At 66.4% G+C, this 56,945-nt stretch carries 55 protein-coding genes and 1 pseudogene (2 of these 56 running past the window's edge); 30 read left to right on the top strand and 26 right to left on the bottom strand.

Annotation, left to right across the window (positions count from 1 at the left end; translation table 11 throughout):
* Positions 1–1,004, top strand: partial view of a nitronate monooxygenase family protein gene (locus tag AAHS21_RS11565; RefSeq protein WP_096287899.1) — the 3' portion only. The gene continues 127 nt to the left of window position 1, outside the view; only the last 1,004 of its 1,131 coding nucleotides appear in the window; its start codon lies beyond the left edge, outside the window; it ends in the stop codon at positions 1,002–1,004.
* A gap of 6 nt (positions 1,005–1,010) precedes the next feature.
* Here AAHS21_RS11565 and AAHS21_RS11560 read toward each other — a convergent pair whose 3' ends face one another.
* Both AAHS21_RS11560 and AAHS21_RS11555 read right to left on the bottom strand, forming a co-directional pair.
* On the bottom strand, positions 1,011–1,235 hold the full coding sequence (locus AAHS21_RS11560; RefSeq protein WP_342927792.1) for a hypothetical protein: 225 nt from the start codon (positions 1,233–1,235) through the stop codon (positions 1,011–1,013).
* 135 nt (positions 1,236–1,370) lie between these two features.
* Positions 1,371–1,769, bottom strand: coding sequence for a hypothetical protein (locus AAHS21_RS11555; protein WP_342927791.1), 399 nt, complete (start codon positions 1,767–1,769; stop codon positions 1,371–1,373).
* Between the two features lie 301 nt (positions 1,770–2,070).
* Between AAHS21_RS11555 and AAHS21_RS11550 the strand changes: the two genes are divergently transcribed.
* The 4 genes from AAHS21_RS11550 to AAHS21_RS11535 all read left to right on the top strand — a co-directional run bounded on the left by AAHS21_RS11550 (position 2,071) and on the right by AAHS21_RS11535 (position 5,974).
* Positions 2,071–3,345: a cytochrome P450 gene (locus AAHS21_RS11550; RefSeq protein WP_342927790.1), complete on the top strand. Its 1,275-nt coding sequence runs from the start codon at positions 2,071–2,073 to the stop codon at positions 3,343–3,345.
* Positions 3,346–3,371: 26 nt separating this feature from the next.
* On the top strand, positions 3,372–4,385 hold the full coding sequence (locus tag AAHS21_RS11545) for an alcohol dehydrogenase catalytic domain-containing protein (protein ID WP_342927789.1): 1,014 nt from the start codon (positions 3,372–3,374) through the stop codon (positions 4,383–4,385).
* Positions 4,386–4,398: 13 nt separating this feature from the next.
* Positions 4,399–4,947 (top strand): YceI family protein, encoded by a 549-nt coding sequence (locus tag AAHS21_RS11540; RefSeq protein WP_342927788.1) that lies wholly within the window; start codon positions 4,399–4,401, stop codon positions 4,945–4,947.
* 97 nt (positions 4,948–5,044) lie between these two features.
* A complete protein-coding gene (locus AAHS21_RS11535; protein ID WP_342927787.1) occupies positions 5,045–5,974 on the top strand; it encodes a class I SAM-dependent methyltransferase in 930 nt (309 codons plus the stop codon).
* Between the two features lie 4 nt (positions 5,975–5,978).
* Here AAHS21_RS11535 and AAHS21_RS11530 read toward each other — a convergent pair whose 3' ends face one another.
* Positions 5,979–7,100, bottom strand: coding sequence for a hypothetical protein (locus tag AAHS21_RS11530; protein ID WP_342927786.1), 1,122 nt, complete (start codon positions 7,098–7,100; stop codon positions 5,979–5,981).
* A gap of 639 nt (positions 7,101–7,739) precedes the next feature.
* Here AAHS21_RS11530 and AAHS21_RS11525 point away from each other — a divergent pair.
* The 7 genes from AAHS21_RS11525 to AAHS21_RS11495 all read left to right on the top strand — a co-directional run bounded on the left by AAHS21_RS11525 (position 7,740) and on the right by AAHS21_RS11495 (position 13,021).
* The gene (locus AAHS21_RS11525) at positions 7,740–8,729 is read left to right on the top strand and encodes an alpha/beta hydrolase family protein (protein WP_342927785.1); all 990 of its coding nucleotides are present in this window, start codon (positions 7,740–7,742) and stop codon (positions 8,727–8,729) included.
* Between the two features lie 12 nt (positions 8,730–8,741).
* Positions 8,742–9,329, top strand: a complete 588-nt coding sequence (locus AAHS21_RS11520; protein ID WP_342927784.1) for a chorismate mutase — start codon at positions 8,742–8,744, stop codon at positions 9,327–9,329.
* Between the two features lie 133 nt (positions 9,330–9,462).
* Positions 9,463–9,873 (top strand): transglycosylase family protein, encoded by a 411-nt coding sequence (locus AAHS21_RS11515; protein ID WP_165796405.1) that lies wholly within the window; start codon positions 9,463–9,465, stop codon positions 9,871–9,873.
* Between the two features lie 37 nt (positions 9,874–9,910).
* Positions 9,911–10,384 carry an SRPBCC family protein gene (locus AAHS21_RS11510; protein ID WP_342927783.1) on the top strand — a complete coding sequence of 158 codons (474 nt, stop codon included), beginning with the start codon at positions 9,911–9,913 and terminating at the stop codon, positions 10,382–10,384.
* Positions 10,385–11,218 carry an SDR family oxidoreductase gene (locus tag AAHS21_RS11505; protein WP_342927782.1) on the top strand — a complete coding sequence of 278 codons (834 nt, stop codon included), beginning with the start codon at positions 10,385–10,387 and terminating at the stop codon, positions 11,216–11,218.
* 10 nt (positions 11,219–11,228) lie between these two features.
* Positions 11,229–11,645 (top strand): lipoprotein LpqH, encoded by a 417-nt coding sequence (locus tag AAHS21_RS11500; protein WP_342927781.1) that lies wholly within the window; start codon positions 11,229–11,231, stop codon positions 11,643–11,645.
* A 53-nt stretch (positions 11,646–11,698) separates the two neighbouring features.
* Positions 11,699–13,021, top strand: a complete 1,323-nt coding sequence (locus AAHS21_RS11495) for a cytochrome P450 (RefSeq protein WP_342927780.1) — start codon at positions 11,699–11,701, stop codon at positions 13,019–13,021.
* Here the strand turns inward: AAHS21_RS11495 and AAHS21_RS11490 are convergent.
* Positions 13,018–13,932, bottom strand: a complete 915-nt coding sequence (locus AAHS21_RS11490) for a dienelactone hydrolase family protein (protein ID WP_342927779.1) — start codon at positions 13,930–13,932, stop codon at positions 13,018–13,020. The genes AAHS21_RS11495 and AAHS21_RS11490 overlap by 4 nt on opposite strands.
* Before the next feature lie 81 nt (positions 13,933–14,013).
* On the opposite strand from AAHS21_RS11490, the gene AAHS21_RS11485 reads away from it, so the two are divergent.
* Together AAHS21_RS11485 and AAHS21_RS11480 are read left to right on the top strand one after the other, a co-directional pair.
* Positions 14,014–14,457: a limonene-1,2-epoxide hydrolase family protein gene (locus tag AAHS21_RS11485; protein WP_342927907.1), complete on the top strand. Its 444-nt coding sequence runs from the start codon at positions 14,014–14,016 to the stop codon at positions 14,455–14,457.
* Positions 14,458–16,178: 1,721 nt separating this feature from the next.
* Positions 16,179–16,352 (top strand): 5'-phosphate oxidase, encoded by a 174-nt coding sequence (locus AAHS21_RS11480; protein WP_342927778.1) that lies wholly within the window; start codon positions 16,179–16,181, stop codon positions 16,350–16,352.
* 1,029 nt (positions 16,353–17,381) lie between these two features.
* Here the strand turns inward: AAHS21_RS11480 and AAHS21_RS11475 are convergent.
* The 9 genes from AAHS21_RS11475 to bfr form a co-directional block, all read right to left on the bottom strand.
* Positions 17,382–19,316, bottom strand: a complete 1,935-nt coding sequence (locus AAHS21_RS11475) for an adenylate/guanylate cyclase domain-containing protein (protein WP_342927777.1) — start codon at positions 19,314–19,316, stop codon at positions 17,382–17,384.
* Positions 19,317–19,555: 239 nt separating this feature from the next.
* Positions 19,556–19,990, bottom strand: a complete 435-nt coding sequence (locus tag AAHS21_RS11470) for an SRPBCC family protein (protein ID WP_342927776.1) — start codon at positions 19,988–19,990, stop codon at positions 19,556–19,558.
* Positions 19,990–20,823: a lysophospholipid acyltransferase family protein gene (locus AAHS21_RS11465; RefSeq protein WP_342927775.1), complete on the bottom strand. Its 834-nt coding sequence runs from the start codon at positions 20,821–20,823 to the stop codon at positions 19,990–19,992. Before AAHS21_RS11465 ends, AAHS21_RS11470 begins: the two co-directional genes overlap by 1 nt.
* Positions 20,824–20,937: 114 nt before the next feature.
* Positions 20,938–22,416, bottom strand: a complete 1,479-nt coding sequence (locus AAHS21_RS11460; RefSeq protein WP_342927774.1) for a multicopper oxidase domain-containing protein — start codon at positions 22,414–22,416, stop codon at positions 20,938–20,940.
* A 68-nt stretch (positions 22,417–22,484) separates the two neighbouring features.
* The gene (locus AAHS21_RS11455; protein ID WP_342927773.1) at positions 22,485–23,606 is read right to left on the bottom strand and encodes an amidohydrolase family protein; all 1,122 of its coding nucleotides are present in this window, start codon (positions 23,604–23,606) and stop codon (positions 22,485–22,487) included.
* A gap of 2 nt (positions 23,607–23,608) precedes the next feature.
* Complete coding sequence (locus AAHS21_RS11450; RefSeq protein ID WP_342927772.1) at positions 23,609–24,967, bottom strand: glutamine synthetase family protein; 1,359 nt, start codon at positions 24,965–24,967, stop codon at positions 23,609–23,611.
* Between the two features lie 19 nt (positions 24,968–24,986).
* Positions 24,987–25,481 carry a carboxymuconolactone decarboxylase family protein gene (locus AAHS21_RS11445; RefSeq protein WP_342927771.1) on the bottom strand — a complete coding sequence of 165 codons (495 nt, stop codon included), beginning with the start codon at positions 25,479–25,481 and terminating at the stop codon, positions 24,987–24,989.
* A gap of 42 nt (positions 25,482–25,523) precedes the next feature.
* Positions 25,524–27,620, bottom strand: a complete 2,097-nt coding sequence (locus tag AAHS21_RS11440) for an MDR family MFS transporter (protein ID WP_342927770.1) — start codon at positions 27,618–27,620, stop codon at positions 25,524–25,526.
* 89 nt (positions 27,621–27,709) lie between these two features.
* Positions 27,710–28,198 carry a bacterioferritin gene (gene bfr, locus AAHS21_RS11435; protein WP_096291151.1) on the bottom strand — a complete coding sequence of 163 codons (489 nt, stop codon included), beginning with the start codon at positions 28,196–28,198 and terminating at the stop codon, positions 27,710–27,712.
* 243 nt (positions 28,199–28,441) lie between these two features.
* On the opposite strand from bfr, the gene AAHS21_RS11430 reads away from it, so the two are divergent.
* The gene (locus tag AAHS21_RS11430; protein ID WP_342927769.1) at positions 28,442–28,639 is read left to right on the top strand and encodes a (2Fe-2S)-binding protein; all 198 of its coding nucleotides are present in this window, start codon (positions 28,442–28,444) and stop codon (positions 28,637–28,639) included.
* On the opposite strand, the gene AAHS21_RS11425 is transcribed toward AAHS21_RS11430, so the two are convergent.
* From AAHS21_RS11425 to AAHS21_RS11410, 4 genes are all read right to left on the bottom strand, one after another.
* Complete coding sequence (locus AAHS21_RS11425; protein WP_342927768.1) at positions 28,636–29,394, bottom strand: enoyl-CoA hydratase-related protein; 759 nt, start codon at positions 29,392–29,394, stop codon at positions 28,636–28,638. The genes AAHS21_RS11430 and AAHS21_RS11425 overlap by 4 nt on opposite strands.
* 37 nt (positions 29,395–29,431) lie before the next feature.
* Positions 29,432–29,875, bottom strand: coding sequence for a TIGR03618 family F420-dependent PPOX class oxidoreductase (locus AAHS21_RS11420; RefSeq protein ID WP_342927767.1), 444 nt, complete (start codon positions 29,873–29,875; stop codon positions 29,432–29,434).
* A gap of 9 nt (positions 29,876–29,884) precedes the next feature.
* Positions 29,885–30,586: a hypothetical protein gene (locus AAHS21_RS11415; RefSeq protein WP_342927766.1), complete on the bottom strand. Its 702-nt coding sequence runs from the start codon at positions 30,584–30,586 to the stop codon at positions 29,885–29,887.
* 75 nt (positions 30,587–30,661) lie between these two features.
* A complete protein-coding gene (locus tag AAHS21_RS11410; protein WP_342927765.1) occupies positions 30,662–31,597 on the bottom strand; it encodes a hydrogen peroxide-inducible genes activator in 936 nt (311 codons plus the stop codon).
* Positions 31,598–31,703: 106 nt separating this feature from the next.
* On the opposite strand from AAHS21_RS11410, the gene AAHS21_RS11405 reads away from it, so the two are divergent.
* The 3 genes from AAHS21_RS11405 to AAHS21_RS11395 are packed head-to-tail and all read left to right on the top strand — an operon-like array spanning position 31,704 to position 34,165.
* Positions 31,704–32,291 carry a peroxiredoxin gene (locus AAHS21_RS11405; protein WP_342927764.1) on the top strand — a complete coding sequence of 196 codons (588 nt, stop codon included), beginning with the start codon at positions 31,704–31,706 and terminating at the stop codon, positions 32,289–32,291.
* Between the two features lie 14 nt (positions 32,292–32,305).
* Positions 32,306–32,842 (top strand): alkyl hydroperoxide reductase, encoded by a 537-nt coding sequence (locus tag AAHS21_RS11400; protein ID WP_342927763.1) that lies wholly within the window; start codon positions 32,306–32,308, stop codon positions 32,840–32,842.
* A gap of 9 nt (positions 32,843–32,851) precedes the next feature.
* Positions 32,852–34,165, top strand: coding sequence for an alpha-amylase family protein (locus tag AAHS21_RS11395; RefSeq protein ID WP_342927762.1), 1,314 nt, complete (start codon positions 32,852–32,854; stop codon positions 34,163–34,165).
* Here the strand turns inward: AAHS21_RS11395 and AAHS21_RS11390 are convergent.
* Positions 34,162–34,596 carry a DUF1810 domain-containing protein gene (locus tag AAHS21_RS11390; protein WP_342927761.1) on the bottom strand — a complete coding sequence of 145 codons (435 nt, stop codon included), beginning with the start codon at positions 34,594–34,596 and terminating at the stop codon, positions 34,162–34,164. The genes AAHS21_RS11395 and AAHS21_RS11390 overlap by 4 nt on opposite strands.
* Before the next feature lie 18 nt (positions 34,597–34,614).
* Here AAHS21_RS11390 and AAHS21_RS11385 point away from each other — a divergent pair, with 18 nt between their 5' ends.
* The 7 genes and pseudogenes from AAHS21_RS11385 (at position 34,615) to AAHS21_RS11355 (ending at position 41,134) form a co-directional block, all read left to right on the top strand.
* Entirely contained in the window at positions 34,615–35,850 is a 1,236-nt protein-coding gene (locus AAHS21_RS11385) for an alpha-hydroxy acid oxidase (protein ID WP_342927760.1), read from the top strand.
* A 50-nt stretch (positions 35,851–35,900) separates the two neighbouring features.
* Entirely contained in the window at positions 35,901–36,449 is a 549-nt protein-coding gene (locus tag AAHS21_RS11380; protein ID WP_342927759.1) for an ABATE domain-containing protein, read from the top strand.
* Positions 36,450–36,561: 112 nt separating this feature from the next.
* Entirely contained in the window at positions 36,562–38,877 is a 2,316-nt protein-coding gene (gene lon, locus AAHS21_RS11375) for an endopeptidase La (RefSeq protein WP_342927758.1), read from the top strand.
* Between the two features lie 82 nt (positions 38,878–38,959).
* Positions 38,960–39,349: a nitroreductase family deazaflavin-dependent oxidoreductase gene (locus tag AAHS21_RS11370; protein ID WP_342927757.1), complete on the top strand. Its 390-nt coding sequence runs from the start codon at positions 38,960–38,962 to the stop codon at positions 39,347–39,349.
* Positions 39,350–39,390: 41 nt separating this feature from the next.
* A pseudogene (locus tag AAHS21_RS11365) lies at positions 39,391–39,722 on the top strand (TfoX/Sxy family protein).
* A 36-nt stretch (positions 39,723–39,758) separates the two neighbouring features.
* Complete coding sequence (locus tag AAHS21_RS11360) at positions 39,759–40,403, top strand: endonuclease (protein ID WP_342927756.1); 645 nt, start codon at positions 39,759–39,761, stop codon at positions 40,401–40,403.
* A complete protein-coding gene (locus tag AAHS21_RS11355) occupies positions 40,400–41,134 on the top strand; it encodes a DUF72 domain-containing protein (RefSeq protein WP_342927755.1) in 735 nt (244 codons plus the stop codon). The genes AAHS21_RS11360 and AAHS21_RS11355 overlap by 4 nt, the downstream gene beginning before the upstream one ends.
* Here AAHS21_RS11355 and AAHS21_RS11350 read toward each other — a convergent pair.
* The 3 genes from AAHS21_RS11350 to AAHS21_RS11340 form a co-directional block, all read right to left on the bottom strand.
* On the bottom strand, positions 41,131–43,257 hold the full coding sequence (locus AAHS21_RS11350) for an NAD-dependent epimerase/dehydratase family protein (protein ID WP_342927754.1): 2,127 nt from the start codon (positions 43,255–43,257) through the stop codon (positions 41,131–41,133). The two genes, AAHS21_RS11355 and AAHS21_RS11350, sit on opposite strands and share 4 nt — an antisense overlap.
* Before the next feature lie 111 nt (positions 43,258–43,368).
* Positions 43,369–44,853 (bottom strand): acetyl-CoA acetyltransferase, encoded by a 1,485-nt coding sequence (locus AAHS21_RS11345; protein WP_342927753.1) that lies wholly within the window; start codon positions 44,851–44,853, stop codon positions 43,369–43,371.
* A gap of 47 nt (positions 44,854–44,900) precedes the next feature.
* Positions 44,901–47,294 (bottom strand): CoA transferase, encoded by a 2,394-nt coding sequence (locus AAHS21_RS11340; RefSeq protein ID WP_342927752.1) that lies wholly within the window; start codon positions 47,292–47,294, stop codon positions 44,901–44,903.
* Between the two features lie 131 nt (positions 47,295–47,425).
* Between AAHS21_RS11340 and AAHS21_RS11335 the strand changes: the two genes are divergently transcribed.
* The 5 genes from AAHS21_RS11335 to AAHS21_RS11315 are packed head-to-tail and all read left to right on the top strand — an operon-like array spanning position 47,426 to position 52,972.
* Positions 47,426–48,337 (top strand): undecaprenyl-diphosphate phosphatase, encoded by a 912-nt coding sequence (locus AAHS21_RS11335; protein ID WP_342927751.1) that lies wholly within the window; start codon positions 47,426–47,428, stop codon positions 48,335–48,337.
* A 17-nt stretch (positions 48,338–48,354) separates the two neighbouring features.
* Positions 48,355–48,825: a DUF427 domain-containing protein gene (locus AAHS21_RS11330; protein WP_342927750.1), complete on the top strand. Its 471-nt coding sequence runs from the start codon at positions 48,355–48,357 to the stop codon at positions 48,823–48,825.
* 56 nt (positions 48,826–48,881) lie between these two features.
* Entirely contained in the window at positions 48,882–49,730 is an 849-nt protein-coding gene (locus tag AAHS21_RS11325; protein ID WP_342927749.1) for an SDR family oxidoreductase, read from the top strand.
* 46 nt (positions 49,731–49,776) lie between these two features.
* Positions 49,777–52,164 carry a phosphoketolase family protein gene (locus AAHS21_RS11320; protein ID WP_342927748.1) on the top strand — a complete coding sequence of 796 codons (2,388 nt, stop codon included), beginning with the start codon at positions 49,777–49,779 and terminating at the stop codon, positions 52,162–52,164.
* Positions 52,165–52,201: 37 nt separating this feature from the next.
* Positions 52,202–52,972, top strand: coding sequence for a CPBP family intramembrane glutamic endopeptidase (locus tag AAHS21_RS11315; protein WP_342927747.1), 771 nt, complete (start codon positions 52,202–52,204; stop codon positions 52,970–52,972).
* Between the two features lies 1 nt (position 52,973).
* Here the strand turns inward: AAHS21_RS11315 and AAHS21_RS11310 are convergent, their stop codons facing one another.
* The 5 genes from AAHS21_RS11310 to AAHS21_RS11290 form a co-directional block, all read right to left on the bottom strand.
* A complete protein-coding gene (locus AAHS21_RS11310) occupies positions 52,974–53,996 on the bottom strand; it encodes a zinc-binding alcohol dehydrogenase family protein (protein ID WP_342927746.1) in 1,023 nt (340 codons plus the stop codon).
* A 55-nt stretch (positions 53,997–54,051) separates the two neighbouring features.
* Complete coding sequence (locus tag AAHS21_RS11305) at positions 54,052–54,330, bottom strand: GlsB/YeaQ/YmgE family stress response membrane protein (protein WP_096287812.1); 279 nt, start codon at positions 54,328–54,330, stop codon at positions 54,052–54,054.
* Between the two features lie 186 nt (positions 54,331–54,516).
* Positions 54,517–54,816: a GlsB/YeaQ/YmgE family stress response membrane protein gene (locus AAHS21_RS11300; protein ID WP_342927745.1), complete on the bottom strand. Its 300-nt coding sequence runs from the start codon at positions 54,814–54,816 to the stop codon at positions 54,517–54,519.
* Between the two features lie 78 nt (positions 54,817–54,894).
* Positions 54,895–55,932 carry an alanine and proline-rich secreted protein Apa gene (locus AAHS21_RS11295; RefSeq protein ID WP_342927744.1) on the bottom strand — a complete coding sequence of 346 codons (1,038 nt, stop codon included), beginning with the start codon at positions 55,930–55,932 and terminating at the stop codon, positions 54,895–54,897.
* A 98-nt stretch (positions 55,933–56,030) separates the two neighbouring features.
* A protein-coding gene (locus AAHS21_RS11290) for a sulfate/molybdate ABC transporter ATP-binding protein (RefSeq protein WP_342927743.1) crosses the window boundary here: on the bottom strand, positions 56,031–56,945 show its 3' portion. It continues 210 nt past the right edge of the window; 915 of the gene's 1,125 nt are visible here — the last part of the coding sequence; its start codon lies off the right edge, out of view; its stop codon occupies positions 56,031–56,033.

Genomic DNA, 56,945 nt, shown 5'->3' with positions numbered 1-56,945 from the left:
CGCCCGAGCAGCTGGAGATCGAGCTCAACTGGATCGACGAGAACATCGGCGACCACCCGTACGGCGTCGACATCGTGATCCCGAACAAGTACGAGGGCATGGACTCGAACCTGTCCGCCGAAGAACTGACCAAACAGCTTCAGGCGATGGTTCCGCAGGAGCACCTGGACTTCGGTAAGAAGATCCTCGCCGACCACGGCGTGCCGGTCGAGGACAGCGACGGCGACACCTTGCAGCTGCTCGGGTGGACCGAGGCAACGGCCACGCCGCAGGTCGAGGTGGCGCTCAAGCACCCGAAGGTGAAGATGATCGCCAACGCGCTGGGCACCCCGCCGGCCGACATGATCAAGCACATCCACGAGGCCGGGCTCAAGGTGGCCGCGCTGTGTGGCTCCCCCTCGCAGGCGCGCAAGCACGCCGATGCCGGCGTCGACATCATCATTGCCCAGGGCGGCGAAGCCGGCGGGCACTGCGGCGAGGTCGGCTCGATCGTGCTGTGGCCGCAGGTGGTCAAGGAGGTGGCCCCGGTCCCCGTTCTCGGCGCCGGCGGCATCGGCAGCGGCCAGCAGATCGCCGCGGCGTTGGCGCTGGGCTGCCAGGGCGCGTGGACCGGCTCGCAATGGCTGATGGTCGAGGAATCCTCGAACACGCCGGTGCAGCAGGCGGCCTACGTCAGGGCCGGTAGCCGCGACACCGTGCGCAGCCGCTCGTTCACCGGCAAGCCGGCCCGGATGCTGCGCAACGACTGGACCGAGGCATGGGAGAAGCCGGACAACCCCAAGCCGCTCGGAATGCCGCTGCAGTACATGGTTTCCGGCATGGCCGTGCGCGCCACGAACCGCTACCCCAACGAATCCGTCGACGTGGCGTTCAACCCCGTCGGCCAGGTGGTCGGGCAGTTCAGCAAGGTGGAGAAGACCTCGACCGTGATCGAGCGCTGGGTCCAGGAGTACCTGGAGGCGACCAATAAGCTCGACGAGCTCAACGAGGCCGCCAGCGTCTGATCGAGGCTAGTCTTCGTCGACGTCGTACTTGCCGCCGGTGAAGACTTCCTTGGTTCGCTCGACCGCGTGAGTTGCGATGTCGATCGAACTCTCGACGATGCCGCTGACCCCGCCCTTGAGGTCGCCGCGGATGATGTCGCCGGCGTTTTCGACGATGTCCGAAGCCTTTTCGACGGCATTGGTCGCGATGTCCTTGACCGCGTCCACGGCGTCTCTGGGGTTGACCGCCACCGGAGTCTCCTATCGTTGCGGGACTTGAAAGGAACTTTGGTACGACTCTAGAGGGTCAGTAGTTGACCAGCGAGCGCACGAAGCGCAGCCACCGGGGAATTGGGCTCTGCGTCGGCCGACGTCCGCCCATGATCGTTATCCCGAAGGCGGGAAGAATCCGGCCCCGGTGAACCAACCCTCTTGCCAGCCTTGAGCGCCCAGGCACAACATCGGCAGTCCGCGGTCCGACTGTGCCGCGCTCTGCGGGCCGGGGCACTTCGCGCCGGCCTGCTGGACTCCGTACAGCGGATACGAAATCACCCAGTAGCCGGTGGTCGCGGCGGGAAACTGGTTGGGCGGCGGGAAGTGGCACGCTTCGGCCTGGCCACTGGGGCCGCGTCCGAAAATGAAGCGCTCGTAGTTGTCGCACGGCGCGCCCAGTGAGGCCTGGTAGTTCATGTTCGGGACGTCGCCTTCGTAACCGGCTGCCGCACCGGGCGCCATGCTGATGGCCCCACCCGTGATCGCAGCGACGGCGAGTACCTCGCGAATCATGCGCCTCCCACCCTTCCGTTCCCGTCACCTGGCCCTCGGTGCACCGGTGACCTGGACAAAAGCATATCGATTGTGTCGCGGGCCACAAGTGCCGACTGACCGACGGCCATCGGCGAACCCGCCGCCGGTGTCCCGGCCGGGCCGGGCCGAGCTTAGGCCGGTGTCGTCACGACTCATTGCTGCTGAACATGTTGCAATTCGGTCGGTCGATGTTGTGTCAATGCTTCCCAACGGTGGTGTTGCAGTGGTTTATTTGGCACAAGACGCACGACTAGAAGACTTCGTATCGAGGAGTGGGCCAATGACGACCACCAAGCCGATCCCGAATCTGCCTCCGGGCTTCGATTTCACCGATCCGGACATCCACGCCGAGCGATTGCCGGTGGAGGAATTGGCCGAGCTGCGACGCACCGCGCCGATCTGGTGGAACGAACAGCCCAGCGGTTGCGGCGGGTTCGACGACGGCGGCTTCTGGGTGGTCTCCAAGCATAAGGACGTCAAAGAGATTTCACTGCGCAGCGACGTGTTCTCCAGCCTGGAGAACACCGCCTTGCCCCGCTACCGCGAGGGCACGGTTCGCGAGCAGCGCGAGACGGGCAAGTACGTGTTGCTCAACATGGACGCCCCACAGCACACCCACCTCCGCAAAATCATCTCCCGTGGCTTCACGCCCCGTGCCGTCGAGCGGCTGCGGGAGGACCTGAACGCGCGCGCCCGGCAGATCGTCGCGAACGCGGCCGCCGAAGGCTCCGGCGATTTCGTCGAGCAGGTGTCGTGCGAGCTTCCGCTGCAGGCCATCGCCGGGCTGATGGGCGTGCCCCAAGAGGAACGCATGAAGCTGTTCCACTGGTCCAACCAGATGGTCGGCGACCAGGACCCGGAATTCGCCCGCAACGACGCGATGGGCGCCTCGGTCGAACTGATCACCTACGCGATGCAGATGGCCGCGGACCGGGCGCAAAACCCCGGTGACGACATCGTCACCAAGCTGGTCCAGGCCGACGTGGACGGCCACAAGCTCTCCGACGACGAGTTCGGCTTCTTCGTCATCCTGCTGGCGGTTGCCGGCAACGAGACGACCAGAAACTCCATCACCCAGGGCATGATGGCCTTCACCGATTTTCCTGACCAGTGGGAGTTGTACAAACGGGAACGCCCGGCCACCACGGCCGACGAGATCGTCCGGTGGGCCACCCCGGTCACGTCATTCCAGCGCACCGCCCTCGAGGATTACGAGCTGTCCGGAGTGCAGATCAAGAAGGGCCAACGGGTGGTAATGGTCTACCGCTCGGCCAACTTCGACGAGGACGTCTTCGAGGACCCGTTCACCTTCAACATCCTGCGCAATCCGAACCCGCACGTGGGATTCGGCGGGACCGGCGCCCACTACTGCATCGGCGCGAACCTGGCGCGCATGACCATCGACCTGATGTTCAACGCGATCGCCGACGCCATGCCCGACATAAAATCCGCCGGCAAGCCGCAGCGGTTACGATCGGGCTGGCTCAACGGCATCAAGCACTGGCAGGTGGACTACCGCACCAACGGGTCCGGGGAATGCCCTGTCGCCCATTGAGGCACCAATTCGACCGGGGGTAAGGCATGTCGACACACCACGCCGTCCAGATGCAGTCCCCTGGCGGGTCTTTGGAGTTGACAGAAGTTGAGACGAAACCGCCCGGCCGTGACGAAGTACGGCTGACCGTCACGGCTTGCGGTGTATGCGGCACCGACCGCGCATTCGCCAACGGCGGCTTTCCGAATATGACGTGGCCGCTGACGCTTGGGCATGAAATCGCCGGAACCATAGCCGAACTGGGCGACGAGGTCGAGGGCTTCGCGGTTGGTGATCGCGTCGCCGTCGGCTGGTTCGGCGGAAATTGCAACCGCTGCGATCCCTGCCGCAGGGGCATTTTCATCCACTGTGCCAACATGAAGGTTCCCAGCTGGCAGTATCCCGGCGGCTACGCGCAGTCGGTGACGGTACCGGCCAATGCGCTGGCCCGCGTCCCGGCCGAGCTGTCGGATGTGGAAGCGGCACCGATGGGCTGTGCCGGCGTCACGACCTACAACGCGTTGCGCCATACCAAGGCGCTGCCGGGTGACCGGGTCGCGATTCTCGGTGTCGGTGGGCTCGGCCACCTCGGCGTGCAGTTCTCCCGGGCGATGGGCTTCGAGACCATCGCGATCGCGCGCGGCGCCGGCAAGGAAGCCGATGCCCGGAAATTGGGCGCCCACCACTACATCGATTCCACCAGTAGTGACGTCGCCCGGGCGCTGCAGGACTTGGGTGGCGCAACGGTCGTGCTGGGCACCGCGGGGAACTCCGCCGCCATGGCCGACACGGTCGGCGGGCTGGCGCCCCGGGGCGAATTGATCACCATCGGCGTGACCACGGACCCGCTGCCGATCAGCCCGGTCCAGCTGATCACCCCGGGTGTGAGCATCGTCGGCCACCCGTCGGGCACCGCGAAAGATATCGAAGACACAATGCATTTCGCCGTTTTGTCGGGCGTGCGGGCCTGGATCGAGGAGTTGCCGTTGGCGCAGGCCGCCGAAGGCTACGCGGCGATGGAGCAAGGACGGGCGCACTACCGCACCGTTTTGACCATGTGAATACAGTCGGTTTGTGACCGACTTGTGGACGCTTGACGCCGCTGACGGCGAACTGCAACTTCGTACCGGGGTCAAGGGCCGGGCCGCGCGGATGGGCCATCGCCTCACCATCGCGATGACGCGCTGGCGGGCGACGGTGCGATGGACCGGGGCCGATCCCGTCGCGGCCGAGCTTGTGGTCGAGACGGATTCGTTCGAGGTGGTCGGCAGCCGCGGTGGCGTCAAAGGCCTCTCGGGTCCCGAGAAGGCGCTGGTGCGGTCGAACGCCTTGAGCTCGTTGGGGGCCGACCGCTTCCCCGAAATCCGCTTCGTTGCCGACGCCATCGAAGAGAGCGAGAATGGCTACCTTCTCACCGGCACGCTTGAGATTCGCGGGAACCAGCGCGAGCACGTAATCGATTTGCACACTGAGGATCTCGGTGAATGCTGGCGAATGTCCGCCGAGTCCACCGTGCGTCAGTCCGACTACGGCATCAAGCCGTACTCGCTGCTGATGGGCTCGGTGCAGGTCGACGACGACGTGACGCTGACTTTCACCGCGGTTCACGCCAAGGACGGTTGAGCTCCACTGGCGGTACCCATCGACGCGTGTATCCTCGGATGAGGATTAGTTACCGCCGCTAAGTATCTATTACCTTGTCTCGCCGAAAGGGATCAAAATGCCTCGTACAGAAAACGATTCGTGGGACCTGGCGACCAGCGTCGGGGCGACGGCCACCATGGTGGCCGCCGGCCGGGCCGTCGCCACGAGGGCCGACAAACCGCTGATGAACGATCCCTTCGCCGAGCCCCTGGTGCGGGCCGTGGGAATCGAATTCCTCGCGCGATGGGCGAACGGGGAGATCGACGCGGCCGACATCGACGTTGCCGACGAGGCGTGGGGTTTGCAGCGGATGGCCGACCTGATGAGTGTCCGGACCCCGTACTTCGATGCGTTTTTCCGGGACGCGATGGACGCGGGCATCCGCCAGGCCGTCATCCTTGCGTCGGGACTGGATGCGCGGGCCTACCGACTGTCTTGGCCGGCCGGGGCCACGGTGTTCGAGATCGACCAGCCCGAGGTGATGGAGTTCAAAAACTCCACGCTGGCGGGTCTGGAGGTGCAGCCGACGGTCGAACTGCGCGTGGTGCCGATCGATCTGCGGCACGATTGGCCAACGGCATTGCGCGAAAAGGGCTTTGACGCTGGCCAGCCCAGCGCTTGGATCGCCGAGGGGCTGCTTGCGTTCCTGCCGCCGGATGCGCAGGATCGCTTGCTGGACAACATCACCGATCTCAGCACGCCCGGAAGTCGGCTTGCTGCCGAGATCTTCGGTAACCGGCCGGACGAAAACGGTGAGCCGGCGCCGGACATGGTTGCCATCGCCGGCGAGCGTTGGCGTGCGCACGGATTCGATGTGGAACTCGCCGACTTGCGTTACGACGTTGAGCGCAACGACGTTGCCGCATACCTGAATCGCCACGGCTGGCAGACGGAATCCAAGACGCTCAACGAACTGTTCGCGGCCAATGGCCTAGCCGAAATACCCGCGACCGCAGGAAGTTTGGCCGACGGGACTTACTACTGCACCGCGATTCGGCAGCCCTAGGGCCTTAGGGCTGCGACGGCGCGGGCGGCATTGCCGGATCGCCGGTGTCGCCGGGGATGTGTTCGAGCACCCTGGTCAGGTACGGCTGCGGGCCATTCGGGTCGGGCTGCTGCTCGGCCGGAGCGCCCTCGTCCAGTGAGCCGGGGTTCGAAACCGGTTCGCCGGCGGCAGCCGGCCGCGGCGCGGGGGGTTCGGCGGCCGGCGATGCCACCGCGGGCGTGACGGCTTCGGCAACCGGTGGCGTCTGCCCGTGCACGACATGCTTGCCCGTCGCCCGGGTGGCGTCGGGAGCAAGCTGAATGCCCACGGCGACTGCCAGGGATGAGACGAAAGTGACGGCGCCGGCGGCCAATGCGGTCACCGCGCCGGCATAGGACAAGTGCCCGGGCCGACGCGGCGGCACGGCCGGTGTGGGTTCGCTGATCTGTGGGATCAGTTGCTCGTCGGTGAACTCGGTGCTTCTGGCCGCGGCCAGCGCCGCGCCGCGTGCGACTGTCACCTGCGCCATGGTCTGCGCGAAGACCGGTACCGGCAAAGCCTTTTCGAGCTGCCAGGAAAATCCGTCGATGTCGCTGTCCGCGCCGACGACGACTACGGCGCCGGGGCGCCATCCGCTGCGGTCGAACATTCCGGTCAGCCAGGAGCGCAGCCCATCGAAGCCGCCGGTGATGTGCTTGACGACAGTTTGGGTGTCGCCGTCATGGGTGTCGACCATGACGACCGTCGCCGATTCGTGTTCGAGCACGCAGACCGCGGTCTGCTCGTAGCCGACGACGGGCGCGATCGCCCGGGCCAGGGTCTCGACCGCCTCGAGCAGCCGAACCGGCACCACGTTGTCGAATCCGGCGTCGGTCAGCGCCTCCAGCAGCAGTGCGGCCTGGGCGGCCGCCTCGTCGGTCCAGGTCACCCCGACGACGCGCAGATGGTGATCGCTCGAGCTGGCCTGCGCGTCTACCCGCAAGACCTCTTGTGCCACCTGCTCTGCGGTACCCACGGCGGCTACGCCGTCCTCGGCGTGCAGCACGGATTCCTGGTGATCCAGGATGGTGCCGTCTGCGCCGTGACCCTCAGCGAGGACCCACCCGAAGGTGGTCGGCGTCAGTGATAGCCCTAGTACCGTGTCCAAAATTTGCACCTCAATCGTCCCGGAATCCGCGGCCACTCCCGAACCGTCACGCACCATCAAGTCCGCGGTGCGGTGATTCGTAGGGCCGGAACGGACCGGCTTAGCGTTCGGTCTCCATCGGCTTGCTCCGAGAGAGCCTACGCGGTCGGAAAGGGTTCGGCTGCACCGATCTCAGATCCCGGGAAAACTCGCGTGGATCCAACATCGACGACGGAATCGGCCTAATTGTCGGCCGCGTCAACCGCAAGGGCACCGGCTCAGCAGCGGTGGTCCCCCGTCGTACCACGTGGCATTGCGACTAACCGGCCGGCCGATTGGCGGGAGCCGCGGGGCGGGTCGAAAACGACGGACGCCACGAATTGACAGCGTTTGTAGCCCATGTTGTCACACTGCGCTCCCCTGGCTCCTCGTCGTTATCACGGGGCCCGCTACCTGGCGGTTCGTCGGGCCGGGGCGCCGAATGAGGGCGCGGAACCGGGTGAAAGCTATCGCGATCAGTTATCGCGCCGGGACTATTTTTCGCGGCAGCCGAAACAAAACCGGGATGACAACGCGTCCCAATCGACATTTCAGCTATTTACACGGTAAATTCTGCCGAGGGCACCACGCGACGACATACGACCGACAAGGGGCGCAGGTATGACAGACGTGAGCGAGAAGATCCGGGCCTGGGGGCGCCGGCTTTTGGTCGGTGCGGCAGCGGCAGTGACGCTGCCGGGTCTGATCGGTCTTGCCGGAGGCGGAGCCACCGCGAGTGCATTCTCGCGACCTGGCCTGCCCGTCGAGTACCTGCAGGTGCCGTCGGCCGGGATGGGCCGCAGCATCAAGGTCCAATTCCAGAGTGGCGGCGACGGCTCGCCCGCGGTGTATCTGCTTGACGGGTTGCGCGCCCAGGACGACTACAACGGCTGGGACATCAACACCCCCGCGTTCGAGTGGTACTACAAGTCGGGCCTGTCGATCGTGATGCCCGTCGGTGGCCAGTCCAGCTTCTACACCGACTGGTACCGCCCCGCGTGCGGGAAGGCCGGCTGCTCGACCTACAAGTGGGAGACGTTCCTGACCAGCGAGCTGCCCGGATACCTGTCGTCGCAGAAGGGCGTCAAGGCGAACGGCAGCGCCGCGGTGGGCATCTCGATGGCCGGTGCTTCGTCCATGAACCTGGCGATCTACCACCCCGCTCAGTTCGTCTACGCCGGTTCGCTGTCCGGCTATCTCAGCCCCTCGACCGGGCAGAGCTGGATCGGCCTGGCGATGGGTGACGCCGGCGGTTACAAGAAGGAAGACATGTGGGGCCCGGATAACGACCCGGCATGGCAACGCAACGACCCGTTGGTCAACGTCGGCCAGCTCGTCGCGAACAACACCCGCCTCTGGGTGTACTGCGGCAACGGAACTCCGAACGAACTGGGCGGGGCCAACCTTCCGGCCACATTCCTCGAGAGCAACTTCATGATCGGCGTCAACAAGAAGTTCCAAGACGCATACAACGCCGCGGGCGGCCACAACGCCGTGTTCAACTTCCCCAACTACGGAACTCACAGCTGGGAGTACTGGGGCGCGCAGCTGAACGCGATGAAGGGTGACCTGCAGACCACCTTGGGTGCGACCCCCGGAGGCGGCGGATAACCTCAGTTTCGGATGTCACTACTGCGCTTGACGGCAATCGTCAGGCGCAGTAGTGCGTTAAAGGCTCTGCTGGCCGCGCTGCCGGCCGCGACGCTGCTGGCTACCCAGGCGCGAGCCGACACCAGCGCGCTGACTGAGCTGGTCGATGCGGCCGCGCAACGTTTGCAGGTCGCCGAGGCGGTGGCTGCCTATAAATGGAATGCGCACGTTGCCGTCGAAGATCCGGACCGCGTCCAACAGCAACTCGCCAAGCTGAGTGCCGATGCCGCCGGTGAACACATTGACCCGAGCTACGTCAGCCGGGTGTTCGGGGACCAGATCAACGCCACCGAGGCGATCGAGCACACCCGGTTCGCGGAGTGGAAGCTCAACCCGGCAAGTGCGCCCGCGGGTGCGCCCGACCTGTCCGTGTCACGGTCGACGATCGACGGCCTCAACCAGACGATGCTGAACCAGATGGTGATCCACTGGGACCTGCTCCACTCGCCGGCCTGCGTCCCGCAACTCGACGCCGCGAGAGCCGCCGTGACCCGAGCCCGGCTGTTAGACAGGCTCTATCAGCAGGCTCTGGCTCTGGCGACTCAGTCTTATTGCACTTAGCCATTCGACCTGCGACAAGCCGCCGGCTATGGGTGACGTGCCGATTTCATTGCCATAGAAATGCCATAAATTTCTTATCTCGCGAATCAATCAAATCGGTAACGCTTTCTGCACACATGCCGAATTGCTTGACATGAGAAACTTGGGGAAGCCTCTCGTGAAGTACGCCGTCGTCGGCGGTTTCATCGCAGCGACGCTTGGCCCGGCGACCGCCGAGGCCGGCGCGGCGCCCACTCCCAACTGGGACGCGATCGCCCAGTGCGAATCCGGCGGCAACTGGCACGCCAACACCGGAAACGGTGCCTACGGCGGGCTCCAATTTAAGCCGGCCACCTGGGCAAGTTACGGCGGCGTCGGCAATCCTGCCGCAGCCTCTCGTGAGCAGCAAATCGCGGTTGCCAACCGGCTTTTCGCCGATCAAGGCGTGGAGCCGTGGCCCAAGTGTGGTGCCAACTCGGGCCTGCCGATCGGGTGGTACTCGCACCCCGCACAGGGCATCAAGGAAATCATCAACGGTCTCATCCAGGCGGCCGTCCCGCACTGATGATCAATTCGGGTGAGGCCTAGGTTCACGCCCAGCCATGTGTTTGGATCGGGCCATGGAAGGTTCGGCGACAGTACATATGGCGGCACCGGCGGACAAGATCTGGAACTTGATTTCCGATGTCCGTAACACCGGAAAGTTCTCGCCGGAGGTCTTTGAAGCCGAGTGGCTGGGTGATGCGACCGGCCCGGCCCTGGGAGCCAAATTCCGCGGCCATGTCAAGCGAAATGAAATCGGCCCGGTTTATTGGACCGTCTGCAAAGTAACCGCGTGCGAGCCTGGCCGTGAATTCGGCTTCGCGGTCTTTCTCGGCGACAAGCCGGTCAACAACTGGCACTACCGGCTGGCGCCATCGGGCAACGGCACCGACGTGACCGAGTCGTTCCGGCTCAGCCCCGCGCCGTGGCTCGGGATTTACTGGTTGTTCGGCGGCTTTCTGCGTAAGCGCCGCAACGTCCGTGACATGACCAAGACGCTGAACCGCATCAAAGATGTGGTCGAGGCGGGCTAGGTGAAATCCGTCTTCATCACCGGCGCGGGCAGTGGGATGGGCCGTGAAGGAGTCAGGCTCTTCCACGCCAAAGGATGGCGGGTCGGTGCGGTCGACCGCAACACTGACGGCCTGACCGGGCTTCTCGGCGAGCTCGGCGACGAGCGTCTGTGGACTCGCACCGTCGACGTCACGGTTAAGGCCGATCTGGACGGCGCCCTGGCCGACTTCTGCGCCGGCAATGCCGGCGGTGGGCTGGACATGATGTGGAACAACGCCGGGATCGGTGAGTCCGGCTGGTTCGAAGACGTGCCCTACGAGGCCACGATGCGCGTCGTCGAGGTGAACTACAAAGCCGTGCTGACCGGCGCCTACGGCGCACTGCCCTATCTGAAGAAGACTCCCGGCAGCCTGATGTTCTCGACCTCTTCATCGTCGGCCACCTACGGGATGCCGCGCATCGCGGTCTATTCGTCGACCAAGCACGCCGTCAAGGGATTGACCGAAGCGCTGAGCGTGGAATGGCAGCGCCACGGGGTGCGCGTCGCCGACGTGCTGCCCGGGTTGATCGACACCGCCATCCTGACCACGACGCCCAACCACTCCGCCGACGGCGGTGCGCCGATGACCGGTGCACAGTTGCGCGCCACCGCGCCGAAGAAGGGCTTGATGCGGCTGATGCCGGCGACCAGCGTGGCCGAGGCCGCGTGGGAGGCTTACCACAACCCCAAGCGGCTGCATTGGTATGTGCCGAAGAGCATTCGGATGATCGACCTGCTCAAGGGCCTGAGCCCCGAATTCGTCCGAGGCCGCATCGCCAAATCGTTGCCCGGGCTGATGCCGAAGCGGCAGTAGAGGAGCTGGAATGGCGCAATACAGGTGGATCGCGGCCGCAGGTGTGCTGGCCTTCGGCCTCGCGGGCTGCGCGGAGCCCCAGACCACACCGCGTGCTGCCGCGCATGTGAGCATCAACGGGGCCGCCCACGCGGCGCGTCCGCCGGCGTGCACGCAGCTGCAGTCCTACCGGACCATCAGGATTCCCGACCGCGACGGCCAGGTCGAAGCCGTGGTGCTGCTCAGCGCCGCCCGGGCCATCCCGCAATGGGTGAAGATCCGTAACGTCGATGGATTCACCGGAAGCTTCTGGCAGGGCGGCGTGGGTGATGCGCACGTCGACGTGACGAACAGCGCGTACACCATCACCGGCAGCGCGTACGGCATCAACAGCAGCAACCCGAACAAGGTCATCACCACGGACTTCAAGATCACCGCGGAGTGCTGAGAAATCGGGCCTACGCTTTTGCTAACACCACCTATCTGCCCCGGGGAGGCGCCGTGAAGGAGTGGTTGCACTGGCTGGCGATGCACGGATTCATTCGCGGCGTCGCGTCCCTGGGGCTTCGTCGCGGCGACATGCAGGCCAGGCTGATCGCCGACCCGACCGTTGCCGCCGACCCGGTGCCGTTCTGCGACGAACTGCACGCGATGGGCCCGCTGGTGCGCAGCCGCGTCGGCTATCTGGCGGTCGACCACGAGGTCATCCATGGCCTGCTGCGATCCGACGATTTCCGGGTCCTGGTGCTGGGATCGAATCTACCGGCACCGGTGCGGTGGCTGGAGCGCCGCGCGCGCGACGATCTGCTGCATCCGCTGCGCGCCCCGTCACTGCTGGCCACCGAGCCGCCCGATCACACCCGCTATCGCAAGACCGTGTCCGCGGTGTTTACGTCGCGGGCGGTTGCCGCGCTGCGTGACCGAGTGGAGGCAACGGCCGCCAGCCTGTTGGACGAGCTGGCCGATGAGTCCGGTGTGGTTGACGTCGTGGGACGGTATTGCTCGCGACTTCCGGTCGCCATCATCAGCGACATCTTGGGTGTGCCCGAACACGATCGGCCGCGCGTTCTACAGTTCGGCGAACTCGCCGCTCCGAGTCTGGACGTCGGGTTGCCATGGCGCCAATATCGCACGGTGCAGCAAGGGATCGCCGGATTCAACGCGTGGCTCGTCGACCATCTGCAGCACCTGCGGCGCTCGCCCGGCGACGACTTGATGAGTCAACTGATTCAGACCGCCGAAAGTGGCGCGCCCGAAACACGGCTGGACGAAACCGAACTCACCGCGATTGCCGCGCTGGTGTTGGCCGCGGGCTTCGAAACCACGGTAAACCTGCTGGGCAACGGGATTCGGATGCTGCTCGACACACCCGGGCATCTCGAGACGTTGCGTGAGCGTCCCGAGTTATGGCCCAACGCCGTGGAAGAGATACTGCGCCTGGACTCACCGGTGCAACTCACCGTGCGCAGGGCCGTTAACGACGTCGAGTTGGTGGGCAGGCCGGTCAACCGCGGCGACGTGGTGTTGCTCTATCTTGCTGCCGCGAACCGGGATCCCTCCGTGTTCGCAGATCCGCATCGGTTCGACATCGAACGCTCCAATGCGGGTAGACATCTCGCGTTTTCCGGGGGCCGGCACTTCTGTCTGGGTGCCGCGCTAGCCCGTGCCGAGGGTGAGGTGGGGCTTCGGGCCTTTTTCGATCGCTTCCCTGAGGTGCGGGCGGCCGGTGCCGGGACCCGCCGGGACACCCGGGTGCTTCGGGGTTGGTCGAACCTGCCGGTGGCGCTCGGTCGGGCGCGATCGATGGCTCCCGTCGACGCCTAAGGAGCCAGGTAGCGGTGCAGCCAGTCCAACAGGCGCTGCCAGGCGTCGGCGGCGGCAGTGGCGTTGTAGCGGGGTCCGGTGTCGTTGAAGAAGGCATGGTCGGCGCCGGGTTCCACGACCAGGTCGTTGACCAGCCCAAACCGGTCAAGGGTGGCCTTGGCCGCCGTTTGCGAGCCGGTGACCCGGGTATCCAGGGCACCGTAAATTCCCAGCACCGCCGCCTTGGCTCCAGTGAAGTCGGGGTTGGGCGGCAACGGCCCGTAGAACGGCACGGCGGCCGCTACCCCCAACGCGCCCGCGGACAGCAGCTGCCACACCAGTCCCCCGCCGAAGCAGAAACCCACCACCCCCACCTTGCGCCCGGGTGCGCGAAGTTTCACTTCAGCGACGCCGGAGTTCATGTCGTGAATGAACTGCTCCGGCGTGATTGCACTGAGCGCCGCGGTCGCCTCCGCGGGATCCCGGAACGCGTCGGTCCCGCCTTTCCCGGAGAGCAGGTCGATGGCCAGCGCCGAATACCCGGCCCCGGCCAGCCGGCCGGCGACGGATCGCACCCAGTCGTTGAGTCCCTTGTTCTCGTGGATGACCAGCACGGCGCCCCTGGCATCGACGGCCTGTGCCCAAGCGCCTTCCAACCGACCCGTTGACCCGGCCCACGAGATCGGCGATGTGGGCAATGCCTTAGCCATGCCAGGCGGTTGCGCTGGGCCAGTTGAGGTTTCGGGTGCCGGCGCGGGTTTCGGGGTCTCGGCCTGTTCTTCGGCCACGGAGCAGGCGGCAAGCAGTGCAGCCGCCGCCGCGGTTCCCAACCCGAGCAGCGATAGCCGCCGCATGGCCTCGCGTCTGGTCAGCAGCCCGTCGGCGTGGTCGGTTGCGATCTCGTCGGCGATATAGCGCTGCAGTGGATTCACCTTCGCGAGTATCCGCCTGCGGCAATGTGGTTGACACCCGCCCGGCGAGCGAGTTTATTTGCCGCTATGACAGAAGTTTCTATGATCGCGGTCGAGGACGTCGTACTCGGGCTGTGGCGGGCGCTCTCGCGGCGCGATTGGGATGCGGTCAAGACGTTCTTGGCCGACGACTGCCTCTATGTCGACATGCCGGTTCCCGCGGTGTCGGCGCGCGGGCCCGAAGACACCGTGAAACGCCTCAAAATTGGACTTGAGCACCTGGCGGGTTACGAGAACCACGACGGTGTGCTGCTCTCCAACGGCACCGACGTGATGTACGAACACTCGGAAACCTGGACCTTCGGCTCGGGGGAACAAGGCGTGCTCAGATTCGTCACGGTACATAAGGTCGTCGACGGCAAGATCACGGTCTGGAAAGACTATTGGGACATGAACAGCCTGGTCAGTTTCGCGCCCCCGAACCACTTCGAGGCGTTGGCGGATGCCGATACGTCCTGGGTTTTCGATGCGACCGGTCTGATCTAACCCCTTTTTCATTCACCCGCGCTTGTAGAACGCCGCTAGTGGTTACCCGTGAGTATCGTCTAGCGTGATGCAGTAGATTTCGGTTATGATCTGCACCGGCCGAATCGGTCTGAATGCGGTGGTGGGCGCCTTCAAGCCAGCTATTTGTTGTTCGGAGTCGGGAGCGGCCATTTTTGTGCCTCCTGACGCCGCGACCCGGCTTGGCCAGAGCCGGGTGATACCTGGATGAATGGAGTGCAATGTCGCGCATAACCAGCAGAGTCGGTGTCGCCATGATCCTGGGCTTCACGGCCGTAACGGCTTCCGGATGCTCGCCGGTCCTATCGCTTTTCTCCTTCTGATGCGCTGAAGCGCTGATGCGCTGATGCGCGAGGAGCCTTCGGCGCTCGGAACCTGATAAGAACGTCGATTTTTGCTCGCACCATGGCCGGTACTCGGCGGCGCTCAGCCGCCGGCGCCGCGGGGGTGGAGTGAAGCCGCTATTAGGCGACCCCGTATGTTTGCTGAGGACGCTGTATTCAGCCTGTCGCCGAGGCGCATTTGTTCGGTTCGGCGAAAGTCGTGATTGCTCGCGGATACCTGGCTTTGTCGCCCGACCTCGGCTAGCGTGGATACCGGTCCGGTCTGAATGTGGCGGCGGGCGCCTTCATGCCAGCTATTAATTATGGCGACGTCGGGAATCGGCTTGTGTGCGCCTCCTGACACCATCCAAACCCGGCTCATTTAAGAGACGGGGTGAGATTGCGACGAACGGAGTACCTCATGTCCCGCTTAGCTAGCAAAGTTAATGTCGCTTTGATTCTCGGCTTTACCGCCGTGACGGCGTCCGGATGCACGCCGACCTTTTCGCTGTTCTCTTTTTGAGTTCTGAAAGACGTCGGTGTCTGGACTGAGCTTTCAGTGGATCTAATCTGAACTGGCGCCGCCTCATTCTTCCGCTACTAGAGACATAACCACGCACTTCAAAGCGTTTTTTAACGAGGACCTGGCATCCGGCCATGGTTCGGCTCGCCGACACGGGACATTAATTGTTGGTAAAGCTGGCATGTCTGGTCGATCTCGGGTTAGTATCGGCACCGACCGAATCGGGTCTGAATGCGATGGTGGGCGCCTTCATGCCAGCTAATTGTTGTTCGGAGTCGGGAGCGGTCGTTTTCATGCCTCCTGACGCCATACGCCCGGCTCCAAACTTGAGTCGGACGCTAACCGGGACGAATGGAGTGCGTTATGTCACGTGTAACCAGCAAAATCAGTGTTGCCGTAATCCTTGGCTTTACCGCTGTTGCGGCGAGCGGATGTACGCCGGTCTTGTCGCTCATCAACATCTCGATGTAAGTCCGCATGGGTTGTCGCGCTACGCGCCTCTCACGCGTCGGTCAACGCTCCGCGCGCCGTTTGCTACGGATCGGGGTTCCGGACCCAGCATGACGCCCTCGGGTAGGCATCATGTGTGTCCCGACGGTGCGGGTGTTCGTTAACAAATTCTCTTGAATCAGTCGCTGCGCGCCGCGTGCAAGAAGAGCGCGGCTGATCGCCTGTGAGCGTCTGTCCGGGCCGGGGTTCATCCGCGGTCCGGACAGACGACGCGCTGGGCCCTGCTCAGAGCACGTGAGCACGCACCCGGGTACCGGGCCGAACCGGGGCTAAACAGTGTCCGTGGGTTAAACACGGCATCATGATCTGCGACGCTTCAATGACGTCGCGACGGGGAGGAGGACCAGATGCCGCCTTTTGAAACCGAAATGGAAGCCTGCCCGCATTGCCGGCGGGCAGCCGAGGCGACGGTTGAGTACATCCGCGACAGCGACGGCAAGGTCATCCGCAGGCGGGTGCGCGACATCAACTGCCGATATGGCGACTGTCCGGGCAGTGAAGTGCCGCCGCACTGGGGTTAGCCATCCGTGCCCTCGTGAAAACGGTCCAAAGACCGTGCGCGGCCGCGTCGCGGCGGCTCGGAGTAGCCCGCCGTAGCGGGGATTTGGGCCCTTGCGGTCGCGGACACGCGGCGCAGCCGGCCCGGCGTCCTGTCGCCCTCTGACCGCATCCCTTTGTGCCAGCCTATTTCCCGGTGATCTTGATTTGAAACACGTTGTGCCGCAACCGATTTAGAAGCCACATACCGCATCCCTGAGACCTGGCTCAAAATCGTACCGATTGAATGCAACGTCGAAAAAACTTTGCCGCGATTTCGGGAAAATACTCGTGATCAAGCTCTTTCGCGTCGTATTGTACGTGTGTCTCGGGCAACAGAACGGCTCTCTGGAAACAGATTGTCCTTAGACGAACGGGGGTAACACCATGTCACGTCTCAGCAGTAAATTTGTCGTCGCCTTGATCCTCGGCTTTACCGCGCTTACGGCATCAGGGTGCACGATCCCGCTCACCATCGATCCAGGTGGCTCTGGCCTGGTCTTCACGCCGTAGCAAGGCGCTTATTAGTCGCGGGGTGACTCCGCGATAATCCCTGTGCCAGCAGGGATTATCGCGGAACCCTCGCTTTGATCACCTGCGCCCAGCCAACGCGTGCTGTGTGGGCGGCCTTTTCGACGGGATGAATTTCAGGGCGAGAGCGTATCCCGAATATCTACTCGCCCAAAGCAATTAAGCGTCTGAGCCGGTGCACGGCCGGGTGTGTTCGTTGGCGCGTGGATGCGAATTCTTCCCTGCCCGCCAGGCGGACCCGACGCCGAGAGCTCAGTAGTGCCGTCGTGCAATCACTTTCGGCTTATGCGCCGGTGACCGCGAACGACTGATCGGTGACCGATTTGGGACTTGTCTTCTCGGGTGACCCGAGAGACCAGCATCGCGCAGCATCGTGCCTGCGCCGCAAGGGTGCGTTTATCCAGCAAGCCAACGAGTTTCGCGTCGATGTTGTCCTCTCGCCCATACGGCGAGATAGATAGCAGACGCGCGAAAAGCCATCGCTACGAGGCTAATTCGTGCAGCACACAGAGCCGGACCGGGTCGCGTTTGCCTTTGACCTTCACCCAGCCATGCCGACTGACCCGGGCGGTCGTACCGAGCGCTGCCGAGGTGCTTGGGCCGACCACCACCTGACCGGGCTCGGCCAGGTTCTGCAGCCGCGCAGCCAGATTCATGGTGTCCCCGATCGCGGTGAAGCTGCGCATCTGTTCCGCGCCGATGTTGCCCACCAGCGCCGGACCGGTGTTGATACCAACCCGAAAACGCGGCCAGTCGGCATGCCCGACCGCCGCCTCCTCGACGACGGAATGCAGTGCGAGTGCAGCACCCGCGGCGCGTAGCGCGTGATCCGCCTGCCTGGCCGGAGCGCCCCAGATTGCCATCACCGCGTCGCCGACGAACTGCAGGACGGTGCCACCCGCCTCCAGAATCACCGGAACGACCGCGCCGTAGTAGGTATTCAGCATGGTCACCACCTGATCCGGGGAGGTGGCTTCCGCGAACGGGGTGAAGCCATGCAGATCGGCCATCATCACCGTCACCTCGGTGATAGCGCCGCCCAGCCCGGCTTGCTCCGGGTCGGCGAGCAGCGCGGTCGCGACCGCAGGCGACATATAGCTGCGGAACAGGCCGTCCAGGTGGTGGTAGAGCCGGGCGTTCTCCAATGCGATGGAGGATTGCGTGGCGAACGAGCGCAGCAGCGCGACATCGGCGTCATCGAAGGCGCCGTCGGGTCGATACGCCTCGATCACGCCGGCGATCTGGCCCTTGACCATCAGGGGGAGCTCCAGCGGGTCGTAGTAAGCCGCGTCGTCACCGAAGTCGATCGTGCCGTCGTGAACGATGCCCAGACGAAACCGGTCACCGGGGAAGGCGTCCGCGATGGCCGCCATCACCCGGCCGAGTAGGGCGTCCTCGTCCTGGATGACGCTGGACTCACGGCCCAATGCGATCAGGGTGCCCAGCTTGCGGACCCGCTCGCGCTCGGTGCCGAGCGCCTCGGCGCCGCGCTCGAGGACGGCGACCTGTTGCTCGGACAGCTCGAACCGGTCGGCGAGCCGTGCTGCGGCGGCGCCCGGTGCCACCTGATCGCCACGCTCGCGGCGTTGCAGCACGTCGACCATCTCCTCCAGCGCCGCGGCGTAATCGCGCCGCAGATCGGCGAGGGTCTGCTGGGTGGCCAGCGCATCGAACAGCCCCCGGACCGAGCCTTCGCGGCGGAATTGCACCCGGGCGCTGTAGGCGATGAAACAGAAGGCCAGTGTCATGAGCACGTGCCACAGCCACCATGAGGCGTGCCAGCTCATCCCGAGTGCCAACGCCACCGACGCCTCGGCCAGCAGCACGAAGGCACTGAGTACCGACATGACGACAACGGCGGGTCGTCGCCGATAGATCGGGAAGTAGGCCAACGCCGCCGCCGCGAACAGCGCGCCGCCGGCCAGTGCCCCGACCTGCTCGATGCTTTCCAGCTGCGGTTGATTCGGCAGCCGGTCTAGCATGCCGCCCACAATCAGCACCGCGCAAGCAACCATCAGCAACCACACCAGCGCTGTCAAACGCCGGCGCCATGACCAGAGGCGGGCATTTCGTGCCGGGGTGAAGTTCACCGACGAGGCCAGCGCGATCACGCCGGCCAAGACGAGACCCATCCGGGTCGGCAACATGAACTCCGCGTCGGACGTGTCCATCAGCACCCCGGGCGTGAACAGTGCGTGCACCCCGAAAAAGCCGGCGGTCGTCGTAAACACCAACGACACCAGCCAGAGACGGGCGTCATCCCGGGTGCGCGCCTCGCGGCCGATCAGGACGCCCAACACGACGCATATCAGCGCTGTCGACAGAACAAGCACGAAGTGCGCCAACCGGTTGTCCCACTCCAGGTCGACTTTGGGCATGCCGAGCAGTAACCACAACGCCAGCATCGGGAGGGACATGTGGATCAGCCAATTCGCGGTGCGGACCCGGGATCCGGGGCGTGCGGTACCGCTTGTCGGCCTTGGCCGGCCGTACCAGCCAATCCGCCGGCTCCTGCCCCGCATCGAAAAAGCCCCCTCGCCCGGATTGCCCCAAGACCAGCCGCCTGGTTCGATTCCAGCAAACGGCACGCTGTGCCCGGAAATTCCCACTGATCGGCGATCGCGATCACAACGCTCGCTGCCGTGAGACGAATCGACTAAGACTCGGCGAGCTGCTTGAGGCACCTGAGTGTGTCGGACAGTGTGCGGCCCACCTGACGCACCGCGATTCGATCGGCGATGTAGCCCAGGATTCCACCCGGTGCCTGATACGACAGCCGGAAAGTCACTTTTGTCTGGCCGGCGGCCCCGTCTCGCAGCCGGATGCGCCCCCGCAGCGTGACGCCGGTGATACCCACCCAGGCCAGGTCGCGACGCTCGTCGAATTCGACCACCTCGATCAGGCCGCCAACCGGCACCGACCCAATCTTCCAGTGGACGGTATAACGGGCACCGATGCCGGCGGGTTGCTCGTTCGCCGCTTCCCACCGTTCGAGGTTCGTCATGAACGTCGGGTAGCAGTCCGGGTTGCTGACGATTTTCCAAACGGACTCGCGGTCCGCCTGGATGACGCATCGGCGTTCGACGCGCATCAGCCGATCACCGGCAGACGACGTTTGGCGGCAAGCCGGTCGACGGCACCCTGCAGACTGGCGATGACCTTGTCGTGCACCGCTTCGTCGGCGCCGTCGACGTCGATCGGTTCCTGCACCTCGATCGCGATCTTGGTGGGCAGCGGTATGTGGCCTGCCAAGTCGCCGATGTTCAAGCCCCAGGGCAACGCTAGTGAGATCGGAATGCTCTTGAGCCGCAACAACTTATCCGCCATCAGAGCCTTGGCCAGCCACTGCCCGCGGTTGAGGAACAGCGCGCTCTCCTGGCCACCGACGGCGGCGACGGGGACAATCGGCACGCCTGCCTCCCGGGCCAGCTTGACGTATCCCATTCGGCCACCGAAGTCGACCTTGTGGCGCTCCCACGACGGCCGGAAAACTTCATAGTCCCCGCCGGGATACACCAGTAGCGCCGCACCGGAATCCAGTGCCAGACGGGCATTTTCGGGGTTAGCGGCGACGGTGCCGAACTTACGCAGCCAGCCCAGCGGCGGTGCTGAGACGACGAGGTTGTGGGCCAGTTGGTAGAACGGCCGCTCCACGCCGAAGTACGAACAAAACGCGAGCGTGAACACGAACGTGTCCGGGGGTACGTTGCCGCCGCTGTGGTTGCCGACCATCAGCACCGGACCTTCGCTGGGGATCCGATCCAACCCCTGGACGTCTGCCCGGAAGTACAGCGACGCGAGCAGCCAGGTGCCCGGCAACTGGTCGCGGATGTAGTCGGGATCCCGCTGGTCGAGGTCGGCCTTGGGGACTCTGGACACGACCTGTCGGCGGGTCCAGTCAATCGCCTCTGCGACGATCCCCATGTCCGCGTCCTGTCCTCGGCGTGCCTCGGGGTCGACTACCCGGATTACCGGTCTTTCACACCACCATCCGTATTACGGACGAATACCGTTGCACCCCAACGTCGCACCCTGCAGCTAGGCGGTGTTGAGCAGCAGCATCAGCCCGTAGTCCATGTGGATCTGTTGATGGCAATGCAGCAGCGACAGGCCGGGCTGATCGGCGACGAAATCGATCTCCAGGCTTTGATAGCCGCCCAGCATCGCGACATCCTTGTGCACGCCGGCCGTTGGAGTGCCGGCGAACTGGGTGATTTCGAAGGTGTGGCGGTGCAAATGCATTGGATGCAAATCGTCGGTGGCATTGCGAAAGCGCAGCCGATAGCGAGCGTTGCGCTGCACATCCAGTACGGGTGTGTTGCTGTCCATGGAGAATGAGGAGCCGTTCACGGTCCAGATGTTGAAGCCGTTGTCCGCCGCGTTGCGCTTCTCGATCAGCATGTCGATGGTGTGGTCGGGTGGCGGGACGCCGGTGGGAGTACCCGACGCGAAAAGCCGGTAGTCCCATTGGAACGGCGGGGGCGGTGTCCACAGGGGCTCCGCACCTCGACCGGCGTATTCGACGACCACGCCCATGCCGTGGCCACGGTCATCGTCTGACAGATCGCCGAGCACCCACACTCCCGGAGTGGTCATCTCGACCACCGCCGAGATTCGCTCGGCGGCGCCGAGCCAGAGCACCGGGACTCGCGCCGGGTTCGGCACGGGGTTGCCGTCGAGTGCGATCACAGTGAAGGTGTGGCCGGGCAGGGCCAGGCTGCGACTTTCGGTTGCGCTGCCGTTGAGGACATGGAGCAGCACCCGCTGCCCCGCCTGGACCCGGATGGGATCGCCGCTGCCCAGCTTATGGCCGTTGACGCAGAACGCTGAGTAGCTGACTTCGTACCCGGGTGGCTCACCGCGGGCCAGTGAGGCCCTCATCGCCGCTTCGCCTTTGTCTTTCAGCCCTGGGTCCGCGGTGCCGGCCAGAAAATCGCTGGCCATGTCGCCCCCGTGGCTGAAGCTGGGCTCGAACTCTTTGAGTGTCAGGAAGATCTCTTGGTCGTATGCGCCGGGATGCTGTTTGGGTTCGACGTAGACCGGACCGACCAGGCCGCCGTACTGGCCCCGGGACAGGTCGGCTCGCGGGACCACGTGGGTGTGATAAAAGCGGAAGCCCGCCGGGCCGGGTACGAACGTGATCCGCCGCATCCCGTGTGCGGGGATATACGGCGTGCCCTCTTCGGCGGCACCGTCGACGTCCACACCGAGCTGCTGGCCGTGCCAGTGTAACTGCTCCGGGGCGTCGGTGTCGTTGTAAATATCGACCCAGGTCCGTTGGCCTTCTTTCAAGCGCACCAGTGGACCGGGGAACTGACCGTTGTAGACGGTGGTGGAGACAATCAGGTCTGGGGCCAATTCGACGGTGCCGGTGCCGATTCGCAGCGTGTAGTCGGCCTTGCCGTTAGGCGGCGAGGGTGCAGCCGGACGCGAGCAGGCACTGGTTACTCCGGCCTGGACGGGACCGGCGGCTGCCGCCGCGAGCCCGGCCCATTTGAGGAAGTCACGTCTGTCCACGAAACGCCTTGTCTGGGGAACCGACGCCGCGCCATCTCCCCCTGCGCACGATAGCCGAAATTCCGGCTTCAGTGACCGGGCGCGTCCAGCCGATAGACACGGGAGGCGTTCTGGTGGGAAATCAGATCGACAACGCGCATTGCATCGCGTTCGCACCATTCGCCGTCGTCGACAAATCCACTCAGTACGCGGTGAATACCCTTGCGCCACAACGCCGCACCCAGATAGTGCAATTCGGCCGGCCCGAAGCCGTCCGACGAGTACAGGATCTTGTGAAACGGTGCCATCTCCAGCAGCCGGGCGATCAACGCCGGCGCCCGGGCGCCCAGGTGGTTGAGGCTCAGCCCGCCGTCGAGATAGACGTTGTTGAAAGCCTGGGCGAGGTAGCCCGCCTCGCGCTCGTAGGGATAGCAGTGCAGCAACATCACCGGGGTACCGCCGGATTGACGCAGAAAGTCGAGGAGATATAGCGGATTGGCTTTGTGCAGGTCGCAGTCGCGGTCGCCGAACCCGACATGGAATTGCAGCGGCTTGCCCAGGCGTAACGCCTGGTGCAACCCGAAACGCAGCAGAACTCGATCTTGTAGCCGGGTTCCGCCGAGGTCTCGCCACCGCTGGGCGGCCTGGGCTACTTCGGCTGGGCGCGGCTCGGTCAGGTCGCCGTCGAAACCGCCGCGGTAGGCCAGGATCGACTTCGTGCCGACGGCAGTGGCGGCACGCTCGTGCAGGATTTCGGCGAAGGCCGACGCATAATCGCCGGGCGCCCGTGCGGCCTGCTCGGCCACCTGCTCGAGGCGAACGATCTCGTGTACGCGGTTTCCTGACAGTACGCATAATTGCGAGATGTCTGTGGTGCCGCCGCCTATCCCGGTGTCCACCAGCCAGTCGCTGACTCCGGCTGCCGGCAAAAACAGGCGGGCCAGCTCGCTTTCGGTGAATGCGCTGCGGCGCTCCCAATAGACTTGTGGATCAGTGTGTTTCGGCAATTCGAGGATCGGGCCGCAGTGGGCGCGCACCGCGAAGCCCAGCTGTGAGTCGAAACCCGAGTCCGTCAGGGGGTCGGTATTGGCCTCGTTGAGGGCGTTCTCGAACCGTCGCAGATCGCCAGGCTCCAACCAGCATCCGTGGACGTGGTGGTCGATCAATGCCACTTCGCCGATGTGGTCGGCCAGAGCCGACGAGTCAGCCACCGCTAGAGACTCCAGGCCATCCGGAACTTCTCGGTCAGCTGCTCGGGGCCGAGGTCCCCGTAGCGTTCGTGTTCCAGGCGCCGGACCGCGACGACCATGTCGACAGCGGAATCGCCCAGGATAGAACGCATAAGCTTCGAACTATCCAGTGCCGCAATTACTTCGGATTGATCAGCGGCCAGGCATACGATGCCGGCAGCGTCGCGGTCCGCGTCGGAAAGCTTGGCCGGGTCGATCTTGGTTTCGGGTGGCAGCACCGCCTCGTGAATGTTGCCGTCCAGGGCCAGCCCGAGAATCGCGGCGGAGGCGAGGTAGGGGTTCGCCGACGGATCGACAACTTTAACCTCGACATTGGCGCCGTACACCGCGCCGGGACCGCCCTTGACGAATCGCACTGCGGCTTCCCGGTTCTCGGTGCCCCAGCAGGCGTATGCTCCCGCCCAGTTGCCCGGTCGCATCCGCAAACCGGACACGATGGATCCGCACAGAATGCCCTGGGCATCCGGCAATCCGCGCAACACCCCGGCCACCGCTGCTTCCCCCGCGGCGGCCATGCCCGCCGCGCCGTTCCCGCCGGAAAAGATCGGCTCACCGGGAATGCTCATCGAGAAGTGCTGATGGGCACCGCATCCCACGCCGCCGGCGAAGGGCGCCGGGGACAGGCTGACGCGCAGCCCGTGGCGGCGAGCGGCCCGGGCGATGATGATCCGGGTCAGCACCAGCTGGTCCGCGGCGGCCACCGGTGTCAGCGGCGTCAGCGAGATCTCGAACTGGTTGGCACCGTACTCGGCATGGAACTGCTCGATCCCAACGCCGGCCGTCGTCGCGGCAGCGGTCACGTCGCGAATGAATCCTTCGTACTCGAGGACCCCGGCCACGCCGTACTGGGCCCACAACGTCGATGGCAATCGGCCACCGTCGGCATCGACCAGGACGAATTCGATTTCGTGACCGACGGACGTGCGCGTCTCGATGCCGGGCGAGCCGAGCAGTGTTTCGATCCGGCTCAGTGTTCCCCGGGCACACGCGGGAACCGGCGCGCCGTCCTGCTCGTAGAATGCGGCCGGCGCCCAGGCCAGCCCGTCGCCGATAATGCGCAGCGCGGATACGTCGATGCGGATCCGCTGGTCGCCGATCACGTTGACATCGTCGGTGAACGCGATGCCCGTCTGGTCGATGGCGAAAGCGTGCCAGGAGGGACTGGCGCCCAGACCAGGACCGGCGAAGGTGCTGGTCTGCTGGACCGGCACCGTCTTAGCGAGCGTCAGCCCGGCGGGGTTCACGACGGTGCCGACGACGGTGTCGACGCCCCCGGCCTCCAGTTGGGCGATCGCCGCCGCGGGAAGGGGCGCGGGTCTCATGGCGGCGTGCGCTCGGCGGTTACGCCCGGCTCGGCAGGGTCAGCATGCAGGCCTGGCCGATGTCGAGGGTCCGCAGCATCCGTCCCATGCCGACCCAGAGGGCGCAGGACATGGCGAGGTCGGCGAGTAGCTCCTCGGAGAAGTGTTCGCTGGCCCGGCTCCAGAAGTCTTCGTCATCGCGCAACTTGGTGTGTTCCGTGCCGAACCGGTGCGCGAACTCGGCGGCCAGTCGCTCCTGCTCGCTGAATCCGGGCCAGGTGCGCCATTCCAGCGCGTGCTCGTAGAGCTCTTCGTCGACGCCCGCGGCCGGCCCGTCGGCGTCGCGCGTGTTCATGCACACGGTGCATTCGTTGTCGTGGGCGATCACGGCGCGCGCGATTTCACGGGTGCGCATCGGCAGCCGGTTCTTGGTGTACACGGCCTGGCTGAAGTTGGCGATCGCACCGCCGAGGTCCGGAGACTTCGTGGCCCAGCTGTAGATGTCGTCGTCAGCGAACGTTCCGATTCGGCTCATGGCGTGATGGTACGCCCGGCACCGCGATTTTTGGAACACGTTCTAGTATCTGCCGCCGGTACCCGCCGTCAGCCGGCCGGTGCTGGGCGCGTCGTCGTGCCAATCGCGTTGGGCCAGAACGCGGTGGGCGATGTGCTGCAGCGCGGTTTCCACTTCGTGGCGGTCCGGTCGGCCCTGATAACTCGGTGAACGCGAGAGCTTGTCGACGATCCAGCCCAGCAGCAACGAATAGACATAGTCGACTTGCTGGGCCCCGGCCGGGGTCAGCCACATCTGGTCGCCGTTGCGTTGGGCGTAGCCGGTGGCGACCAGGCGGGCGAAGGTGGGCTCGATGACCTCGAACGGGATCCGCATCGAGTCGCCGATATCGCTGAGGCGGGCCGTCCCGTACATCTGCCCGAAGCGATAGATACGCATCACGCCCCACAGGCCGGCCACGTCGAGGCGACAGTCCGGGCGCATCGCGATGCTGCGCAACCGCACGCCTGGGTCACCACGCAGCATGCGCGCGATCGCGTTCTCCAACAGCCGTTCTGGAGTGTCGGTGGTCGGCATCCCGAATCCGTCGCCTAGATCGACTGCGCTGTTGTGGATGTCGCGCAACGGGATCTCCCGCAGGAACAGCGCGAGGACGAAGCCGACCAGGGCCACCGGTGCGGCCCAGAAAAACACCTCGCTCAGTGACTCGGAATACGCCTGCACGATCGGGGCGGCCACGTTGTGTGGCTGACGATGCAGGGCGCCCGGTGAACTCACCGCGTCGGGCGCTGCGCCGCTGGCCGCCAGGGCCGCGGGCATCCGGCCGTCGAGGAAGTTGGAAAACAGCGAGCCGAAGATAGCGGCGCCGAACGAACTGCCGATGGTGCGGAAGAACGTCACACCCGAGGTAGCGACCCCGAGATCCTCGAAATTCGAGGTGTTCTGCACGATGAGAACCAGCACCTGCATCGACAATCCGATGCCGGCACCCAGGATGACCAGGTAGAGGGACTGAACCAGTGCCGAGGTGGACGGGGTCATCCGCGACATCAGCAGAAACGCCAGAGCCATCAGCGCGGTACCGGCGACCGGAAAGGCCTTGTAGCGGCCGGTCTTGCCGACGAGGGTGCCGCTGCCGGTCGAGGTGATCAGCATCCCGACCACCATCGGCAGCGTGCGCAGCCCCGACGTCGTCGCCGAGACGCCGTTGACGTACTGCATGTAGGTCGGCAGGAATGTCATCGCGCCCAACATCGCGAAACCGACGACGAACGACAACACACAGCAGACCGTGAACACCGGGCTGGCGAACAGCCGGGTCGGCAGGATCGGCTGCGGGACACGGCTTTCCACCCAGACGAACGCGGCCAGTGCCACTGCGGCACCGACGAACAGGCCGATGATCGTCGGCGATCCCCACGGGTAGAGGGTGCCGCCCCAGCTGGTCGCCAGGGTCAGGCCGGCGGCGCCCACGCCGACCAACACGATTCCGCCGTAGTCGATGACGGGCTTGGTGGATGACGCCAGAGCCGGAATGGCCGCTGCGGCAACGAAGATGACCAGCACCGAGATCGGAACGTTCACCCAGAACGCCCACCGCCAGGTCAGGTAGTCGGTGAAATAGCCACCGAGCAACGGGCCGACGACCGTCGTGACCCCGAAGACCGCGCCCAGAATTCCTTGGTACCGGCCACGTTCACGCAGCGGGACAACCTCACCGATCAGCGCGCTGGCCGTGACGGTGATTCCCCCGCCCCCGATGCCCTGCAGCGCCCGCGAGCCCACCAGCATGGCCATCGACTGGGACAGCCCGCACGACACCGATCCGATGACGAAGAACACGATGGCGGCCTGGAACACGCGTTTTCGGCCGAACAGGTCGCCGAGCTTGCCGACCAGGGCGGTGACGATCGTCGACGCCAGCAGGTAGCTGGTGACCACCCAGGACTGATGGCCGGCGTCGCCCAGGTCGGCGACGATGGTCGGCAGGGCAGTCGCGACGATGGTTTGGTCCAGGGCCGCGAGCAGCATCCCGAGCACGATCGCGACGAAGATCAGGTTCCGGCGTTGCGGGGTGATCAGGGCACCGCTGGCCGCTGGATCCACGACGACGGGGTTGGCTTGAGTTGCCACGCTGGATGCTGCTCTCGGGCTCGTCATGCCTGCCTTCCCGTCGGCGTTCGATGCTAACGGGTGCCCAGGGTTGACCCGCGGCAATCGCGCCGCGGGTCAGTGAAGCCAAATCGGAATCAGGCGATCGAGCCCGGCGGCCGGGACACGCATTGCGCCAAGTACAGCTGTTCGCCCAGCTTCTCCATCAGCTGAAGCTGCGTCTCCAGGTAGTCGACGTGGTTTTCCTCGTCGGCGATGATCTTTTCCAGCAAGAAGGCGCTGGTGCTGTCTTCTTTTGCGCGGCACATGATCACGCCGGGCTTGAGACGGGCCAAGACCTCGTATTCGATGGCCAGATCCGCTTCGAATTGCTCGCGCAGCGTCTGACCGATGCGCAGCGAGAACAGGCGCTGGTAGTTCGGCAGGCCATCCAGCAGCAGGATGCGGTCGGTGATCGCCTCGGCGTGACGCATCTCGTCGAAGGACTCCGCACGGGTGTGCTCGGCGATCTCGGTAAAGCCCCAGTTCTCTTGCATTTTCGAATGCAGGAAGTACTGGTTGATCGCGGTCAGCTCACTGGTCAACTGCTCATTGAGCAGACGCAGGACGTCTGGATCCCCTTGCATGATCACTCCTCCGGTGGTCGGGGCCGTCGTGGCCGGGCGCGCGCAAGTGGCTGTGCTGCAGCTCACCCGTGCGGCCAAGCAGCACTTTGCCACGCAGATTGGAATTGTTCCAGCAAGGTATGGCTGCGCTCAGTAGCTGAAATGCCCTTCCCGCCGTAGTAAGGTTCGTCTAACCTACTTAGGTTAGACTCGGTTAATATGAGGCGTATTCGGGGCGACCGTGGGTGATGGGAAGGAGTGCTGATGTACGTGTGCCTGTGCGTCGGCGTCACCAATCACACCGTGGCCGAATGCGTGGCACGCGGTGCCTCCAGCTCGAAGGAGGTCGCCGCGCTGTGCGGTGCGGGCGGTGACTGCGGGCGGTGCCGGCGCACGCTGAGGGCGATCATCGAGTCGTCGAAGCAAATTGACGCCGAACTCGAAGCGGCGGGGTCGCTCTAACTATTCTTGCGCTCCGCGAAATCGGCCAAGGCCGCGGCGTTGGCCGCAGCGCCCATCAGCTCGGCAAAATGCGCGTTTTCGCGCGCGGTTGCGGCCGCGATCTCGGGCCGGATCGGTTCTGTCATCGTGTGTTTCACCGCCATCAAGCTCGAAACCGGCCGGGAGGCAAGAACTTCGGCATACCGGCGGGTTTCGGGCAGCAGCTCCTCCGGATCACAGACCCGCCAGACCAGGCCCATTCGCAGGGCCTCCTGAGCATCCACCCATTCCGAAGACATCAATAACCATGCGGCGTTCTGCCGGCCGACCAGCTGCGGCAGCAGATACGACGACGCCGCCTCGGGGGCCACACCCAGGCTGGTGAACGGGCACTTCAGCCGCGCTGTCGACGACATGAACGCCAGGTCGGCGTAGCCGAGGATGGTGGCGCCGATTCCCACGCCGATACCGTTCACGGCGCAGATGAGTGGCTTGGGAAACGCGCTCAGCGCGTCGATCATGCCCGGGAATCCGTGTTTGCCGGGCACGAAACCCGGGTCGGTGATGCGCGCCTGCATCTCGGCGAGATCGGTGCCGGCCGAAAAGCCGCGCCCGGTCCCGGTCAACACCACGACCGCGATCTGCGGATCGTCGGCGGCGGCCAACAGCGCTTCCGCGGTGGCGTCGTAGAGCGCTTCGTTGAAGGCGTTGAGCGCCTCGGGCCGGTTCAGCGTCAGGGTGCGTACCCGGTTGGTGTCATCGATCAGCAACGTCACCGCTGCAGCCTAACCGCGCCGCATCACCAGCCTGAGCTCACCCGTTGCTGTAGACGCGGGTGGGCGCGATCAGCACCGCGGCGCGACGCTCCATGGCCATCACGCGGTCGTACTCGTCCCAGTCGTCGTGGGTTCCGCCGGCCGCGGTGAAGACCTCGCGCAGCAACAGCCGCAACCGGTCGGCGTCGGCAAGCCACGGCTGCGAGTCGTCGGGGCCGGCCAGTTCGGCGCGGCCTTCGACGGTCGCCCACTGCCAGCCGTTGCGGAATGTGACGGCCAGCTGCGGTCGATCCCGCAGATTGGCGAGTTTGACTTTGCCGTAGGTGGTGAAGCCGAGGACCGATTCACCGGTATGCGGGTGGGGCAACAGTCCCACGTTCACCAGCGATGCCTGTACGGTCCCGTCGGCGCGAACCGTCGAGACCACCGCCAGTCCGCTTTCCCCCGCCGCCAGCGCCACAGCGTCCTCGAGTGTTGTCATGTGCGGTCCTCACGCTCCAAAGGCTGTCTTGAACACGTAACGGCTGGTCGGCACCGTGTCGATGTTCTCGTTGGCGCCGAATGCGGTCGTGCTGGCAACCATTCGGCCCAGCCGGTCCTGCAGGTCGTCGTCGTCGGCGGCCCCGAAGAATGCTTTGAGATCGGTTACCGCTTCAATCGGGAACAACTCCTCGACGATGCCCGCGATTCCCGGTGCGTCCGGTGTCAGCGCCCGCACCACCCAGTTCTGGGTATAACCGAAGGTCGACTGCGTCTCGATGGCCACCGAGGTGTGGTTGAGCTGCCAGCGGTTCAGCCAAGTTGCCTGGTCCAGCTCCGCGGGCCGGCGCAGCAGCGCGACATTGGCGAAACCCGTTGTGCGAGAACCTGGTTCGCCGCCGGCAAAAGGCAGCGGGACCGACTCGGTGACCAGGTAGGCGGCGAGGCGTTCACATTCGGCCTCGAGGAGTCCCAGCGCCTTGGTCATCTGCTCGCCATAGCACTGCTGTGTCCACATGCTCACGACGGCAACGGCCGGCGGGTCCATCGTCGTCAGCGTCATCAGCGAATGCCGCACCGCGCCGTCTTTGACATTGACAGCCAACCCGGGCAGTCCCAGGTCCAACAGCGCGTTCGCGACCGAACCCCGCTGGCGGGCACACCAATCGTCGTCCGCATCGGCGCGCCTGAGCACCGCGATCACCTTTTCCATAGGCAGAACCTACAGTCGGCCCCGACGAAAGCTCAGTGCGGTAGTCCACGCGGTGGCAGCTACTGCCGAATGTCGCTATCTGGCCGGCCGTACGTGCTGTTCACTGCCGACCGACTCCCCGATGATCGCGGCGAGTCGCCGATACGATTCGTCGCGGCCACTCGACGACCGGAACACCAGGCCGATGCGCCGGCCCGGGCGCGGCGACGCGAACTGCGCGAGCCCGAGCTGGCTGCGGGCGGCCTCCACGGGTGCCGCGCTGCGCGGGATCAGGGTGACCCCCAGCCCGCCGGCCACGCACTGCACCGCGGTGGCCAGCGACGCGGCCCGGGTGTCGGCGAGTTCGGCTCGCACGCCGGCCTTTTGGCAGACGTCGAGGGCTTGGTCGCGCAGACAGTGCCCCTCGTCCAGCAGCAGCAGCGGCAAGTCTGCCAACGCCGACGCGGGTACCCGGCGCTTGCCGGACAGCGGGTGACCGGGCGGCACCGCGAGCAGGAAATCTTCCTCGTAGATGCCGACCTCCGTGAGTCCGGCGGCGCCGGCGGGCAGCGCGATCAGGGCGGCGTCCAGGGATCCGCCGCGCAGCGCGGTCAGCAATCGTTCGGTCTGGTCTTCGATCACCCGCAGGCTCAGCGCGGGAAGGCGGTCGGAGAGGCCGGCCAGCACGGTGGGCAACAGGTAGGGCGCCACCGTCGGGATCATGCCCAGCCGCAGGGTGCCCTGCAGCGGATCCGAGGTGCCGGCCGCGGCGGCGGTAAATGCCTCGGCCGCTTCGACGACCGCCTGGGCCAGCGGGAGTAACTGCGTGCCTTCGGGCGTCAAGCGGACACGCCGAGTGGAGCGCTCGACGAGATGGGTGCCCAGGCCCGTCTCCAGGGCCGCCAGCGATTGCGACAGCGTCGACTGGCTGACACCGAGAGCTGTTGCTGCACTGCCGAAATGGTGCCTTTCGGCAACCGCGGCGAAGGCGCGCAACCCCGCCAGGGTCGGCTGAAAACTCTTATCGGTCATGGCTATAAGTATAGTGTGATATATCACCTTTACTTCATGCAGCGCTCCCGGCACCATGGTCACTGGACACTTAATCTTGACTAATTCCAAATAAGGAGACGCGGACATGGCACTGCTAACGATCGGCGATCAGTTCCCCGCCTACGAGCTCACCGGTCTGATCGGCGGCGATCTGTCGAAGGTCGACGCCCAGCAACCCGAGGACTACTTCAAGACCATCTCCAGCGACGACTACGAGGGCAAGTGGCGGATCGTGTTCTTCTGGCCGAAGGACTTCACCTTCGTGTGCCCAACCGAGATTGCCGCGTTCGGCAAGCTCAATGACGAGTTCGAGGATCGCGACGCGCAGGTGCTCGGTGTCTCGGTAGACAGCGAATTCGTGCACTTCCAGTGGCGGGCCCAGCACGAGGACCTCAAGAAGCTGCCGTTCCCGATGCTGTCTGACATCAAGCGTGAACTCGCGCTGGCCACCGGTGTGCTCAATGCCGACGGCGTCGCCGACCGCGTCACTTTCATCGTCGACCCCAACAACGAGATCCAATTCGTCTCGGCGACCGCGGGATCCGTGGGGCGTAACGTGGACGAGGTGCTGCGGGTCCTGGACGCTCTGCAATCCGACGAGCTGTGCGCCTGCAACTGGCGCAAGGGCGACCCGACTCTGAACGCCGGCGAGCTGCTCAAGGCTTCGGCCTAACTCTGGAGGCTGTGATGAGCATCGAGAATCTGAAGGAAGCGCTGCCGGAATACGCCAAGGACCTCAAGCTCAACCTTGGGTCGATTGCCCGCACCACCGTGCTGAACGACGAACAGTTGTGGGGCACGTTGCTGGCGAGCGCGGCGGCAACGCGAAACTCCCGGATGCTGGCCGAGATTGGGGCCGAGGCGGCCGACAATCTGTCTGCCGAGGCGTACCAGGCGGCTCTGGGTGCCGCGTCGATCATGGGCATGAACAATGTGTTCTACCGTGGCCGCGGTTTCCTGGAGGGCAAGTACGACGACCTTAGGGCCGGCTTGCGGATGAACATCATCGGCAACCCGGGCGTGGACAAGGCGAATTTCGAGCTGTGGTCGTTCGCGGTGTCATCGATCAACGGGTGTTCGCACTGCGTTGTCGCCCACGAGCACACGCTGCGCGAGGCCGGTGTGGATCGTGAGGTGATCCTGGAAGCCCTGAAGGCCGCAGCGATCGTTGCCGGTGTGGCACAAGCGATCACGGCCGCGCAGACACTGGCCAGCGTCGGCTGATCGTCGCCGGTGACCGCATCCTGGGTGGCGCACGCGATCTGGTGGCAGATCTATCCCTTGGGCTTCGTGGGAGCGTTTCCCACGCCCGAGGGGTCGGCGCAGGCAGGTCCGGGCGAGCACCGGTTGCGGCGGCTTGTCGAGTGGTTCGATCACGCCATCGAGCTGGGGGCATCCGGAGTTGCGCTGGGGCCGATTTTTGCCTCGCGCACACACGGTTACGACACGACTGACCATTACCGGATCGACCCCCGGCTCGGTGACGACGGCGATTTCGACTATCTGATCGCCGAGGCCCGCGCCCGCGGCCTGCGGGTGCTGCTCGACGGGGTTTTCAACCATGTCGGGGTGGACTTCGGCCGCTACCGTGATGCGGCGCACGACGACGCGGCGGCGCACTGGTTTCGTGGCCGTCCCGGGCGATTTCACACCTTCGAGGGGCATTCCGAACTCATCACCCTCAATCACAACAACCCGGAAGTCGTCGACTACGTCGCCGACGTGATGTCGCACTGGTTGCAGCGAGGCGCGGACGGCTGGCGCCTGGACGCGGCTTACGCTGTACCGCAACAGTTTTGGGCGACAGTGTTACCGCGGGTGCGCGAGCGGCATCCGGGCGCATGGTTCGTCGGCGAACTCATCCACGGCGACTATGCCGCGATCGTCGAGGAGGCCACCTTTGATTCCGCCACCCAGTACGAACTCTGGAAGGCAATCTGGAGCAGCCTCAACGACGGCAATTTCTTCGAGCTGGACTGGGCGCTGCAGCGCCACAGCACGTTTCTGGCCAGCTTCGCGCCGCTGACGTTCATCGGCAATCACGACGTCACTCGCATCGCCAGCCGGCTGGAGGACCCCCGTCATCTCCAGCACGCGCTGGTGCTGCTGTTGACGATCGGCGGCGTGCCCAGCGTGTACGCCGGCGACGAGTTCGGCTTCCGCGCCGTCAAAGAGGAGCGTTACGGCGGCGACGACGCGGTGCGTCCGGAGTTCGGTTCTCCCCCTGTGCAATTGGACGACGTCGGTGCCGAGGTATGGCGACTGCACCAGTTCCTGGTTGGACTGCGCCGTCGCCACCCCTGGCTGTATTCCGCCACCACCACGTCGCGACGGCTGGCCAACCGGCACTACGTCTACGAGACGCGCAGCGGCGACGACGCGCTGGTGGTTGCGTTGAATATCGGTGACGAGCCGTTGCGGCTGCCGCTGTCGGAGCTGGGACCGGCGCGCGCCGAGGTGGTCGCCGGATCGGCGGCCCCACCCAGCGACGTCGTCGGCGAGGTGACCGTCGAGCCGCACGGCTGGCGAATCCTGCGACCCGCTTAGTCGCCTAGCCGGGCCAGCGTCAGGGCGTCCTGCTCACCGCGGTAGTAAACGTCGAGCAGCGTGCGGAAGTCCTGGGGGTCGTCGGTCGCCAGCGCGAACAACGTCATCGACGAACGCAGCTTGAGATCGTCGGGTGAGCCGAAGATCTCCGTGATCGAGCGACCTCGCAGCTGATTGACCAGCCGGGTGCACTCGTGCAGCCGCGGCCCCAGCACGTCATGCCCGAGGTAGGCCCGAGCCTCCTGCAGCGACGAGATGCCGTAGTGCACCGCCGTCGGACTGCTGCCCAGCCCGCGCAGCTGCGGGAAGACGAACCACATCCAGTGACCACGTTTTCGCCCGTCCCGCAGCTCCTGAACGACGCTGCCGTAGACCGGTTCCTGTGCGACAACGAAACGTGTCAGATCGAAGGGGTCGTCCGCCGAGTCCATATGACTACGGTGGCATACATGGCCGTCAAACGACGCATGCCCAAAGCCCGCGACCTGGCCCCGCTCATGCAGTTCAAGCGGCCCCAGTTCAACGCGACCACGCGTCGGCTCAGCGCGGCATTCACGATCGAGGATTTGCGCCGCATCGCCAAACGTCGCACCCCCAAGGCGGCTTTCGACTACACCGACGGTGCGGCCGAGGACGAGTTGTCCCTCGAGCGTGCCCGGCAAGCCTTCCGCGACATCGAATTCCACCCGACGATCCTGCGTGACGTCAGCAATGTGACTGCCGGGTGGGACGTGCTGGGTCAACCGGTCGCCTTGCCGTTCGGCATCGCGCCGACCGGATTCACCCGACTGATGCAGACCGAGGGCGAGATCGCCGGCGCGGCGGCGGCGGCCAAGGCCGGCATCCCGTTCTCGCTTTCCACGCTCGGCACCTGCGCGATCGAAGACCTGGTGGCCGCGGTCCCGCACGGCCGCAAATGGTTTCAGCTCTATATGTGGAAGGACCGGGACCGGTCGATGGCGCTGGTCAAACGCGCCGCCGACGCCGGATTCGACACCCTGCTGGCCACCGTCGACGTGCCTGTCTCCGGGGCGCGATTCCGGGACAACCGCAACGGGATGACGGTCCCGCCGTCGCTGACGCTGCGCACCGTGCTCGACGCGGTGCCGCACCCGAAGTGGTGGTTCGACCTGCTGACCACCGAGCCATTGGCGTTCGCATCACTGGATCGCTGGCCGGGCACCGTCGCGGAGTATCTGAGCACGATGTTCGACCCCAGCCTGACCTTTGACGACCTGGCCTGGATCAAGGAGCAGTGGCCAGGCAAGCTCGTGGTCAAGGGCATTCAGACGCTCGACGACGCGCGGGCCGCCGTGCGGCACGGCGTCGACGGTGTCGTGTTGTCCAATCACGGTGGACGCCAACTGGATCGGGCCCCGGTGCCCTTCCATCTGTTGCCGGTGGTGGCGCGCGAGCTGGGCAAGGACACCGAGATTCTGGTGGACACCGGCATCATGTCGGGCGCCGACATCGTGGCCGCGATCGCGCTGGGGGCACGGTTCACGCTGGTCGGACGGGCCTATCTCTACGGGCTGATGGCCGGCGGCGAGGCCGGGGTCAACCGCGCGATCGAGATCCTGGAGAGCGGGGTGCTGCGCACGATGCGGCTGCTGGGCGTGCGCAGTCTCGAGGAACTCTCCCCCGCCCACGTCACCCAGCTGCGGCGGCTGGGACCGGTCGAGTAGGCCCGCTCCGATCTATTGCGGGGCCAGCTGAAACCTGCCAAGGTGGTTACGTGCAATTCGGGTTCGTATGCGGCCGGGCCTGCCTCAACTTTGCGGGCACGCTGAAACACCGCAACACCTCTCGTGACGAGCGGCTGATCGATCCAGCGGTGCTCTCGGAATGGGCTGTGCAGGCGGGATTGGTGGACGCCGGCATCGAGGTCACCGACGACGATCTGGCCACCGCGATCGCCGTACGCGAAGCGATCTACCGGACCGCCACCGCGCGGTTGGACGGCCGCGAGCCCGAGCCGGCCGATGTCGAGCTGTTGAATGAGCAGGCATCGCGCCCCGCGCTGACGCCGCGGCTGCTCCCCAACGGCGACACGTTCCGCGAGGGCACCGCGGCGCAATTGATCGCCAGCCTGGCCGCGGATTTGCTGGATCTGCTCGCCGGCCCCGACATCGATTACGTCAAGCGCTGCGACCACCCGGACTGCTCGCTGCTCTACGTCGACTCCTCGCGGGCGAAGAACCGGCACTGGTGCGGCATGGCCACCTGCGGCAACAAAGTCAAGGTCCAGGCCTTCCGGGCGCGCCAGCGCGCCGCGGCCAATTGACGGCACGTTGACCGGCGATTGAGCTAGGTCACACCGCGGGCCCGAGTACCGGCGGGAACAAAAGCCATTCGCCAAAGGTTGAGCGCATCAGACTAAACCTTTGGAGAAGCAAATGTCTGAACCCAAATCAGTGCCGGTGCTGTTCGTTACCGACACGACAGTGTTGCCCGGAATGGTTGTGCCGATCGAGCTGGACGATGCCGCACGGGCGGCCGTCGACGCGGCGCGGGCCAGCGACTCCGGCGAACTGCTGATCGCTCCCCGGCTCGAGGACCGGTATCCGTCCCATGGCGTGATCGCCAAGATTCTCCAGGTCGGACGTATCGCCGGCGGTGGTGGCACCGCGGCCGTCGTGCGCGGTGAGCGCAGGGCGCAGATCGGCACGGGAGCCTCCGGCCCGGGCCCGGCGTTGTGGGTCGAGGTGACCGAGGTCGACGACGCCGACGTCACCGACGAGGTCAAGGCGCTGGCGGCGGAGTACAAGAAGCTGTTGCTGGCCATGCTGCAACGGCGCGAGGCCTGGCAGATCATCGACTACGTCAACAGCCTGACCGATCCGTCGGCGCTGGCCGACACCTCGGGGTACGCGTCCTATCTGACCGATGTGCAGAAGCGGCAGCTGCTGGAGACGGTGGACGTCGCCGAGCGGCTGCGGGTCCTGATCGACTGGACGGCCGATCATTTGGCCGAAGTCGAAGTCAACGACAAAATCGCCGAGGATGTCCGCGAGGGCATGGAGAAGACGCAGAAGGAGTTCCTGCTGCGCCAGCAGCTCGCCGCGATTCGCAAGGAATTGGGCGAGGGCGAACCCGACGGCTCCGATGACTACCGGGCCCGGGTCGAGGCCGCCGAGCTGCCCGACAAGGTCCGCGAGGCCGCGCTGCGCGAGGTCGGCAAGCTGGAGCGCGCCAGCGACCAGAGCCCGGAAAGCGGCTGGATTCGGACCTGGCTGGACACCGTGCTGGACCTGCCGTGGAACGTCCGCACCGAGGACTCGACGGATCTGGCGGCGGCGCGGGGCGTTCTGGACGCCGACCATCACGGGCTGGACGACGTCAAGGACCGCATCGTCGAATATCTGGCGGTGCGTTCGCGGCGCGCTCAGCGCGGGCTGCAGGTCGTGGGCGGCCGCGGTTCGGGCGCGGTGATGGTGCTCGCGGGTCCGCCCGGTGTCGGCAAGACGTCGCTGGGTGAGAGCGTGGCCCGGGCGCTCGGCCGCAAGTTCGTGCGTGTCGCGTTGGGCGGCGTGCGCGACGAGGCCGAAATCCGTGGGCACCGGCGCACCTACGTGGGCGCGTTGCCCGGCCGGATCGTGCGCGCGATCGGCGAGGCGGGTTCGATGAATCCCGTTGTGCTGCTTGACGAAATCGACAAAGTCGGATCCGATTATCGCGGTGACCCGAGCGCGGCACTGCTCGAGGTGCTGGACCCGGCGCAGAATCACACGTTCCGCGACCACTACCTGGATCTGGACCTCGACCTGTCCGACGTCGTGTTCTTGGCTACTGCCAACGTGATTGAGAACATCCCGTCGGCGCTGCTGGATCGCATGGAGCTGGTGACGATCGACGGTTACACCGAGGACGACAAGGTCGCCATCGCCCGCGAGTACCTGCTGCCACGGCAGCGGGAGCGGGCGGCGTTGACCAGCGACGAGGTCACCGTCACCGACACGGCGCTGCGCAAGATCGCCGCCGATTACACCCGTGAGCCGGGGGTTCGTCAATTCGAGCGGCTGCTGGCCAAGGCGCTGCGCAAGGTGACGACCAAGATCGCCGACGAACCGGTGACCATCGACGAGCCCGACCTGGTGGATTACCTTGGCCGGCCGCGGTTTACGCCGGAGTCGGCCGAACGCACCGCGGTGCCGGGCGTCGCCACGGGGCTGGCTGTCACCGGCCTGGGCGGCGATGTGCTCTACATCGAAGCCGGGGCCACCGACGGTGAGCCCGGGTTGCAGCTGACCGGTCAACTGGGCGACGTGATGAAGGAGTCGGCGCAGATCGCGCTGTCCTATGTCCGCTCCCATGCGGCCGAATTGGGTGTCGACCCGACGACGCTGGACCGCCGCATTCACGTGCACGTGCCGGCGGGCGCGGTGCCCAAGGACGGCCCGTCGGCCGGTGTCACGATGGTCACCGCGTTGGTGTCGATGGCCACCGGGCGCCAGGTGCGCTCCGATGTCGGCATGACCGGTGAGGTCACGCTGAACGGCCGGGTGCTGCCGATCGGTGGTGTGAAGCAGAAGCTGCTGGCCGCCCAACGTGCCGGCCTGTCAACGGTTTTCATTCCGCAGCGAAACGAGCCAGACCTGGACGACGTGCCGGCTGAAGTGCTCGAGGCGCTGAGCGTCAAGCCGATGACCGACGTCGCGGAGATCGTCGCGCAGGCGCTGGAACCGGCGGCCGAAGCCGCGGTGGCCGCCTGACCCCTCGGAGCAGGCTTTGGCCTCCCCGGGGGTGGGGTACGCCGTGGGAGAGGGAAACCGGCCGGGGGGCAGAATGGGCGGTATGAGCAGCCTCGGCGATCTCAAACGGCAAGTAGTGCATCGCGTTCAGCGATTGGTGGTCAATCCGGTGGGTCGGCAATTGCCGGTGACCATGCTCGAAACGACCGGCCGCAAGAGCGGGCAGCGCCGCCACACCCCGGTCGGCGGACGTGTGGTGGGCAACCAGTTCTGGATGGTCTCCGAACACGGCGAGCACTCGGATTACGTCCGCAACATCAAGGCCAACCCCGCCGTCCGGGTACGCCTTGGTGGTCAGTGGCGAAACGGCACCGCTCACCTGTTGCCCGACGACGACGCGGTGCGGCGGCTGGGCAATCTGCCGCGGCTCAACAGCGCGGTGGTGCGCATCATGGGCAGCGACCTGCTCACCATTCGGGTCGACCTGGACTGACCCGGGCCGCGGGTGTCGGTGCGCACGACTAGCGTCTACGCATGGCATACGACCTCGAGCTGGCCAATCGGATCCGCGAATTGCTGGACCGCAGCGCGGTGTCGACGAGAAGTCGATGTTCGGCGGGCTGGCCTTCCTCGTCGGCGGAAATATGGCGGTCGCGGCCAGCGGGAAGGGTGGATTGATGGTGCGGGTGCCGCCCGAGGACACCGCGACGCTGCTGGTTCGCCCCCACGTCAGCCCGATGGTGATGGCCGGCCGCGAAACCCGGGGCTGGTTGCGGGTCGCGGCCGAGGGCGTGAAAACCAAACGCCAGCTTGCGAGTTGGGTTGACCGCGGCATCGGGTACGCGCGCAGCCTGCCACCGAAGTGACGTTTGCCGGCGCGCGTGGCGGGTACGCGCCGAGCTATGAGCAAGTCGGACGCGTCCAAGCAGCTGGTGCGACGCGTGCTCAAAGCCGGCGGCAGCACGTACGCCCACGAGGCGGGAATCCGGATCAGCGACAAACCCATGCCGCTGTTTCAGCTGCTGGTGTTGTGCATGCTTGCCAGCAAGCCCATCGATGCCGCTATCGCGATGCGTGCGGCACGCGAGCTGTTCAAAGCGGGTCTGCGCACACCCAAGGCCATCCTGGCGGCCGACCGGCAGGAGATGATCGACGCGTTCGGCCGCGCGCACTATGTGCGCTACGACGAAAGTTCGGCGACCCGCCTCACCGAGATGGCGCAGCGGGTGAGCGACGAGTATTTTGGCGATCTGCGCGAAATCGCCGAGCGCAGTCATCACGACCCCGCTCGGGTGAAGCGAATGCTGAAAGAATTTAAGGGAATCGGCGATACTGGCGCCGACATCTACCTGCGCGAGGTGCAGGACGTTTGGCCGTGGGTCCGTCCGTACTTCGACGACCGTGCCACTGCGACAGCGAAGAAGCTGGGGCTACCCGCCGAGCCGGCCGAGCTGGGAGCGCTGGCGCCGCGGGCCAACGCGCGGTTGGCTGCCGCGCTCGTCCGTGCGTCGCTGGACAAAGACCTGCGTAGCCGGATGGCCGGTTGACCGTCCGGATCGGCACTTCGGGGTGGTCGTACGACCACTGGATCGACGTGCTCTACCCGCGCGGCACCGCATCCGCGCGCCGACTGGCCCGGTACGCGCAGGTTTTCGACACCGTCGAGCTCAACGCCAGCTTTTACCGCTGGCCCAAGGATTCGACGTTCACGGGTTGGCGCGACCAATTGCCGCCCGGCTTCACGATGTCGGTCAAGGCCCACCGCGGATTGACCCACTACCGCCGGCTGGGCTCGCCCGAGCCCTGGATCGAGCGATTCGAACGGTGTTGGCAACTGCTGGGCGACCGCCACGGTGTGCTGTTGGTCCAGCTGCATCCAGAATTGCAGCGCGACAACGCCTCTCAAGCGCGACTGGATTCGTTCCTGGATCGCGTGCCGGCAGCCATCCGGGTGGCCGTCGAGTTGCGCCACCCGTCCTGGGACGACCCCGCCGTCTACCAGTCGCTGGAGCGCCACCGCGCCGCGTACGTGGTGATGAGCGGGGCGGGTTTGGCGTGCATACCGCGCGCGACCACCGATCTGGTCTACATCCGCATGCACGGCCCGGACCCGGAGTCGCTCTACGCCGGTTCCTACCCGGACGACGAGTTGCGGTCCTGGGCGGACCGGGTCCTCGCATGGGACCGCGAGGGCCGGGACGTGTGGATGTACTTCAACAACGACCTGGGCGGCCACGCCGTCCGCAACGCGCTCTCGCTGCGAGACCTGGTGAGTTAGTCCGGCGCGCTGATCTCCTGGGCAGGCGGTGGTTCGACCGGCGCCCAGTCGCGGTCGATGACATCCGGTGGGTGCTGGGCTTGCAGGCGTTCCCGCTCGGTACGGCGGCGTTTGATCCGCAGCCGGGCATCGGCCGGCATGGTGACCAGTTCATCGCAGGCCAGGTAGTACACGTCATCGACGACGTCGATCAAGTCGGCCTGGACTCGTCGAGATCCAAGCTCGCGCAACGTCATTCGAAGCTCGTGTGTGAATCGCAGGGTGGTGTCGTGGGCGAGCTCGCGCCAGACGCGGGCGTTAATGGCGATTCGCCGGACCAGCGTCGTGGGCGGGTCCGGTTCGGTGGGCACGCCGGCCGTCTCGGCGGCCGCGGTCAACAGCAGCGCCGGGTCGTCGCCGAAGACTCGGCTGGCCAGCTCCCCCGCTCCGGGTCCGCGGTGCCCGATCTGCGCGATCGCGGCATCCACCAACGCGGCGGTCGGCGGCGAAAGCGCGCGGATGCTGGCGAGATTGCCTTCGGCGGCCATCCCCCGCAGTGGCGGGTCGGCACGCAGCGCGGCGGCCAGCTCGGCGATCACCTCGGTGACCCGGTCGCTTTCCATGATCGCGTTCAGTCCGGGCACGCGGCAGCCCGCCGCGGTGTGTTCTAGTGCCGCCGCGGTGACGCCGGAGTCGATCAACCACAGCGCCGTGAGAATCCAGCCTTGGTGAATGCGGTCTCGCAGCAACCGAACTCGCACACCCAGGCCCGCGTCGGGCAACAGACTCAGTTGTGTGGCATCGGCATGTTCGGCGTTCGCGGCGGCGCTGTAGGCCCGCGTGTCGGCCTTGAGATGACGCATCAGGGCCAGAGATCGCGTCGTGGCGACCGCCTTGGCGACCGACCCGAGCGCTCCGGCTGCCAGCCGGGGTCGACCGAACGGCAGCACATCTGCGACCTGCGGCTGACTGACCAACGCGCGCTTGACGAGGGCCTGATCATCCCAGGCGAGCAGCTGATTGGCGGCGACGACGTTGGTCGACACCCCGACATAGGGGCGGTGACCGAACACCGCGATGGCCCTGCTGCCCCATTCGTCGCCGACCACACCGCCGAGCGTGAGCGCCTGGCCCAGCACCCGGCCGGCCGTGCGTAGTCCGCTCATCTGCACGTCCAGGGTGATCGGGGTCAGCGGCCCGGGCAGCGCCTCGGTGAGGCCGTCGGTGGCGAAGACCGGGAATCGTGGGTCGATGCGGTCGTCGAACTCGCCCTCGACCCCCTCGGGTGCGGCACTGTGCAGGTCGTCGGATGGTGCGGGACGCGGGATAACCTCGACCGGAAGTGCCATCTGCACGCCGTGGCTGGTCGCGCCGCCGGCGCCGAGCTTGCGGCCGACCAGTCCGCGCGCGGTGTCGGCGACCGCATCGAATGCCGGCCAGCCGAACTCGAACTGCCAATCTTCCTGGGCGGCAACGATATCCACCGGAGGAACCAGCTGCGACCAGCTGCGAATCCGATGACTCCGCGACCGGGGGTCCACGGCGCGCAACACCCGCCACGCGGTCACCACGTTGGTGGTGTCCGGGGTAGCCAGATCCACGAAGCCGGTGCGGTCGGTGTTGAGCGCCAAGACCAGAAACCGCACCAGATCGTCGAGGTGCAGCACCCGTATCGGTTGCGCGGACACCTTAGTGCGCAGCAAGGTGGCCACCGTGCGGCACACCATCCAGTCGAGTTGGCGGCCCACCGGCGGCGCCATCCGGATGATCAGGCTTGGCCCCAGGCTCGTGGACACCAGGTCCTCGGCCGGCTCGTAGACCTCAGCGGCGCCGGCGGCCTGGGATACGAACAGCAGGCGCGCACCGGCCCGTCCGGCCGCATGCGTCACATGCGCCACACCGTTGATGCCCGCACTGCCGGGCGCGTCGGGTTCGACCGGCGCCAGATGGATCACCGCGTCGGCTTCGTCGGCCAATTCCTGCAGGACGGGGTCGCTCAGCGGTGCGCAGACGAACTCGACCGCGGGGTCCAGACGGGCGTCTGGATACTCGGCAATGCCGGAAACCGAATGCCCGGCAGCAATCAGCTGCCGTGCAACCAGCCGCCCGACTGTGCCGGTGGCGTCGGTAACCAGGATGTGCACCTGGGCTCACCTCCCCCAACGTCTGACTCGACAATATGCGCGCCTCTATCGCCGCGCGACCGTTACCGGGTGAACGGCAGTGTGGCCTGGCCTTTTAACTCCCCCGCCGGGCTACTGCAGCGTGGCGCCGCCGTCGGCGGTGACGGCCACCTTGGTGCCACCGATATCTTCACGAACAGTGGCCTGCGCCGCGTCGGGATCGGCGATGACCGCCAGCGCCCGGGATCCCTCGGGCGTGCGCACAGCAACGAACGCCTTCTCCGGTTGTCCGTCGCGATCGAACGGCGTCGTCCACGCTTCGACCGTGCCGACACCCTCCCATTGCACCAACCCCTCTCGGGTCGGTTCCCGCTCCACCGCGGATTGCGCGTTCTCCCAACGGAATTCGGTTGGCGGCTCGGTACCGTAGACCCCGAAGCTGTGCTTGGTCAGGTAGCCGCCGTTGGCGGTGATCAGGGCGCGTCGTCCGGGATTGGCCGCCAGCAGTTCGGCCACCGTGGCAATCGAGTGCATCACGTAGTTGCTCCACGGGCCGCCGGCGAAGGTCAGGCCACCGGTGACGGTCAGCGGCCGGGCGGGGTCGTCGGTACTCAATCCGAGCTCGGCGGCCGCCACCTGAACGGCGGACGGAAAGCAGGAGTACAGGTCGACGTAGTCGACGTCGTCGATACCCAGGCCGGCCAGCTGCAGCGCCCGCGCACCGGCGATTCGGATGGCCGCCGACCGGTGCAGTTCGTGGCGCTCCGCGATCGACGGGGTGTCGTAGGCGTCAGTGCCGGCATGCGGATAAATCCAGCGCTCTTCCGGGATGTGCAGGCGCTTGGCCTGCTCGACCGACGTCAGGATCAACGCGGCGCCCTGATCGACCATGTTGTTGGAGTTCATCAGCTTCGTGTAGGGCCAGCTGATCATCCGGTTCTGCGGCCCGGGCTGCGCGATCTCGGCCGCGGTCGCGGGTTTGCGAATCCAGGCGTGTGGGTTGCCGACCGCGACGGCGTTGAAGCGCGCCCACAGCTCCCCGATGCGGTGGCGGTGGTCCTCGACCGACTCGCCGTTGGCGATGCGCAGCGACTGTTCGAACAGCGGGTACACGTAGGCCGGCCGGTCCAGCTTGATCCGGATCTCGGCATCGCCGGCCATCGGCACGTCCTCGCCGCTGACCTGTGCCATCGGCACGGATTCGTCCTGAGCTGTCCACTGCAGCCGGCCGCCCTTGGCCTTCAGCCCCCGCCGGGTGCGCCACGTTTCGGCGCCGGTCAGCAGCACTACCCCGGCGCGGCCCTGCTGGATGTCCAGGCAAGCCTGGTTCAGCAGTGTCTGCGGGACGTTGCCGCCCACCGGGCTGTACAGCGTCGTGAACTTCGGTGCGCCGATCCGCTCGCCGACCAGCAGCCCGGCGTCGCGGTAGGTCGCCGAAAGGACGTTGACCACCCGGACGGAGTCCACGGCCTGCAGTACCTGGTCGCCGGCGGCCTGCTGAGCTGCGGCGACCATCAGGTCGACGGGTTCGACCGAACGAGTTTCCGGGTCGATCTCATCACGGTGGTTGACCTGGCCGTAGCCGATCAGCACCGGTGTTTTGGGGTCGACGGGCATGGGACGAATTTATCGTGGCGACCGCGCGCTCCCCGCCGGCGGTGTGCTTACCTGCTGTCGGCGGCCGCGAACAGCACCTGATCGGTGATCAGGCGGTCGATCTCCTCGGCGCTCATGCCGAGCAGTGTCCGGCAGAGCTCCCGGGTGTCCTGACCGGGCAGGGGTGCGGGCCGCTGCGGGGCCGCCGGGATGTGGCGGAACGGCGCCGGCCCCGTCTCGGCCGGCAGCGGGCGCTCGACCAGCGGATGCACCATATCGCTGAGCAGCTTGCGCTCGACCAGTTGCGGGTCGGCGAGGACATCCGGTGGACGGTTCATCGGGCCGGCCGGTATCCCGGCCGCCTGCAACGCTTCGGCGGCTTGTGCCGGGGTTCGGGTGTGCGTCCAGGCGGCGACCAGCCGCACCAGCTCCGCGCGATGGGCCGTGCGCGCCTCGCCGGTCGCGAAGCGCGGATCGTCGGCCAGCTGAGGATGATCGAAAAACGCGGTGAGACAACGCCATTCGCTGTCTGAGCGGATCGAGATGACGCACCATTCGTCATCGCCTGTGCACGGGTATACCGCGTGCACGCTGGTGTCGTCGCAGACGGCGGCGCCGGCTCCCAGCGCGGCCTGGGTGACGTACAGGGTGTCCAGCTGATTGACGACGACCTCGGCTTGCGAGATGTGGACATGGGCCGGGTCGCCGGTCCGGTCGCGGCGGATCAGCGCCGCCAGTGCCGCGATCGCGGTGACCCGTCCCACGATGTGGTCGGGAAAGATCGTCGTCGCGTCGTAGAACGCGTGCCGTGCCCCGGCGGCACGCGCTTCGGCGGAAGCTTCTTCGGATGTCCACAGACTGGTCACGCCGGTGGTGGCGCGGACCAGCGGACCGTAACCCATGCGCCTGCTCCACGGCCCCCGGTTTCCGAACGCGCTGCTGCCCGCGAGCACGATGCGGGGGTTGATCGCGCGCAGGGCTTCGAATGAAAACCCAAGCGAGGTAAGGGTTCCCGGCTTGAAGTTGGCGAACACCGCGTCGGCCTCGGCGACCAGTCGGCGAAAGATCTCCTTGCCCTGCTCGCTGCGCAGGTCCAGGCCCAGCGCCAGGTGATTGCGGTGGGTCCAGGCGAACGACTCGCTCATCACCGCGCCGACTCGTGACTGCCGCAGCCCGTCGGGATAGTTGGCGCTTTCGACCTTGATGACCTGCGCGCCCAGGTCCCCGTAGAGCCGGCTCAGCTCGCCGCCGGCGACGATCACGCCCAGGTCGAGAATCCTGAGGCCCGCGAACGGATACTCGCCGGCCGTGCCCGACGGGGCCGCGGTCACCGGGTCGGCCAGCCAGCGCGGTTCGTCGGCTCCGGCGGCCGGAGCCGGGGTCCGGAAGCCGCAGCGTTCGTCGTCGACCACGAAATATCCGGTGGGCACGTCGGTGCGCACTCCGGGCACCAGCTCGGCGCTGGTGATCGCGCCGACGGCCTGGAAGTGCTCGGAGGCCAGGATCCGCGAGGGCGTCAGCACCGCCGAGATCGGCACTCCGTGCGCCTGGCCTTCGGCCACCAGCTCCTTCATCGTCTTGTCGGCGAACAACGCGTCGACCAGGACGCTGATCTGCGGCCATGCGGCGAACCGGGCGCCGAGCGTGTCGTAGCTGGGGTCCTGGAATTCCTCCGGCTCCCCTAACCACCGGCGCAGGCCGCGCCATTGCCGGGGCGCCATCACGCAGAGCCGGACGTAGCCGTCCCGGCACGGGCAGATCGGGTAAGGGTCCTGGTTTTTCGGCCGGCCCCGCCACCCGCTGGTGCGTTGTCCCGCGCTGGCCTGCCCATGCGCGCCGAATGCCGGGTCCAGCGCCATCACGACCGCGTCGAAACGTGAGAAGTCAATGTAATCGCCTGTGCCACAACGTAATTTGTTGTAATAGGCGACGAGCACCGCCCAGGTCGCCTGCACGGCGGCGGTGGCCGAGGCGATGCCGTCGGGCGGCAATACGGGGGTGCCGACGGTCGGTCCGGAGCGCGACAGCGCCCCCGACATCGCGAAGAGCACCGGGTCGGTCGCACGCCACGACGAGCGCGGGCCGGTGGCGCCGAAGTCGGTGATCGAGAGCACGACCAGATGCGGGTAGCGATCGGCCAGCTCGACCGCCGAAGCGCCGAACGTGGCGGCCTGATCCGCCGCGTCGACGAGGATGTCGGCTTCCCCGACCAGCGCGAAGAAACTGCGGCGGTCGTCGTCGTCGCGCGAATCCAGCACCACGCTGCGCTTGTTGGCATTGTGCACGGCGAACGGGATGCTGGCACCGGCCAGCGTGGGCCGGTCGTGACGGGCGGGGCTGCCGCCCGGCGGTTCCACCTTGACGACGTCGGCTCCCAGGTCGGCAAGCAAGCGGGTCACCGTGTCGCTAACGCCGCCGGACAAGTCGATGATGCGCACCGCGGCGAGCAACTTGTCGGCCATCCGCTCACCGTACCGGCCCCGTGTGGCCAAATGCACAGCCGCTCAACCTGGTTCGGACGGGCTTCGGATCGGCCGGGCTGACCGGCTACGCTGCGTAGTTTGTCGTCCGCCGAGGAATGGAGAGTCGGTCCTTGAGTGCGCACTTGAGTTACGTCGAAGCGGTTCTGGTCGGCGCCGCGCAGGGTGTGACCGAGCTGTTCCCGGTGTCCAGCCTCGGCCACTCGATACTGGTGCCGGCCCTGGTCGGTGGCCAGTGGGCGCGCGACTTGGACGTGTCCGCACCGAAGTCGCCTTACCTGGCGTTCATCGTCGGCCTGCACGTCGCCACCGCCGCCGCGCTGCTGGTGTTCTTCTGGCGCGATTGGCTGCGCGTGCTGGCCGGATTCGGTTCGTCGGTGCGGCACCGCCGGATCCAGACGTCCGACGAGCGGTTGGCGTGGCTCCTGGTCGGCGGCACCATTCCGGTGGGCCTGGCGGGCCTCTTTCTGGAAAGGCTCTTTCGCACCACGCTGGGCAAGCCGATCCCGGCGGCAATCTTCCTGCTGCTCAATGGAATCGCCCTGTACGCCGGCGAGGTGCTGCGTCGCCGCGCCGCCGCCGCGGTCCCCGAATCGGTCGGCGCGCCCGCCGGGCACTCCGGCGAGGCCGTCGACAGCCGGCTCGCCCAGCTGCCCATCGGGCGGGGCGTGCTGATCGGCGCCGCCCAGATCCTGGCGCTGCTGCCCGGCATCAGCCGTTCCGGCATCACCATCGTCGCCGGCCTGTGGCGCGGCTTGTCGCACGAGGACGCCGCCCGCTTCTCCTTCTTGCTGGCGACACCGATCATCCTGGCCGCCGGCGTCTACAAGATCCCCGATCTGTTCGGGCCGCTGGGCAGCGGCATCGGTGGCCAGGTGCTGGCGGGCAGCATCGCGTCCTTCATCTGCGCCTACCTCGCCGTACGCTTCCTCACCCGGTACTTCGAAACCCGCACCCTGACACCGTTCGCCATCTACTGCGCGGTGTTCGGGGCCGGGAGCCTGGCCTGGCTCTGCTTGCATTAAGCAGGAGGTGTCTGGAGATGAGCGATCAGGAATCAGTGTGGGATTACCCGCGGCCTCCACGCGTCGAGCCGTTCACCGGATCGATAACCGTTGAGCTGGGCGGCCAGGTCATTGCCTCCACCAGCCACGCCTGGCGAGTCCTGGAGACCAGTCATCCGCCGACGTATTACCTGCCGCGTGAGGCGTTCGCCGACGGCGCGGTGCGTTCTGCATCCGGCAGCTCCTGGTGCGAATGGAAAGGCCGGGCGAGCTACTACGACCTGGTCGGCGGCGACGTCATCGCCCCCAGGGCGGCGTGGAGTTATCTGAATCCAACCCCGGGCTTCGAATCGATCGCCGGTGCGCTGGCCGTGATGGCCGCCGCCGTCGACCGGTGCACAGTCAACGGCGAGGTCGTCACCGCGCAGCCCGGTGGCTTTTACGGGGGCTGGATCACCAGCTGGGTCGTCGGCCCGTTCAAGGGTGTCCCCGGTTCGGCGGGCTGGTGAGCGATCGCTGGTGAGACATCATTGCGCGGCACGACGTCGAGTGCTGTGCTAACCGGATGGCAGACAACGCGGCTCACGCTCTCAAGATTCGCGACAAGGTCATCGTGATCACCGGCGGCGCGCGGGGAATCGGGCTGGCCACCGCGACCGCCTTGCACAACCTGGGCGCCAAGGTCGCGATCGGCGACATCGACGAGGTCAGAGTCAAGGAGTCCGGCGCCGCCCTCGGCCTCGACGTGTACGGCAAGCTCGATGTGACCGATCGGCACTCGTTCGCCGAATTCCTCGACGAGGTGGAGCGCCAGCTCGGCCCCGTCGACGTGCTGATCAACAACGCCGGCATCATGCCGCTCGGCCGCATCATCGAGGAGCCCGATGCGGTCACCCGGCGCATTCTGGACATCAACGTGTACGGCGTCATGCTGGGCACCAAGCTGGCGCTGGAACGCATGATCGCGCGCCGGCAAGGCCACATCATCAACGTCGCCTCGCTGGCCGGGGAGACCTATATCGCCGGTGCGGCCACCTACTGTGCCAGCAAACACGCCGTGGTCGGCTACACCGACGCGGCCAGGATCGAATACCGCGGCACCGGTGTGCAGTTCTCGCTGGTGAATCCGACGTTCGTCAACACCGAACTGATCGCCGGAACCCAGGGAGCCAAGGGCATCAAGAACGCCGAACCCTCCGACATCGCCGACGCGATCGTCGGGCTGGTCGGCCACCCCAAGCCGCGGGTTCGCGTCACCCGGCTGGCCGGGGCGATCATCGCCGCACAGAAGTTCCTGCCCCGATCGGTATCCGAGGGCCTCAATCGCCTCCTCGGTGGTGAGCACGTCTTCACCGACGACGTCGACGTCGAGAAGCGCAAGGCCTACGAGGACCGCGCACGCGGCGAGCAGTGATCGCCTCGCGTGGCGACGTTCGCCGGGCGCGCGGACAATCGGGCACGTGAGCTTGCAAACCCCGACAACCGCGCCCGAAGCACTCTCCGACGACGAACTCACGCTGATCGACAAGTATTGGCGCGCCGCCAACTATCTGTCGGTCGGGCAGATCTACCTGCTCGACAATCCCCTGCTCAACGAGCCTCTCGCGGCTGACCACGTCAAACCCCGGCTGCTGGGGCATTGGGGCACCACGCCTGGGCTCAACCTCATCTACGCGCACCTGAACCGGATCATCCGCAATCGGGATGCCAATGTCATCTACGTCACCGGGCCCGGCCACGGCGGTCCGGGCCTGGTCGCCAACGCTTACCTCGAAGGCACCTACACCGAGATCTACAGCGCGATCGGCGAGGACACCGAAGGGCTGCGCAAGCTGTTTCGCCAGTTCTCGTTCCCCGGCGGCATCCCCAGCCACGTCGCGGCCCAGACCCCGGGATCCATCCACGAGGGCGGTGAACTCGGCTACGCACTGGTGCATGCGTTCGGTGCGGCGTTCGACAACCCCGACCTGGTGGTCGCGTGCGTCATCGGCGACGGCGAAGCCGAGACGGGTCCGCTGGCGGCCGGCTGGCACTCGAACAAATTCCTCAACCCGGCCGTCGACGGCGCGGTGCTGCCGATCCTGCACCTCAACGGCTACAAGATCGCCAACCCGACCGTGCTGGCCCGGATCCCGCACAGCGAACTCGAATCTCTGCTGCGCGGGTACGGCTACCGGCCGATCACGGTCGCCGGCGACGACCCGGCCACCGTGCATCAAGAACTGGCCGCCGCCTTCGACGACGCTTTTGACGACATCGCCGGCATCCAGCGCGCAGCACGCGACGGCCGGCAAACCGACCGTCCGGTGTGGCCGATGATCGTGCTGCGCACGCCGAAAGGCTGGACCGGGCCCAAGGAAGTCGACGGCAAGCATGTCGAGGGCACCTGGCGGTCTCACCAGGTGCCGTTGTCCGAGACGCACGACAATCCCGCGCACCGCGCGCAGCTCGAAGAGTGGATGCGCAGCTATCGGCCCGACGAGTTGTTCGACTCCCACGGCGTGCTGCGCCCCGAGCTGCGCCGGCTCGCCCCGAAGGGGCAACGGCGGATGAGCGCCAACCCGCACGCGAACGGCGGCCTGTTGCTGCGCGAGCTGGATCTGCCGGACTTCCGCGGCTACGCGGTGCCGGTCGAAAAGCCGGCGGCGTCCACCCACGAGGCCACCCGGGTGCTGGGAACCTTCCTGCGCGACGTCATCACCCACAACCCCGACCGCTTCCGGCTGATGGGGCCCGACGAAACCGCCTCCAACCGGTTGTCGGCCGTGTTCGAGTCGACCGACAAGGTGTGGATGTCCGAAGTCGAGCCGGACGACGAGGGCCTGGCGCCCGACGGCCGGGTGATGGAGGTGCTCTCCGAGCACCTGTGCCAGGGCTGGCTGGAGGGCTATTTGCTCACCGGGCGGCACGGGTTGTTCAACTGCTACGAGGCGTTCGTGCACATCGTCGACTCGATGCTCAACCAGCACGCGAAATGGCTGGCCACCAGCCGCGAACTGCCGTGGCGGCAGCCGATCGCGTCGCTGAACTACCTGTTGAGCTCGCATGTGTGGCGTCAGGACCACAACGGCGCGTCCCACCAGGACCCGGGGTTCATCGACCTGGTCGCCAACAAGCGCGCCGAGATCGTGCGCGTCTATCTGCCGCCGGACGGCAACACACTGCTGTCGGTGGCCGATCACTGCCTGCGCAGCCGCGACTACATCAACGTGATTGTCGCCGGCAAACAACCCGCCCTGTCCTACCTCGGCATCGACGAGGCGATCGCCCACTGCACCCGCGGCCTGGGGATCTGGGATTGGGCGAGCACCGCGACCGAGGAACCGGACGTGGTGCTGGCATGCGCCGGCGACATCCCCACCCAGGAGGCGCTCGCCGCTGCCGACATCCTGCGCCGCGAGCTGCCCGACCTGGCCGTGCGACTGGTCAACGTCGTCGACCTGATGCGCCTGCAGCCGGACTCCGAGCATCCACATGGATTGCCGGACAAGGAGTTCGACGCGTTGTTCACCCGCGACAAGCCGGTCATCTTCGCGTATCACGGCTATCCCTGGCTGATCCATCGGCTGTGCTATCGCCGCATCAATCACCCGCACATCCATGTCCGCGGTTTCAAGGAGCGCGGCACCACCACGACGCCGTTCGACATGGTGATGCTCAATGACCTCGACCGTTTCCACCTGGTCATCGACGTCATCGACCGGGTCGACGGGTTGTCCAGCCGCGCCGCGCTGCTGCGGCAGCGGATGGTCGACGCGCGGCTGAACGCCCGCCGCTACACCCGCGAGCACGGCGAGGACGACCCGCAGATCGCGAACTGGAAGTGGGAATCTCGGCAGTCGTCGTGACCTGGGCGGCAGCGGCGCGCAGGTAAACTCGGCCGGGATGTCTGAGCACGCCACGGCCCTCGATGCCGTTGACCTGCACCCGGTGGTGTCGCAATTGTCGGCGCTGCACCGGCTGCGGCTGTACTTCGACATTGCCGTGGTGGTCGCGGTGCTGGTGCTGACCAACCTGGTCGCGCACTTCACCACGCCGTGGGCGAGTGTCGCGACAGTGCCGGTCGCAGCGGTCGGGCTGGTCGTGTTGATGCGTGCCAGCGGTTTGGACTGGGTCGACCTGGGCCTCGGCCGGGAGCACTGGAAATCCGGGCTGGGCTACGCGCTGGGGGCGGTGGCCGTCGTGGCGTCGGTGATCGCGGTCGGCGTACTGCTGCCCATGACGCGGCCGATGTTCCTGAACAACCACTACGCGACGGTCTCCGGCGCGCTGATCGCCTCGATGGTCATCATTCCGCTGCAGACCGTGATTCCCGAGGAGCTGGCCTTCCGGGGTGTGCTGCACGGCACGCTGCATCGGGCCTGGGGATTCCGCGGGGTCGCACTCGTCGGCTCCTTGCTGTTCGGCCTGTGGCACGTTGCCACGTCGCTGGGACTGACCAGCAACAACGTCGGCTTCACCCGGCTGTTCGGCGGCGGGTTCGTCGGCATGGCCGCCGGCGTGACATTGGCCGTGGTGGCGACCGGCAGCGCGGGCTTTGTGTTCAGCTGGCTGCGCCGGCGCAGCGGCAGCCTGATCGCTCCGATCGCACTGCACTGGTCATTGAACGGGCTGGGCGCCCTGGCCGCGGCCCTGGTCTGGCATCTGTCGACCTGACCTACACCAGCAGCACCGCTGCCCCGGCGATGCGCCCGCCGGCCAAATCGCTCAGTGCCCGGGCGGCTTGATCGAGTGGATACTCCGGCGTCGTCACCTCGATGTGATGACGGCCGGCGAAGTCGAGAAACTCGCGCGCGTCGGCCCGGGTATTCGAGGTGACCGAGCGAATCTGGCGCTCCTGGAACAGGTGACGCTGATAGTTCAGGGCCGGGATATCCGACAGGTGGATTCCGGCGATCGCCAACGTGCCGCCGCGGTCCAGCGCCTCGCAGGCGGGCAGCACCAGATCCCCGACCGGGGCGAACAAAATGGCAGCATCCAGCGGCACCGGCGGCGGATCCGCCGCCCCCTGAGCCGATGCCGCGCCCAGGGCCAATGCCAGTTCGCGTGCCTGCTCGCCGCGGGTCATCACGTGCAGCTCGGCGCCCTGGGCCAACGCGACCTGGGCGGTGATGTGCGCGCTGCCGCCGAAGCCGTAAATGCCCAGCCGGCCACCTGGCGGTAGCTGCGCCCGCAGCAGCGAACGGTATCCGATGATACCGGCGCACAACAGCGGCGCGAGCTCGCTGTCGCTGTAACCGATCGGCAGGTGGTGCGCGAAAGCCGCTGGAACCGTCGCGAATTCGGCGTACCCGCCGTCGGCATCCCAGCCGGTGTAGCGGGACTGCGGGCAGAGGTTTTCGTCGCCTCGGCGGCAGTATTTGCACACACCGCAGGTGTGACGCAGCCAGGCGATGCCCACCCGATCCCCCACGTTGAACCCGTCACCGGCCTCGGCGCCCACCTCGACGACCTCGCCCACGACTTCGTGACCGGGGGTGACGTGGGCGCGGTGCACCGGGAGGTCACCCTCAGTGACGTGCAGGTCGGTGCGGCATACCCCGCAGGCCCGCACGGCGACCAGCAACTCCGAGGGCGCCGGCCGCGGCACTTCCGTGGTGACCCGCTCCAGCGGGTCGGTGTCCATCGGGCCGGGCCGACGCACCCGCCACGCGGTCATTGTGGTCGTCGCTGAGGCCATCACCCCATCATGCCGCTATGCGCCGCCACCCCGCATGGGCCCAAAGGCCCTGGTGCTACAGGGTCTTCGTGCGCGAGGTGGCGAACTTGTAGATCAACAACAGGATCACCGCGCCGACCAGCGCACCCAGGAAGGAGTGCTGAATGGGCGGGTGAATGTCGAACTGGTGCGGTGGGAAGACGATGCTGCCCAGGGTGCCGCCGACATACGAGCCGACGATGCCGAGCAGTGCGGTGGCGACCCAGCCCATCGGCTGCTTGCCGGGTACCAGCAGGCGCGCGACCAGGCCGACGATCAGACCCAAGACGATCAGCCAGACGATATGCAGAATCATGACCGGCTCCTTCGATTTAACTGACAGACGGGACGTGTGGCCGTATACCCCGTCGGAGCCGACTCAACCGCCTCGGCGAAACGCCCCTTCTGATGCCGCAATTCGGCTTGATGCGGCGACGCGCAATGCCCCCGGGCGGGTCGCAAATTCGCGCCACACCCGATTTGCCACAGATCGCCCGGCCGATCAGCTCCTGCGCACCAGGCCGACAATCCAGAGCAGAATCACCGACCCCAGTAACGCGGTGAAGAAGGTGAAGATCCAGCCGCCGGCCGCGGTGTCGAAGAAGAAGCTCAGCAAAAAGCCGCCGATCAGTGCGCCGACGATACCGATCACGATGTTCATCAAGATTCCGGAGCCGGAACCCTTCATGATCTTGCCCGCGGCCCATCCGGCAAGACCGCCGATGATGATGTAACCGATCAGGCCGACGCTCGTCGTCGTGGTCGATCGGGCCAGGTACTCGGTAGCCGCCATGACATCCATGCGAGTCTCCTTGCGGTTCGTTGCCAGAGCTCAGCCTAAAAGCCGGCGTCGTCGTGGCGGTATACCCCCGTTTACAGGTCAGGCACTAAACGACGTCGGCTGCGGCGCCGGGCTCGGGGTAGGAGTGACCTCGCTCGCGGGTGCCTGGCCCGGGACCTGGCCGGGCAGCGGGGCGGGGGCTCCCGGGGCCGGTGCCGGAGATGCCGGAGCCGCGGCGGGCGCGCCCGGAGCCGGCGGTGCGCCCGGCGCCGGCGGTGCGGTGAACGGCAGGATCGACTCCGCCAGTGCCTTGGCTCCGACCTTGTCTACCGGGTTGTTGCCGGTACCGAGCCAAACGACAAACCAGCGCTGGGGCGGACCGGCGGACGCTGCGTTGGGAGCGCTGACCACACCGGTCCAGATCTGTCCGTTGGGTTTGCTCGGATCGCTGAACTTGACCTCGTAGAACGACGAGCTTCCGGTGATGCCATTGGCACCGGTGAGCGGGGTGGATTCCTGATTGATCCGGGTGCCGGGGTACGGCATGAAGAACTCACCCATGTCCGAGCCCAGCCGGACGGCGGCCTTGGCGTCATTGGCTTCCGCACTCGCGTAGAGCTTCTGGTCCAGGCGGCCCATCACAATGCGGGTGTCGTTTGCCACCGGCGCGGGCTGACCGGGCTGCGGCGGCGGACCGATCATCTTGCTGAGCAGCGCGGAACCATAGTCGAGGTGCGAGGCGTCCGACTCGGCCCACCCACCGGGAAGCAGGTAGCTGAACCCGCCGACGACATTGGTGATGCGGGCGGCGTTGGGGTCGACGGGCGGCGGCGGCGCAGGGGCGTTGGGGTCCACCGGCGGGGGCGGCGGGGGCACCGGCGCGTTCGGGTCACCGGCGGCCGGCTGCCCGGCGGGTGCGGGGCCGCCCGGCGCAGGCGCGGCGGTCGTCGGCGCGGGTGCGCCCGCAGCCGGGGCCGGGGCCGAGGTCGTTGCCGGCACCGGCGTCGGGACCTCGGGATCGGCATGAACGGGGGCCGGCAACGCGAAAGTGATGGCACTGGCACTGGTCACCGTGGCGATCGCCAGCGTCGCCCACAGGCCCTTGCGACGTGTCGAGTGTGAGTCCACCTGATCCATGGCGACGAACCTACCGTGTTACCGCTGCGACGCAAGGATGCCGTGCTGGCGATGCGCGCGTTGTTGCCGGAGCGCAACCTTCGGTGAGTCTGCGCAGTTCACTGTGGGTCGGCGCGACGCGGTGTCGCCGGATACAGCGCCACTTCACGCGCTTTGACCGAAAACCACACCCGGTCTCCGAGGGTCAGTTCCAGCTCGGCAGCCGCCTCGGCGGTGATCTCAGCGGCCAGTCCAGGGGCGCCGTCGGGCTGTTGCTCGCCTCGCACCACGACCGCGGGTCCGCGAATATCCAGCTCTGAGACGGTGACCTCGACGCAGTTGCGGGGGCTGCCGTGCGGCAGGTCCCGGTAGACCGACACCGCCGTCGGTCCGAACACGGCGATCGAATCCTGCCCGTCGGTCAGCTCGGCGCCCAGCTGCTCGGCGGGGGTTCCGTACCAGCGGACGCCGTTGCGGGTCCGCAGAGAGCCGTCGGGCCCGATGGTTCCGCTGACCAGATTGACGCCGGCAATGCGGGCCCCGAAATGGCTGCGCGGCGCGGTGAGCACCTCGGGAACCGGGCCGACTTCGGCGATCCTGCCGCCCTCGAGCACCAGCGCCCGATCGGCCAGGGTGAACACGTCGAGCAGGTCGTGGGTGATCAGGACGGCCGCGCAGCCGCTGCGGGCGACTGCGGTCCGCAACACCGCGCGGATGGCGGCGGCCGCCCCGACGTCCAGCCCGGTCAGCGGCTCGTCGAGCAGCAGCACCTCGGGTTCGGCGGCCAACGCTCGTGCGATCGCCACCCGCTGAGCCTGGCCGCCGGAGAGCTGTCTCGGTTTGCGGTCGGCGAACTGCTCGGCACCCACCTCGCGTAGCCAGCGCAGGGCCGTCTGCTTCTCGGTGGCGCAAGCCGACCGGAAACGGCCACGACGGCTCCGCGGCCCGAATGCCACGTTGGCGGCGACGCTCAGGTGCGGGAACAGCAGTGGGTCCTGCAGCAGTAGCCCGACCCGGCGGTCGTGCGTCGCCAC

Origin of the sequence: Mycobacterium sp. 050272 (assembly GCF_039023525.1) — a bacterium.
In the GTDB taxonomy this organism is placed as follows: domain Bacteria; phylum Actinomycetota; class Actinomycetes; order Mycobacteriales; family Mycobacteriaceae; genus Mycobacterium.
The sequence above is the reverse complement of the archived record's forward strand: the minus strand, read 5'-3'. Positions and strand labels throughout refer to the sequence as shown.

Coding starts and splice junctions, on each gene's coding strand:
- AAHS21_RS11555 (WP_342927791.1), bottom strand. CDS start 1,769: ATGATTCGCGAGGTACTCGCCGTCGCTGCGATCACGGGTGGGGCCATC.
- AAHS21_RS11550 (WP_342927790.1), top strand. CDS start 2,071: ATGACGACCACCAAGCCGATCCCGAATCTGCCTCCGGGCTTCGATTTC.
- AAHS21_RS11545 (WP_342927789.1), top strand. CDS start 3,372: ATGTCGACACACCACGCCGTCCAGATGCAGTCCCCTGGCGGGTCTTTG.
- AAHS21_RS11535 (WP_342927787.1), top strand. CDS start 5,045: ATGCCTCGTACAGAAAACGATTCGTGGGACCTGGCGACCAGCGTCGGG.
- AAHS21_RS11525 (WP_342927785.1), top strand. CDS start 7,740: ATGACAGACGTGAGCGAGAAGATCCGGGCCTGGGGGCGCCGGCTTTTG.
- AAHS21_RS11520 (WP_342927784.1), top strand. CDS start 8,742: ATGTCACTACTGCGCTTGACGGCAATCGTCAGGCGCAGTAGTGCGTTA.
- AAHS21_RS11515 (WP_165796405.1), top strand. CDS start 9,463: ATGAGAAACTTGGGGAAGCCTCTCGTGAAGTACGCCGTCGTCGGCGGT.
- AAHS21_RS11510 (WP_342927783.1), top strand. CDS start 9,911: ATGTGTTTGGATCGGGCCATGGAAGGTTCGGCGACAGTACATATGGCG.
- AAHS21_RS11500 (WP_342927781.1), top strand. CDS start 11,229: ATGGCGCAATACAGGTGGATCGCGGCCGCAGGTGTGCTGGCCTTCGGC.
- AAHS21_RS11485 (WP_342927907.1), top strand. CDS start 14,014: ATGATCGCGGTCGAGGACGTCGTACTCGGGCTGTGGCGGGCGCTCTCG.
- AAHS21_RS11480 (WP_342927778.1), top strand. CDS start 16,179: ATGCCGCCTTTTGAAACCGAAATGGAAGCCTGCCCGCATTGCCGGCGG.
- AAHS21_RS11475 (WP_342927777.1), bottom strand. CDS start 19,316: ATGTCCCTCCCGATGCTGGCGTTGTGGTTACTGCTCGGCATGCCCAAA.
- AAHS21_RS11470 (WP_342927776.1), bottom strand. CDS start 19,990: ATGCGCGTCGAACGCCGATGCGTCATCCAGGCGGACCGCGAGTCCGTT.
- AAHS21_RS11465 (WP_342927775.1), bottom strand. CDS start 20,823: ATGGGGATCGTCGCAGAGGCGATTGACTGGACCCGCCGACAGGTCGTG.
- AAHS21_RS11450 (WP_342927772.1), bottom strand. CDS start 24,967: ATGAGACCCGCGCCCCTTCCCGCGGCGGCGATCGCCCAACTGGAGGCC.
- AAHS21_RS11445 (WP_342927771.1), bottom strand. CDS start 25,481: ATGAGCCGAATCGGAACGTTCGCTGACGACGACATCTACAGCTGGGCC.
- AAHS21_RS11440 (WP_342927770.1), bottom strand. CDS start 27,620: ATGACGAGCCCGAGAGCAGCATCCAGCGTGGCAACTCAAGCCAACCCC.
- bfr (WP_096291151.1), bottom strand. CDS start 28,198: ATGCAAGGGGATCCAGACGTCCTGCGTCTGCTCAATGAGCAGTTGACC.
- AAHS21_RS11430 (WP_342927769.1), top strand. CDS start 28,442: ATGTACGTGTGCCTGTGCGTCGGCGTCACCAATCACACCGTGGCCGAA.
- AAHS21_RS11420 (WP_342927767.1), bottom strand. CDS start 29,875: ATGACAACACTCGAGGACGCTGTGGCGCTGGCGGCGGGGGAAAGCGGA.
- AAHS21_RS11415 (WP_342927766.1), bottom strand. CDS start 30,586: ATGGAAAAGGTGATCGCGGTGCTCAGGCGCGCCGATGCGGACGACGAT.
- AAHS21_RS11410 (WP_342927765.1), bottom strand. CDS start 31,597: ATGACCGATAAGAGTTTTCAGCCGACCCTGGCGGGGTTGCGCGCCTTC.
- AAHS21_RS11405 (WP_342927764.1), top strand. CDS start 31,704: ATGGCACTGCTAACGATCGGCGATCAGTTCCCCGCCTACGAGCTCACC.
- AAHS21_RS11400 (WP_342927763.1), top strand. CDS start 32,306: ATGAGCATCGAGAATCTGAAGGAAGCGCTGCCGGAATACGCCAAGGAC.
- AAHS21_RS11390 (WP_342927761.1), bottom strand. CDS start 34,596: ATGGACTCGGCGGACGACCCCTTCGATCTGACACGTTTCGTTGTCGCA.
- AAHS21_RS11385 (WP_342927760.1), top strand. CDS start 34,615: ATGGCCGTCAAACGACGCATGCCCAAAGCCCGCGACCTGGCCCCGCTC.
- lon (WP_342927758.1), top strand. CDS start 36,562: ATGTCTGAACCCAAATCAGTGCCGGTGCTGTTCGTTACCGACACGACA.
- AAHS21_RS11370 (WP_342927757.1), top strand. CDS start 38,960: ATGAGCAGCCTCGGCGATCTCAAACGGCAAGTAGTGCATCGCGTTCAG.
- AAHS21_RS11360 (WP_342927756.1), top strand. CDS start 39,759: ATGAGCAAGTCGGACGCGTCCAAGCAGCTGGTGCGACGCGTGCTCAAA.
- AAHS21_RS11345 (WP_342927753.1), bottom strand. CDS start 44,853: ATGCCCGTCGACCCCAAAACACCGGTGCTGATCGGCTACGGCCAGGTC.
- AAHS21_RS11340 (WP_342927752.1), bottom strand. CDS start 47,294: ATGGCCGACAAGTTGCTCGCCGCGGTGCGCATCATCGACTTGTCCGGC.
- AAHS21_RS11330 (WP_342927750.1), top strand. CDS start 48,355: ATGAGCGATCAGGAATCAGTGTGGGATTACCCGCGGCCTCCACGCGTC.
- AAHS21_RS11325 (WP_342927749.1), top strand. CDS start 48,882: ATGGCAGACAACGCGGCTCACGCTCTCAAGATTCGCGACAAGGTCATC.
- AAHS21_RS11315 (WP_342927747.1), top strand. CDS start 52,202: ATGTCTGAGCACGCCACGGCCCTCGATGCCGTTGACCTGCACCCGGTG.
- AAHS21_RS11310 (WP_342927746.1), bottom strand. CDS start 53,996: ATGGCCTCAGCGACGACCACAATGACCGCGTGGCGGGTGCGTCGGCCC.
- AAHS21_RS11305 (WP_096287812.1), bottom strand. CDS start 54,330: ATGATTCTGCATATCGTCTGGCTGATCGTCTTGGGTCTGATCGTCGGC.
- AAHS21_RS11300 (WP_342927745.1), bottom strand. CDS start 54,816: ATGGATGTCATGGCGGCTACCGAGTACCTGGCCCGATCGACCACGACG.
- AAHS21_RS11295 (WP_342927744.1), bottom strand. CDS start 55,932: ATGGATCAGGTGGACTCACACTCGACACGTCGCAAGGGCCTGTGGGCG.